Annotated in this window: 59 protein-coding genes (1 of these 59 running past the window's edge); 11 read left to right on the forward strand and 48 right to left on the reverse strand. The window is 63.7% G+C overall.

Translation table 11 applies throughout. From position 1 onward, the window contains the following. Window positions 1-118 precede the first annotated feature (118 nt). The 8 genes from WBN73_RS18750 to WBN73_RS18785 all read right to left on the reverse strand — a co-directional run bounded on the left by WBN73_RS18750 (window position 119) and on the right by WBN73_RS18785 (window position 6321). Window positions 119-1423, reverse strand: coding sequence for an MFS transporter (locus WBN73_RS18750; RefSeq protein WP_337341014.1), 1305 nt, complete (start codon window positions 1421-1423; stop codon window positions 119-121). Window positions 1424-1472: 49 nt separating this feature from the next. Next, window positions 1473-2393, reverse strand: coding sequence for an SseB family protein (locus WBN73_RS18755; protein ID WP_280627663.1), 921 nt, complete (start codon window positions 2391-2393; stop codon window positions 1473-1475). After that, window positions 2393-3136, reverse strand: a complete 744-nt coding sequence (gene priA / locus WBN73_RS18760) for a bifunctional 1-(5-phosphoribosyl)-5-((5-phosphoribosylamino)methylideneamino)imidazole-4-carboxamide isomerase/phosphoribosylanthranilate isomerase PriA (RefSeq protein ID WP_207597040.1) — start codon at window positions 3134-3136, stop codon at window positions 2393-2395. The genes WBN73_RS18755 and priA overlap by 1 nt, the downstream gene beginning before the upstream one ends. 47 nt (window positions 3137-3183) lie before the next feature. Next, entirely contained in the window at window positions 3184-3342 is a 159-nt protein-coding gene (locus WBN73_RS18765; RefSeq protein WP_198318392.1) for a hypothetical protein, read from the reverse strand. Then, window positions 3343-4095: an imidazole glycerol phosphate synthase subunit HisH gene (hisH, locus tag WBN73_RS18770; protein WP_280627661.1), complete on the reverse strand. Its 753-nt coding sequence runs from the start codon at window positions 4093-4095 to the stop codon at window positions 3343-3345. Beyond that, window positions 4092-4718: an imidazoleglycerol-phosphate dehydratase HisB gene (gene hisB, locus WBN73_RS18775; protein ID WP_089594411.1), complete on the reverse strand. Its 627-nt coding sequence runs from the start codon at window positions 4716-4718 to the stop codon at window positions 4092-4094. Before hisB ends, hisH begins: the two co-directional genes overlap by 4 nt. Window positions 4719-4764: 46 nt before the next feature. Beyond that, window positions 4765-5883 carry a histidinol-phosphate transaminase gene (locus WBN73_RS18780; protein ID WP_337341015.1) on the reverse strand — a complete coding sequence of 373 codons (1119 nt, stop codon included), beginning with the start codon at window positions 5881-5883 and terminating at the stop codon, window positions 4765-4767. Between the two features lie 78 nt (window positions 5884-5961). Continuing rightward, a complete protein-coding gene (locus WBN73_RS18785) occupies window positions 5962-6321 on the reverse strand; it encodes a LysM peptidoglycan-binding domain-containing protein (protein ID WP_207597037.1) in 360 nt (119 codons plus the stop codon). A gap of 345 nt (window positions 6322-6666) precedes the next feature. Here WBN73_RS18785 and lexA point away from each other — a divergent pair, with 345 nt between their 5' ends. After that, the gene (lexA, locus tag WBN73_RS18790; RefSeq protein WP_089594409.1) at window positions 6667-7410 is read left to right on the forward strand and encodes a transcriptional repressor LexA; all 744 of its coding nucleotides are present in this window, start codon (window positions 6667-6669) and stop codon (window positions 7408-7410) included. On the opposite strand, the gene WBN73_RS18795 is transcribed toward lexA, so the two are convergent. Both WBN73_RS18795 and hflX read right to left on the reverse strand, forming a co-directional pair. Beyond that, complete coding sequence (locus WBN73_RS18795; protein WP_207597523.1) at window positions 7407-9467, reverse strand: ATP-dependent DNA helicase; 2061 nt, start codon at window positions 9465-9467, stop codon at window positions 7407-7409. The genes lexA and WBN73_RS18795 overlap by 4 nt on opposite strands. After that, window positions 9460-11022, reverse strand: coding sequence for a GTPase HflX (gene hflX, locus WBN73_RS18800; RefSeq protein ID WP_207597035.1), 1563 nt, complete (start codon window positions 11020-11022; stop codon window positions 9460-9462). Before hflX ends, WBN73_RS18795 begins: the two co-directional genes overlap by 8 nt. 519 nt (window positions 11023-11541) lie before the next feature. Between hflX and WBN73_RS18805 the strand changes: the two genes are divergently transcribed. Then, on the forward strand, window positions 11542-12156 hold the full coding sequence (locus tag WBN73_RS18805; RefSeq protein WP_280627659.1) for a class I SAM-dependent methyltransferase: 615 nt from the start codon (window positions 11542-11544) through the stop codon (window positions 12154-12156). On the opposite strand, the gene dapF is transcribed toward WBN73_RS18805, so the two are convergent. The 6 genes from dapF to WBN73_RS18835 form a co-directional block, all read right to left on the reverse strand. After that, window positions 12137-13105, reverse strand: coding sequence for a diaminopimelate epimerase (gene dapF, locus WBN73_RS18810; protein WP_207597033.1), 969 nt, complete (start codon window positions 13103-13105; stop codon window positions 12137-12139). The two genes, WBN73_RS18805 and dapF, sit on opposite strands and share 20 nt — an antisense overlap. Before the next feature lie 37 nt (window positions 13106-13142). After that, window positions 13143-14069, reverse strand: coding sequence for a tRNA (adenosine(37)-N6)-dimethylallyltransferase MiaA (miaA, locus tag WBN73_RS18815; protein ID WP_337341016.1), 927 nt, complete (start codon window positions 14067-14069; stop codon window positions 13143-13145). An 18-nt stretch (window positions 14070-14087) separates the two neighbouring features. After that, the gene (miaB, locus tag WBN73_RS18820; RefSeq protein WP_280627656.1) at window positions 14088-15617 is read right to left on the reverse strand and encodes a tRNA (N6-isopentenyl adenosine(37)-C2)-methylthiotransferase MiaB; all 1530 of its coding nucleotides are present in this window, start codon (window positions 15615-15617) and stop codon (window positions 14088-14090) included. Continuing rightward, a complete protein-coding gene (locus WBN73_RS18825) occupies window positions 15617-16159 on the reverse strand; it encodes a regulatory protein RecX (protein ID WP_207597030.1) in 543 nt (180 codons plus the stop codon). The genes miaB and WBN73_RS18825 overlap by 1 nt, the downstream gene beginning before the upstream one ends. Beyond that, complete coding sequence (gene recA / locus WBN73_RS18830; RefSeq protein WP_089594401.1) at window positions 16149-17189, reverse strand: recombinase RecA; 1041 nt, start codon at window positions 17187-17189, stop codon at window positions 16149-16151. Before recA ends, WBN73_RS18825 begins: the two co-directional genes overlap by 11 nt. Window positions 17190-17437: 248 nt before the next feature. Next, a complete protein-coding gene (locus WBN73_RS18835) occupies window positions 17438-17662 on the reverse strand; it encodes a DUF3046 domain-containing protein (RefSeq protein WP_207597029.1) in 225 nt (74 codons plus the stop codon). A gap of 41 nt (window positions 17663-17703) precedes the next feature. On the opposite strand from WBN73_RS18835, the gene WBN73_RS18840 reads away from it, so the two are divergent. After that, window positions 17704-18255, forward strand: coding sequence for a MarR family winged helix-turn-helix transcriptional regulator (locus WBN73_RS18840; RefSeq protein WP_207597028.1), 552 nt, complete (start codon window positions 17704-17706; stop codon window positions 18253-18255). Between the two features lie 90 nt (window positions 18256-18345). Here the strand turns inward: WBN73_RS18840 and WBN73_RS18845 are convergent, their stop codons facing one another. From WBN73_RS18845 to WBN73_RS18880, 8 genes are all read right to left on the reverse strand, one after another. Beyond that, window positions 18346-18780 carry a helix-turn-helix domain-containing protein gene (locus WBN73_RS18845; RefSeq protein WP_024820363.1) on the reverse strand — a complete coding sequence of 145 codons (435 nt, stop codon included), beginning with the start codon at window positions 18778-18780 and terminating at the stop codon, window positions 18346-18348. 137 nt (window positions 18781-18917) lie between these two features. Continuing rightward, window positions 18918-19430, reverse strand: a complete 513-nt coding sequence (locus tag WBN73_RS18850) for a CinA family protein (RefSeq protein ID WP_337341017.1) — start codon at window positions 19428-19430, stop codon at window positions 18918-18920. Then, window positions 19427-20029 carry a CDP-diacylglycerol--glycerol-3-phosphate 3-phosphatidyltransferase gene (pgsA, locus tag WBN73_RS18855; RefSeq protein ID WP_207597026.1) on the reverse strand — a complete coding sequence of 201 codons (603 nt, stop codon included), beginning with the start codon at window positions 20027-20029 and terminating at the stop codon, window positions 19427-19429. The genes WBN73_RS18850 and pgsA overlap by 4 nt, the downstream gene beginning before the upstream one ends. Before the next feature lie 38 nt (window positions 20030-20067). After that, a complete protein-coding gene (locus WBN73_RS18860) occupies window positions 20068-22929 on the reverse strand; it encodes an FtsK/SpoIIIE family DNA translocase (RefSeq protein ID WP_207597025.1) in 2862 nt (953 codons plus the stop codon). A gap of 75 nt (window positions 22930-23004) precedes the next feature. Continuing rightward, entirely contained in the window at window positions 23005-24696 is a 1692-nt protein-coding gene (locus WBN73_RS18865; RefSeq protein WP_207597024.1) for a ribonuclease J, read from the reverse strand. A gap of 27 nt (window positions 24697-24723) precedes the next feature. Then, window positions 24724-25635, reverse strand: coding sequence for a 4-hydroxy-tetrahydrodipicolinate synthase (gene dapA / locus WBN73_RS18870; RefSeq protein ID WP_089594395.1), 912 nt, complete (start codon window positions 25633-25635; stop codon window positions 24724-24726). 58 nt (window positions 25636-25693) lie between these two features. Then, the gene (locus WBN73_RS18875) at window positions 25694-26650 is read right to left on the reverse strand and encodes a carbon-nitrogen hydrolase family protein (RefSeq protein ID WP_337341018.1); all 957 of its coding nucleotides are present in this window, start codon (window positions 26648-26650) and stop codon (window positions 25694-25696) included. Window positions 26651-26746: 96 nt separating this feature from the next. After that, window positions 26747-27082: a hypothetical protein gene (locus tag WBN73_RS18880; protein ID WP_280627653.1), complete on the reverse strand. Its 336-nt coding sequence runs from the start codon at window positions 27080-27082 to the stop codon at window positions 26747-26749. An 88-nt stretch (window positions 27083-27170) separates the two neighbouring features. Between WBN73_RS18880 and WBN73_RS18885 the strand changes: the two genes are divergently transcribed. After that, the gene (locus WBN73_RS18885) at window positions 27171-28406 is read left to right on the forward strand and encodes a heparan-alpha-glucosaminide N-acetyltransferase domain-containing protein (protein ID WP_337341019.1); all 1236 of its coding nucleotides are present in this window, start codon (window positions 27171-27173) and stop codon (window positions 28404-28406) included. On the opposite strand, the gene WBN73_RS18890 is transcribed toward WBN73_RS18885, so the two are convergent. Genes WBN73_RS18890 through WBN73_RS18930 form a run of 9 tightly spaced genes read right to left on the reverse strand, consistent with a single transcriptional unit; the run spans window position 28382 to window position 36011 of the window. After that, a complete protein-coding gene (locus tag WBN73_RS18890) occupies window positions 28382-28870 on the reverse strand; it encodes a hypothetical protein (protein WP_207597021.1) in 489 nt (162 codons plus the stop codon). The genes WBN73_RS18885 and WBN73_RS18890 overlap by 25 nt on opposite strands. Before the next feature lie 4 nt (window positions 28871-28874). Beyond that, the gene (gene dapB / locus WBN73_RS18895; RefSeq protein ID WP_337341020.1) at window positions 28875-29633 is read right to left on the reverse strand and encodes a 4-hydroxy-tetrahydrodipicolinate reductase; all 759 of its coding nucleotides are present in this window, start codon (window positions 29631-29633) and stop codon (window positions 28875-28877) included. Window positions 29634-29684: 51 nt separating this feature from the next. Next, window positions 29685-30140, reverse strand: coding sequence for a molybdenum cofactor biosynthesis protein MoaE (locus WBN73_RS18900; protein WP_089594391.1), 456 nt, complete (start codon window positions 30138-30140; stop codon window positions 29685-29687). Continuing rightward, window positions 30130-30627 carry a MogA/MoaB family molybdenum cofactor biosynthesis protein gene (locus WBN73_RS18905; RefSeq protein WP_280627651.1) on the reverse strand — a complete coding sequence of 166 codons (498 nt, stop codon included), beginning with the start codon at window positions 30625-30627 and terminating at the stop codon, window positions 30130-30132. Before WBN73_RS18905 ends, WBN73_RS18900 begins: the two co-directional genes overlap by 11 nt. Further along, window positions 30624-31160 (reverse strand): cyclic pyranopterin monophosphate synthase MoaC, encoded by a 537-nt coding sequence (gene moaC, locus WBN73_RS18910; protein WP_280627650.1) that lies wholly within the window; start codon window positions 31158-31160, stop codon window positions 30624-30626. Before moaC ends, WBN73_RS18905 begins: the two co-directional genes overlap by 4 nt. Further along, a complete protein-coding gene (locus WBN73_RS18915) occupies window positions 31148-32374 on the reverse strand; it encodes a molybdopterin molybdotransferase MoeA (RefSeq protein WP_337341021.1) in 1227 nt (408 codons plus the stop codon). Before WBN73_RS18915 ends, moaC begins: the two co-directional genes overlap by 13 nt. Before the next feature lie 58 nt (window positions 32375-32432). Continuing rightward, window positions 32433-34040, reverse strand: coding sequence for a molybdopterin-dependent oxidoreductase (locus WBN73_RS18920; RefSeq protein ID WP_337341022.1), 1608 nt, complete (start codon window positions 34038-34040; stop codon window positions 32433-32435). Further along, entirely contained in the window at window positions 34037-35257 is a 1221-nt protein-coding gene (locus WBN73_RS18925) for a sensor histidine kinase (protein ID WP_337341023.1), read from the reverse strand. The genes WBN73_RS18920 and WBN73_RS18925 overlap by 4 nt, the downstream gene beginning before the upstream one ends. Further along, window positions 35244-36011: a response regulator transcription factor gene (locus tag WBN73_RS18930; protein ID WP_280627646.1), complete on the reverse strand. Its 768-nt coding sequence runs from the start codon at window positions 36009-36011 to the stop codon at window positions 35244-35246. The genes WBN73_RS18925 and WBN73_RS18930 overlap by 14 nt, the downstream gene beginning before the upstream one ends. 134 nt (window positions 36012-36145) lie before the next feature. Between WBN73_RS18930 and moaA the strand changes: the two genes are divergently transcribed. After that, entirely contained in the window at window positions 36146-37285 is a 1140-nt protein-coding gene (moaA, locus tag WBN73_RS18935) for a GTP 3',8-cyclase MoaA (protein ID WP_337341024.1), read from the forward strand. 4 nt (window positions 37286-37289) lie between these two features. After that, window positions 37290-37556 (forward strand): MoaD/ThiS family protein, encoded by a 267-nt coding sequence (locus WBN73_RS18940; protein WP_089594386.1) that lies wholly within the window; start codon window positions 37290-37292, stop codon window positions 37554-37556. 3 nt (window positions 37557-37559) lie between these two features. On the opposite strand, the gene WBN73_RS18945 is transcribed toward WBN73_RS18940, so the two are convergent. The 8 genes from WBN73_RS18945 to truB form a co-directional block, all read right to left on the reverse strand. Further along, window positions 37560-38021 carry a DUF1579 family protein gene (locus WBN73_RS18945; RefSeq protein ID WP_337341044.1) on the reverse strand — a complete coding sequence of 154 codons (462 nt, stop codon included), beginning with the start codon at window positions 38019-38021 and terminating at the stop codon, window positions 37560-37562. A 78-nt stretch (window positions 38022-38099) separates the two neighbouring features. Further along, complete coding sequence (locus WBN73_RS18950) at window positions 38100-39443, reverse strand: M16 family metallopeptidase (protein WP_337341025.1); 1344 nt, start codon at window positions 39441-39443, stop codon at window positions 38100-38102. Between the two features lie 89 nt (window positions 39444-39532). Next, window positions 39533-41785 (reverse strand): polyribonucleotide nucleotidyltransferase, encoded by a 2253-nt coding sequence (locus WBN73_RS18955; protein ID WP_207597010.1) that lies wholly within the window; start codon window positions 41783-41785, stop codon window positions 39533-39535. A 238-nt stretch (window positions 41786-42023) separates the two neighbouring features. Beyond that, window positions 42024-42293 (reverse strand): 30S ribosomal protein S15, encoded by a 270-nt coding sequence (gene rpsO, locus WBN73_RS18960; RefSeq protein WP_089594382.1) that lies wholly within the window; start codon window positions 42291-42293, stop codon window positions 42024-42026. A 159-nt stretch (window positions 42294-42452) separates the two neighbouring features. Beyond that, window positions 42453-43436 (reverse strand): bifunctional riboflavin kinase/FAD synthetase, encoded by a 984-nt coding sequence (locus WBN73_RS18965; RefSeq protein WP_337341026.1) that lies wholly within the window; start codon window positions 43434-43436, stop codon window positions 42453-42455. An 88-nt stretch (window positions 43437-43524) separates the two neighbouring features. Further along, window positions 43525-43971: a hypothetical protein gene (locus WBN73_RS18970; protein WP_337341027.1), complete on the reverse strand. Its 447-nt coding sequence runs from the start codon at window positions 43969-43971 to the stop codon at window positions 43525-43527. Window positions 43972-43973: 2 nt separating this feature from the next. Then, a complete protein-coding gene (locus tag WBN73_RS18975) occupies window positions 43974-44327 on the reverse strand; it encodes a hypothetical protein (protein ID WP_089594379.1) in 354 nt (117 codons plus the stop codon). A 2-nt stretch (window positions 44328-44329) separates the two neighbouring features. Continuing rightward, window positions 44330-45259, reverse strand: coding sequence for a tRNA pseudouridine(55) synthase TruB (truB, locus tag WBN73_RS18980; protein WP_280627643.1), 930 nt, complete (start codon window positions 45257-45259; stop codon window positions 44330-44332). A gap of 34 nt (window positions 45260-45293) precedes the next feature. On the opposite strand from truB, the gene WBN73_RS18985 reads away from it, so the two are divergent. Then, the gene (locus WBN73_RS18985) at window positions 45294-46448 is read left to right on the forward strand and encodes a pyridoxal phosphate-dependent aminotransferase (protein WP_207597006.1); all 1155 of its coding nucleotides are present in this window, start codon (window positions 45294-45296) and stop codon (window positions 46446-46448) included. Between the two features lie 46 nt (window positions 46449-46494). Here the strand turns inward: WBN73_RS18985 and WBN73_RS18990 are convergent, their stop codons facing one another. The 6 genes from WBN73_RS18990 to rimP all read right to left on the reverse strand — a co-directional run bounded on the left by WBN73_RS18990 (window position 46495) and on the right by rimP (window position 52803). Then, on the reverse strand, window positions 46495-46977 hold the full coding sequence (locus tag WBN73_RS18990; protein WP_337341028.1) for a nucleoside deaminase: 483 nt from the start codon (window positions 46975-46977) through the stop codon (window positions 46495-46497). Window positions 46978-47062: 85 nt separating this feature from the next. After that, a complete protein-coding gene (rbfA, locus tag WBN73_RS18995; protein WP_207597004.1) occupies window positions 47063-47566 on the reverse strand; it encodes a 30S ribosome-binding factor RbfA in 504 nt (167 codons plus the stop codon). Window positions 47567-47644: 78 nt separating this feature from the next. Beyond that, window positions 47645-50521, reverse strand: coding sequence for a translation initiation factor IF-2 (infB, locus tag WBN73_RS19000; protein WP_337341029.1), 2877 nt, complete (start codon window positions 50519-50521; stop codon window positions 47645-47647). 152 nt (window positions 50522-50673) lie between these two features. Next, on the reverse strand, window positions 50674-51015 hold the full coding sequence (locus tag WBN73_RS19005; protein WP_242703569.1) for a YlxR family protein: 342 nt from the start codon (window positions 51013-51015) through the stop codon (window positions 50674-50676). A 196-nt stretch (window positions 51016-51211) separates the two neighbouring features. Continuing rightward, a complete protein-coding gene (gene nusA, locus WBN73_RS19010) occupies window positions 51212-52192 on the reverse strand; it encodes a transcription termination factor NusA (RefSeq protein ID WP_089594374.1) in 981 nt (326 codons plus the stop codon). Next, on the reverse strand, window positions 52192-52803 hold the full coding sequence (gene rimP, locus WBN73_RS19015) for a ribosome maturation factor RimP (protein ID WP_089594373.1): 612 nt from the start codon (window positions 52801-52803) through the stop codon (window positions 52192-52194). The genes nusA and rimP overlap by 1 nt, the downstream gene beginning before the upstream one ends. Before the next feature lie 105 nt (window positions 52804-52908). Here rimP and WBN73_RS19020 point away from each other — a divergent pair, with 105 nt between their 5' ends. Genes WBN73_RS19020 through WBN73_RS19035 form a run of 4 tightly spaced genes read left to right on the forward strand, consistent with a single transcriptional unit; the run spans window position 52909 to window position 56671 of the window. After that, window positions 52909-54054 (forward strand): ferritin-like domain-containing protein, encoded by a 1146-nt coding sequence (locus WBN73_RS19020; protein WP_337341030.1) that lies wholly within the window; start codon window positions 52909-52911, stop codon window positions 54052-54054. A gap of 51 nt (window positions 54055-54105) precedes the next feature. After that, window positions 54106-54834, forward strand: coding sequence for a VIT1/CCC1 transporter family protein (locus WBN73_RS19025; protein ID WP_337341031.1), 729 nt, complete (start codon window positions 54106-54108; stop codon window positions 54832-54834). A 34-nt stretch (window positions 54835-54868) separates the two neighbouring features. Continuing rightward, window positions 54869-55891, forward strand: coding sequence for an aminoglycoside phosphotransferase family protein (locus WBN73_RS19030; RefSeq protein WP_337341032.1), 1023 nt, complete (start codon window positions 54869-54871; stop codon window positions 55889-55891). Between the two features lie 3 nt (window positions 55892-55894). Next, window positions 55895-56671, forward strand: coding sequence for an aspartate dehydrogenase domain-containing protein (locus WBN73_RS19035; protein WP_337341033.1), 777 nt, complete (start codon window positions 55895-55897; stop codon window positions 56669-56671). A gap of 14 nt (window positions 56672-56685) precedes the next feature. On the opposite strand, the gene WBN73_RS19040 is transcribed toward WBN73_RS19035, so the two are convergent. Next, window positions 56686-56879, reverse strand: the final stretch of a protein-coding gene (locus WBN73_RS19040; RefSeq protein ID WP_207596998.1) for a sulfite exporter TauE/SafE family protein. The gene runs 604 nt beyond the window's last position; 194 of the gene's 798 nt are visible here — the last part of the coding sequence; its start codon lies beyond the right edge, outside the window; the stop codon is at window positions 56686-56688.

Raw genomic sequence — 56879 nt, forward strand, 5'->3', positions numbered from 1 at the left:
GTACCTTCTTTAAAGACGACACGGTCGTTGCAACTCCCAAAAATTCTGGGTGTTGCAACGACCGCTAGAACCGGCCCATGTGGTCGACCCGCCGTCGTGCTTTCTTCCGCTTGGCGTGTCAGACGCGGGCAGCGCGTCGACGCAGGGAAGTCAGGACCAAGCCTGCAATACAGAGCACGACGCCTGCCGAACCGATGGCCGCGAATCCAGCTGAAGGACCCACGGCGTCGATGAAAACGCCGGCCAAAGGGGCGCCCAGCGCAACGCCGGCCGTCAGGGCAGAGCCGTACCAGCCCATTGCTTCGCCGCGGCGTTCCTCTTCCACGAGGTCGGCGACCTTCTCCGACGACGCGGACAGGACGGGTGCGCATAACAGGCCCGGCAGGAGTGACAGGAAAGCCAAGGTCCAGGTGTCCTGGGCAAATCCCATGGGGATGGTCAGGGCGGCCATGCCCAGCAGCAGCAACATGGGCGAAATGGAGCGCTTCATGGAGCCGTAGATCAATCCGCCGACCACGGATGAGGCGCACCAGAAGAAGAACACGATGCCAATTTCATTCTCGTGCCCGCCACGTTCCAGCAACCCGACGATGCTCACATCCGAGCCGCTGAGCACCATACCTGAACCGGCCGCCACCGTGAAGAGGGCAGCCACGGATGCGGTGAACCACGTGAAATTCCTGGCCACACGGCTTCGGAGGGCTGCACTGCGCGACGTTGAGGACGCCATTTCCGATGCCGCTTCCTGGACATGGGCCGGCGCCGAGGCCACCATGGCCGCTTCAGCGGCAGCAAGATCCGCTGCGGCCCGGTCCGCGGACTCCTCCGGCGTGCAGGCCGCCTCGCTTCGTGTTGGCGGGTTGAACCACATGAGGAAGAGTCCAGCCACGGAGACCGAGATACCTACCGCAGTCAGACCTATCGCCGAGTGGCCGCTTGTGGCAACAATGGCGCCAACGGCCGGACCTATCATGAAGACGAGTTCAGTAGCGATGGAATCGAGGGCGAACGCAGACCGGCGCTGTTCCCCCTCCACCATGACGCCCAGTGACTGACGTACAACACTGAAGATCGGCAAGGTGAAGAGCCCGCCGACAAAGACCAACGGCAGAAGCCACTCATAAGATACGTGCGGGACGATCGACCAGATCACAGTCTCGGAGACCACCGAGGGGATCAGGGCCTTCCTCAGGCCCACCATATCCACCCTGCGGCCCCGCCACGGCGCGCCCAAGGCGATGCCAATGGTCATCACGGCCGCTGCTGCACCCGCGGCTGCGTAGCCCTGGCCCAAGGTCAGGACGATATGCAGGGTGAGGAGAACGCCGGCAGCAGAATGTGGAATACGGGCGATCATGCCCACCACCAGCAAGCGCCGGACAGGGCGGATGGACAGCATCTCCTTGTAGAGAGCGAAATTCACTGGCTAAATCCTCTTGTTCCCCCGGGGCAGACCGGGGAACCGGCTGCCGTTAGTGCAGCCCAGGCTCCTGCGCCGCACGCTGCAATTTCACTTCAATGGAGTCAACGCCTTCAGCGAAGGAATCCATCCGTGCCCACGCCTCATTGAGTTGCGCCACCAGAGTTTGCACGGCCACCGCGTCGAGGCCATCTTCAAGGAAGAGCACCACCCGCAACTCCGGACCCGAGCCACCGCCGGACACCGTCCGCCCGTCAGCCGTCAACGACGCAACGCCTGCGCCGGGCTGCGTCTCCAGCCGGCGCACGGTCCGGAAACCTGACACGGTTGAAGCGAGAGCAGACTCCAGTTGATCATCAAGGTATGACGGCGTCCAGTCCCGCTGTTGGGCGAGGGCCCACATGGCCGGGCGTCGGACCACGAACGTGAAGTCCGACCCTGGATCCAACACCAGCAACTGCGCACCCTCGGAGACCGCGGAAAGAGCCGCGCGGGCCGCGTAAACCGCCACGGGACGGGCTTCCCCATGCCAAGCCTCCAGCGCAGCCGCCGAAGTAAAGACAGGCATGGCTTTGCGACCATCAGGCGCCTTAAGTGTGACCAATGCCATATCCGCCTGCTTGTCAGCATGCAGCCCATCAACACCAACGGCTTCCTCTGCCAACTGCGCAACAACGGGAACAAACACCCGTGCAGTAGCCAGCGAGGCAACAACATCGGCCTCGGTTCCGGTGCCGTTGATCAACGCGGAAATTGCGGTGACGTAGCCGGCGTCGGCCGTTCCGTCGTCGTCCTCAAAGTTATGGATCCTGGCGTCGTCCCCACTAAGGCTCCTGCCTGCCCACGGTTGCCCGGCAGAGTCAGTCGCTCCCCCGGCCCCGGCCAGGGCGGCGGCAATGTGGCCCGGCAGGTGCCGGCTGCCTGCACCAAGGTGGCCTTGGTGACCATGCGGGTGTTGGGCGTCGTGGGGCATCAGCGACGACCGGCAACGTCCAGGGCTTCGGGCAGCGTGAAGGCACCGGCATAGAGGGCCTTGCCCACAATGGCACCCTCTACGCCCAGAGGCACGAGCTCACGCAGGACGCGGAGGTCCTCAAGGCTGGAAATGCCTCCCGAGGCGACAACAGGCTTTCCGGTCTTCTCCACCATCTGCCGCAGCAGTTCCACGTTGGGCCCCTGCAAGGTTCCGTCCTTGGTGACGTCCGTGACGACGTAGCGCGCACAGCCGGCATCCTCAAGACGGGCCAGGACTTCCCAAAGGTCGCCACCCTCCTTGGTCCAGCCCCGGCCGGCAAGGGTGGTACCCCGGACGTCAAGTCCGACGGCGATCTTGTCACCGAAGCGGTCAATGGCCCTGCGGGTCCACTCGGGGTTCTCGAGCGCTGCCGTGCCAAGATTCACCCGCGCGACACCCAGCCCCAAGGCGCGCTCCAACGATTCGTCATCGCGCAAGCCACCGGACAGCTCTACCTTGACGTCCAGCTGCTTCACTACCTCACTGATGAGGTCCGCGTTGTTGCCGCGACCGAAGGCGGCGTCGAGGTCCACCATATGAACCCATTCGGCACCGGCATTCTGCCAGTTCAGGGCTGCTTCCAGAGGCGTTCCGTAGCTGGTCTCCGAGCCGGCCTCTCCTTGGAGGAGGCGGACTGCCTGGCCGTCAACGATGTCGACGGCGGGCAGGAGTTCCAGAACAGGCTGGGCAGAGGTGGTCATGTGGGTCCTTGGAGTTCGAGGTTTGACGCGGGTTCTTGGTGACCGGCTCAGTTACCGGGCAGCGTCAGGAGGTAGGCGGCCAGCAGGGACAACCCTGCCAGCACGTAAAAAGAGATGGAAACCCAGCGGGGCTTCTTCTGCTGATGGAAGGAAATACCGCCGCCCACCAGCACGCCGGCAAGGCCCATGAGGACAACAGACCACATCTAGGCGGCACCGCTTCCGGAGGTTTCCGCTGCTGGAGCACGGGTCTTTTTCAGGCCGTCCACCCAGTTCCGCAACAGGCGCGCCCCGGCGTCCCCCGACTTTTCCGGGTGGAACTGGGTAGCGCAGAGCGGCCCATTTTCCACGGCGGCAATGAACCGTGCGCCATGCTCGGACCACGTCACCTGCGGCGGGGCCATGCGGGGCTGCACAACGTCGAAGTTCCATTCCTGCACACCGTACGAGTGCACAAAATAGAAACGCTCCTGCTCGACGCCGGCAAAAAGCTTGGATCCTTCCGGGACATCCACGGTGTTCCACCCCATGTGCGGGACGACGGGAGCAGGCAGGAGCTCCACCTTGCCAGGCCACTCGGCCATGCCCTCGGACTCGGTGCCGTGTTCCACACCGGCTTCAAACAGAACCTGCAGACCAACACAGATGGCCAGCACAGGCCGGCCGCCGGCGACCCGGCGTCCGATCATCCGGATGCCATCCACGGCCTTGAGTTCCTTCATGACGGTCTCGAAAGCACCGACCCCCGGAACCACCAGGCCATCGGCGTTAAGCACGTCTTCAGGCTTGGAGCTCAGCACTACATGGGCGCCGGCACGCTCCAGTGCCCTCACAGCCGAACGTACGTTGCCCGAACCGTAGTCGAGCACCGTGACGGTGGGCTTGCCTTCCGGGGACTCGGGCTTGACCGAAGCGATGGTGTCGGCGACTGCCCCGTCCTTCAGGACCTGACCGCTCACAATGCCCCCTTGGTGGAGGGGATGCCCTCGACCCTGGGATCGGATTCCACTGCAGCACGGAGTGCCCGGGCAAAGGCTTTGAACTGGGCTTCCACGATGTGGTGGGGATCGCGGCCGGCGAGAACGTTCATGTGCAGGCAAATCCCGGCGTGCAGGGTAATGGCCTCGAAAACGTGGCGGGTCAATGAACCAGTGAAGTGGCCACCAATCAAGTGGTACTCCTGGCCGGCCGGCTCTCCGCCGTGAACGAGGTACGGGCGGCCGGAAACGTCCACCACAGCGTGGGCAAGGGCCTCATCCAGAGGAACAGTGGCTTCGCCGAAGCGGCGGATGCCCGCCTTGTTGCCCAAAGCGGTCCGCAGCACCTCGCCAAAGGTGATGGCAACATCTTCAACGGTGTGGTGGGCGTCGATGTGGGTATCGCCGGTGGCCTTCACGGTCATGTCAATCAACGAGTGCTTGCACAGCGCCGTCAGCATGTGGTCGTAGAACGGAACCGAGGTGCTGATGTCCGAGACACCTGATCCGTCCAGGTTGATCTCCACCAGGACGGAGGATTCGCTGGTGGTGCGCTCCATGCGCGCGGTGCGGGCAGCGGACGGCGTGGCGCCGGTTTCGCTCATTGGGACGTCCTTATACACGAAGAGTGGGTTGGGTCTATGGACAAGTTTAGGCGGGCTGTGACGCCCCGCCGTCCAGCAGCGCTTCCAGCGCCTCGAGGAAGGCCGTGGTTTCCGGTTCGGTTCCAGCAGTGACCCTGAGGTGGCCGGGAATCCCGACATCGCGGATCAGCACGCCGGCGTCAAGCAGGCCCTGCCAGATCGTGTGAGGATCCTTGAGTCCGCCGAAGAAGACATAGTTGGAGTCCGACTCCGCAGGTTTCAAGCCCATGCGCAGGAGCTCGGTCACAATCCGGTCGCGCTGGACTTTAATGTCCTCAACGTCGGCCATGAGGGCCTCCCGGTGGTTGAGCGCAGCCAGGGCTGTTGCCTGGGTAACAGCCGACAGGTGGTACGGAAGCCGGACCAGCCGGATGGCATCCGTGACCTCGGGAGCAGCAGCCATATAGCCCAGTCGGGCACCGGCAAGGGCAAAGGCCTTGCTCATGGTGCGGGAAACGATCAGACGCTCGCGTCCCGGCAACAAGGTCAGGGCGCTCGGGGTATTGTCGTGTGCGAACTCGTGGTAAGCCTCGTCCACGATCACTATTGCCTGGCTGGCTTCGCCTGCCTCATAAACAGCCTCAACGACATCCAGCCCCAGACCTGTTCCCGTGGGATTGTTGGGTGAACACAGGAACACGATGTTGGCACCTGTCTCCCGGACCTGTGCAGCGGCGGAGGCAGCATCGAGGCCGTAGTCGTCAGCCCTGACTCCGCGGACGTATTCGGTATCCGTGCCGCTGGCCAGCAACGGGTACATGGAATAAGTGGGCGGGAATCCCAGTGCTTTCCGGCCGGGTCCGCCAAATGCTTGGAGGATCTGCTGCAGAACCTCATTGGAGCCATTGGCTGCCCAGATGTTGTCCGGGGAAAGATTGTGACCAAGGTAGTCGGCCAGCGACTGGCGAAGTTCCGTGAACTCCCGGTCCGGGTAGCGGTTGAGCCCCGTGGCCGCAGCAGCAACAGCTTCTGTGATGGCTGCCTGCACATCAGCCGGGACGCCATGGGTGTTTTCGTTGACGTTGAGCAAAATGGGGACGTCAAGCTGCGGAGCACCGTAAGGGCTCAGTCCACGCAGGTTGGTCCGGAGGGGTAGTCGGTTAAGTCGCTCAAGCTGGTCACTCACCACCACAGTTTAAGGGGCCGCCGGGACTGCCGACTAACTGTGACGCCGGGTGGCCGGCTCATGCGGGCATGCAACGTACTAATTTGCGGGCACGAACAGTTGCTGACCCGGCTGGATACGGCCGCCCCGGAGGTCATTGAGCTGGATGATCTCCGCAATCACGTCGCGGGGATCCCGCTCAGGAGCAGCGGCTCCGGCGATGCCCCACAGCGATTGTCCCGGCTGAACCGTAACAGTGACAGCGACGGGCGGTTGGAGTTGCGCCTGGGAATCCGAAGCCTTGGCCGGTGACGTGATAAATCCAGCCAGGCTCAGCAGCGCAGCCACCAGCAGCATTGCCGGGATGCCGAAGAAGACCATCCGTCCCCGTCGTGTCAGGCGCAGACGCGCAGGCGCCTGGGTGGTGCGGAAATCAGCGAACGTAGTGATTGCGGACATGAGCTGAGCCCTTCTGAGCTATTGCCGTGCGCCGGGTCCCGGTACATGGCTGCCAATTCTGTGTGTTCCCCTGCCCAACTCCGTCAGTTCGAACACTTCGTTCGAACAGCCGGCGTCAGCATCAGGTTTATAGAACACATATTCGAACCTTGCTATGACATTTTTAGCACTTATCAACGAACGGTGTCGAGACTCGCTAGAACAAATGTTTGATAAACGCCTGTGGCTGCCCTACGTTTGAGTGAAGAAACAGCACTGTTTCAGTGGAACAGGAGGGTCTGACATTTTTTGCAGACCCGACGACCCCGGGCTCACTCCGGGCGGAATGGAAAGGCATTGGCGAACATGGCAGCGAAAGCCACCGGCGGCGGGGCACCCCTGCGGAGCCAGCAGCCTCAAAAGAGTCCCAAGAGCCTGACTGTCCGTCAGAAGAAGATCCTGGAAACCATCCAGCGGTCCGTCAATGACAACGGTTATCCGCCCAGCATGCGCGAAATTGGAGACACCGTGGGCCTGGCAAGCCTGTCGAGCGTGACGCACCAACTCTCCCAGCTGGAGAAGCTTGGATATCTCCGCCGCGATCCCAAACGTCCCCGGGCCATGGAAGTCCTCATGCCGTTGACCCTCGATGGCGGACCCATTCCGGGAGTGGAAGCACCCACTACCCTCCGCAGCACGGGTGGCTTTGCCGTCACAGAGCTTGCCAGCGCCAGCGATACTGCCATGGTCCCGCTGGTTGGTCGGATCGCTGCCGGCGGCCCCATCCTTGCTGACCAGACCGTGGAGGACGTGCTTGCCCTGCCCCGGCAACTCGTAGGGCACGGCGAACTCTTCATGCTGAAGGTGGCCGGCGACTCAATGATCGATGCCGCGATCTGCGACGGCGACTGGGTAGTTGTCCGCCGGCAGAACGACGCCATCAACGGAGACATCGTGGCAGCACTGCTGGACGACGAAGCAACCGTGAAAACCTTCCGCCAGCGCGATGGGCACACCTGGCTTCTTCCGCAGAACACCCAGTACGAACCCATCCTCGGCGACCAGGCCACCATCATGGGCAAGGTCGTGTCGGTCCTGCGTTCCCTCTAGGAGGCTTTGGCCGGGCCCAGACGCTCCAGGACGCCCCGAACCACGGTTCTGTCCGTCGTCGCCCAGAACGGCGGCAGGGCTGCCCTGAGGAAGCCCCCATAGCGCTCTGTTGAGAGCCGGGAGTCCAGGACCGCCACAACCCCTTTGTCGCCGGTGGAACGGATGAGCCGGCCTGCCCCCTGGGCCAGACGAATGGCGGCGTGGGTCGCTGACACGGCCATGAATCCGTTTCCACCCGACTGTGCCACAGCACGAGAGCGGGCAGTCATCAACGGGTCATCCGGACGCGGGAACGGGATTCGGTCTATGACCACAAGGCGGCACGAACCACCGGGGACATCCACACCCTGCCACAGCGACATCGTGCCGAAGAGGCAGGTATCGGGCTCGTCGGCGAACTGCTTCACCAATGCGGCCATGGTGGATTCACCCTGACATAGAATACTGACGTCGAGGCGAAGCCTCATGGCATCGGCGGCTTCCTCAGCCGCCCGCCGCGACGAGAAAAGACACAGCGCTCCCCCACCGGAAGCGCGGATGAGGTCTTCCAACTCATCCAGGGCCTCGGGCGAAGTTCCACGGCCAGGCTTGGGCAAGTGCTTGGCCACGTAAAGCACACCCTGCTTGGGGTAATCGAAGGGCGAGCCAACATCGATCCCGGTCCAGCTTGGCGCTCCATCGCCAATCAGTCCAAGGCCACCTGCAGCCGGTTCGAAAGCCGAGCCGATGGCCAGGGTAGCTGAAGTCAGCACCACTGTGTGACCGGCAAAGAGACCTTCACGCAGGCGTCCCGCCACACTCAGGGGCGCAATGTTGATCAGGGCCGGAGCGGTCTCGTCGGGTTGCGAGTATCCCTGCTGGGGATCGAACGTACTGTTGCGGGAAAACCACACCACTTCCCGGTTCTCCTTGGCCGCGAGCATCCGCTCGCACAGCTCCAGAATGAGCATGAGCCGTGAACGCGCCAGCTGCCTGCCGCCGTCGACCGCGTTGGAAGAATCCGTCTTCGAATCCGACAATGCTGCGCGTGTGGCTTCCCTCAGTTGGTCCAAACAGTCGAGCTGTTCGTCATTGAGCCCACTGGGCAGAAGACCATTGGGCACGCCCGCTATGGCCATATCCAAACGATCGGCGGCCGCGTTGAGGGCATCCACCGTGATGGCCGTGTGCTTGCGCGCGCTCGACGCCGCCGCATGGACCATGGCCACGGACAACTGGCCTGACACCGCGCCCGTCACCCGGTCCTGCAGTTCATGGGCCTCATCCACTACCACGACGTCGTATTCGGGCAGCACAGCCAGCCCTTCGAAGGCGCTGACGGCCAGCATGGCATGGTTGGTGACAACGACGTCGGCTTCGCCTGCGCGGGACCGGGCCAACTCACTGAAGCACTCCTCGGCGAGGGGACACTTCTGCGCGCCGAGGCACTCCATGGACGTCACGGAGACTTGCCGCCAAGCCCGGTCCGTGACGCCGGGCATGAGTTCGTCACGGTCGCCGGTAGTGGTCTTTTCGGCCCATTCGCGAAGCCGGACCACTTCCTTGCCCAGCTGTGATTGCGGTCCCCCCATGGACGCCGCAAAGTGCGGGACACTGGTGTCCTCGCCCAGGGAGAACAGCTGACCCTCGGACGGTTCCTCACTGGGGAACCCGCCTTCGAGTTTTTGCCGGCAGACGTAGTTGGCCCTGCCCTTGACGAGCGCCACGTTGACGGGGCGTTCAAGGGCCGGGTTGATGGTCTCCAACAGCCGGGGAAGGTCGCGGCCAACAATCTGTGTTTGGAGTGCCAAGGTGGCGGTGGACACCAAAGTCGGTTTGTCGCTGTCCATCGAATGCGCGATCAACGGAATCAGATACGCCAAGGACTTACCCGTTCCGGTTCCAGCCTGGACCAGCAGGTGCTCCCCGGTCTCGATGGCCCTGGTGACATGCTTGGCCATCTCGTGCTGCCCGGTACGGCTTTGACCGCCCATGCCGGCAACAGCCCGGTCCAACAACTCGAGGGTGGTCTTCTCCCCCAACGACTCGACGGCGTCCGCCGCCACCTTCTCAACCATTGGTGACGAACGGCTCCAGTTCGGCTGCCAGTCCTTCGCGGACCATGACAACAACACGGGTCCCGTTTTCCTCGTGCTCGAGGGTGAGGATTTCCGAGTCGGAGCTGTGGAGCTTGCTGATCATTTCGCCGCGGTCGTAGGGAATGAGGAGCTCCAGGCGCACCCCCGGGCGGGGAATGGACCGGCTGATGTCTTCCAGCAGTTCGGCGATGCCTTGGCCAGTGCGTGTAGAAACAACCGCATGACGCGGTTCCTTCTGCTTCAGGCGCTCAACGACGAAGGGATCCGCGACATCAACCTTGTTCAGGACGATGATCTCTGGCACCTTGCGGGCATCCACCTCTGTGAAGACCTCCCGGACAGCAGCAATCTGGCCTTCGGGATCAGGATGCGAGGCGTCCACTACGTGCAGGATCAGGTCTGCGTCCGCCACTTCTTCCAAGGTGGAACGGAAGGCTTCAATCAGCTGGGTCGGCAACGAACGGACAAACCCCACAGTGTCCGCCAAGGTGTAGCCGATGCCATCCGGCGTTTGGGCTTTACGGACGGTGGGATCCAAGGTGGCGAACAGGGCGTTCTCCACCAGCACACCAGCGTCAGTGAGGCGGTTCAGGAGCGATGACTTGCCGGCGTTCGTGTATCCGGCGATTGCGACGGAAGGAACGGCATTACGACGGCGGTTGGCGCGCTTGGTCTCGCGCGCCGGCTTCATCGCGGCGATCTCACGGCGAAGCTTGGCCATGCGGGTGCGGATGCGACGACGGTCCAGTTCGATCTTGGTTTCACCAGGACCACGCGAACCCATGCCGGCACCAGCCCCACCCACCTGGCCACCGGCCTGGCGTGACATGGAGTCGCCCCAACCACGGAGGCGCGGGAGCAGGTACTCGAGCTGCGCAAGCTCAACCTGGGCTTTGCCTTCACGGCTCTTGGCGTGCTGGGCGAAGATGTCCAGGATCAGCGTGGTGCGGTCTACTACCTTGACCTTGACAATGTCCTCAAGGCCACGGCGTTGGGAAGGAGCCAACTCGGTATCCACCACTACGGTGTCCGCACCGGTGGCGGCAACGATGTCCTTGAGTTCCTGGGCCTTGCCCGACCCCAGGAAGGTCCCTGGGTCCGGCTTCGTTCGCCGCTGCACCAAACCGTCAAGGACTTCCGAACCGGCAGTCTCTGCCAGGGCAGCGAGCTCGCGGAGTGAATTTTCAGCGTCGGCCAGTGTCCCCTCGGTCCAGAGGCCGGCCAGGACAACGCGCTCAAGGCGCAGCTGCCGGTATTCAACCTCGGTGACGTCTTCGAGTTCCGTGGACAAGCCAGCCGTACGGCGCAGTGCACGACGCTCGGCCAGGTCTTCCTGGTCGCCGTCGTAGATGCTGTGTTCCTGGTCAAGTGTGGAAATGGCCTGTGCCTTGCCGAACACACCACCGGCATCGTCGTTATCGGATGCTTGCGCAGGTACGTCCTTGGAAAGAATCCGGTCGATGACGGCCTGGATTTGTTCAGGACTCATGTCCTGGGCGTCGGAATCGGATCCGGAGTGCTTCTGGGTGGTCATGGTCTCCTTAGACTGTTCGGCTATTCCAGAATAGTGCTGTTTGCTGTTCAATGGGGCGCTATTCGCGCTGGGCTGACGGGCATGGGCCAAAGAGGGCCTCCTGTGCTGAACGGCCGCCCGTGGAGTGGGCGGCGGTTGCTGTGATCTGGCGTGGTGGGATCCGCGTGGAGGTTCCTGGCTATCTGGAGATTGCACTGCCGGCTTACCTGGACCGCACAGGATGCTGACGGTTCAGAGAGCTGGGCTGGAGGGTGTGATCTTCAAGACATCCGTGACGGGGAACGCGGGTCAACGGATGTGCCGGTGGGACCTGCCTGGCGGAAAGTCCGGGGCTTGGCAGAACTGCCAGGGACCGGGCTGCATCGCGGGCGGTGCCGTGTGACGCCTGAGTGCTCAGGCGGGTGGCGGCTTTTTACTCGAAGATCAAGAACATGCGTTTCACACTATCATCCAATGTCAAGCCAGCTCTTCGGGCGGGCAGTTTCCCATGGCGCCGATAGCCAACTAATCTGGCAAATTATGGAGTCTGCACACTATTTCACCGCCCAACCGGCCGGACCATTCACCCGAAAGCCACTCACGGTGGAACTCGCTGGAGCCACACGCCACTTGCAGACCTCCTCCGGCATCTTCAGTCCCGACGGAGTGGACAAGGGCACTGCCATACTCTTCTCCGAAGTTCCGCCGCCTTCACCCCAGGGAAACTTGTTGGACATCGGCTGCGGCTGGGGTCCTATTGCCTTGACGCTGGGGCTGATGGCCCCCCACGCCAAGGTGCACGCCGTGGACGTCAATGAGCGGTGTGTCACGTTGACCAATGAGAACGCGGCTGCCCTGGGTCTGGACAACGTGACGGCGAGCCTGCCGCACGAGGTAGACCCCGCCGTCGAGTTCGACACCATCTGGTCCAACCCGCCTATCCGCATCGGCAAGGACGAGCTGCACACCCTGCTGCTGACGTGGCTGCCGCGCCTGGCCCCGGGAGGAAACGCCTGGTTGGTGGTTCAAAAGAACCTTGGCTCGGACTCCCTCCAGCGGTGGCTCGCCGGCGAGCTGGACAAGAGCTACACGGTGGGCCGGGAGAGCACGTCCAAGTCCTTCAGGATCATCCGGGTCAGGAAAGCGTCCCAGTAGCCACGATCACGGCCGGGCCGCTGAGCTCTACATGTTCGCGGCCACCTGCACCGGGGAAGAACTTAACACCAACGACGCCGCCCGGCACCTTAACGTGCCAATCGTTCGGCGCGGTGTTGCCGGCCCAATGCCGAATGGCGACGGCGGCCGCGCAGGCTCCTGTGCCGCATGATTGGGTCTCCCCCACTCCGCGCTCATGGACACGCATGGTGATGGTGCCGACGCCGTCTTCAACCAACGGTTCGGCCGGAACAACGAATTCAACGTTGGTCCCGTTGACAGGCTTGGGATCGACCACCGGGGCCTTGAACAATTGCGTGGCCGACAGCTCCTTGAGTTCGGCCAAAGCAACCACAGTGTGGGGGTTGCCCATGCTGACTGAGAGGCCCGGACGGGCTACTTCCAGGCCGTCTGCGCTGACCAATGCGTCCATTGCCTTGGTGGTGGCTTCCTTGGGGAAGATGAACTCCCATGGGCCCATGTCCACGGCATACCCGTTGGCCGTACGGACCACTTTCTTGACCCCGCCACGGGTGCCGATGGTCAGGGTTTCGCCCGGGCCAAGATCCACCAGTTTTTCCGCAATCAAGAAGTGCACGAAGACGCGGACGCCGTTACCGCACATCTCCGAGAGGGAACCATCGCCGTTGCGGTAATCCATGAACCATTCGGCGTCCGGGTCCTGCTCCAGAAGGTCCCGACCCTCCGGAAGGAACCGCGACGGGACAGCGCGGATAAGGCCGTCTCCACCAATGCCTACGTGGCGGTCGCATAATTGGGCAACCTGCTCCGGGGTGATCTCGTGGGCATCGCCGGGGTCGGCAATCAGGACGAAGTCGTTGCCCGTTCCATGGCCCTTGGAAAACGTCAGCCCAGCAAGGCTTGAGGCGGTCACGGTAGCACCGGCAGCTGTGGACTGCTGGGCGGGAACTGCAGGGGTTTCATCCATGCCACTAGGCTACCTTCCACGCTGGTTTGGCCAGAAATCAGGCCGGCCGGCTCGAAGCGGTGGCGACGGCCTTGGCCACGAGGTCGGTATCCTGCCAGTCAAGCCAGGTGATCCGGGGGTCAGCCCTGAACCAGGTGAGCTGACGCCTGGCGAACTGCCTGGTAGCCACGATGGTTTCCTCTGAAGCGGCAGCAACATCGGCTTGACGGTCCAGGACCCTCAGGAACTGCGCGTACCCCAAGGCACGGGACGCGGTCTTGCCCTCCCTAAGCCCCGCACCATCAAGCCGTTCAACCTCCTCAAGCAGACCAGCCTCCACCATCCGATGGACCCTCAGGGCCAACCGTTCCCTCAGCACCTCACGGTCCACTGACAGCCCGATCTGCACTGCCGGCTGAAAGTACTCGCGTTGCGGCATGAACGAACTGAAAGGCCGCCCGGTGAGCTGGTGCACTTCAAGGGCCCGGATCACCCGCCGCGCGTCACCTACACGGGCTGCCGACACGGGATCGACGTCCTCAAGGCGGGTTTGCAGCGGCGCGAGGCCGTGCGCGTCATACTCTTCTTCCAGGGCCTTACGGATGACTGGGTCGGTGCCGGGGAACTCCAGGACGTCCAGCGCGGCGCGGACGTACAGACCGGATCCCCCCACCAGGATAGGGCGTTTTCCCCGTGAACGGATTTCCCCAATGGCTCTACGGCAGTCCGCCTGGAAGTCCGCAACACTTGCCTCCTGGGTGACATCCATGGTGTCCAGCAAGTGATGGGGAACGCCCTTGCGCTCTTCCACGCTGATCTTGGCTGTTCCGATGTCCATCCCGCGATAGAACTGCAGGGCATCCGCGTTGATGACCTCACCGTTCAGGGCGAGGGCAAGGTTGACACCCAGGTCCGACTTGCCGGAACCAGTGGGGCCAACCACTGCAATGACGGGCAAGGAAGCGTCCTTGGTGTAGGTAGGCACAGGGTTCCTGGTCCGACGTCAGGCGCGGCGAGCCGGCAAGGACGGCATGCCCAGGGACACCCCGGCCTTGGTCGAGCCCGAACCCGGAGCAGGGACGCCGCAGGACTCAGCTTGGGAACGATCCCAGGCATCGCCGGCACGGGACCGGCGCAGCACATAGTCGCCAGCGGTGGCCGGATCCGCCACAAGGTGGAAAGCAGCAGCCTCCGTGATGGTGACCGTCACAAAGTCACCGGGACGGGGAGTATCTGCGCCGGACGGCACGGAGAAGTGCACCAGGCGCTGATCCTTGGACCGACCGGATAAGCGGTGGGTTTCCTCGGCTTTACGCCCTGACTGGGCCGTCACCAGCACTTCAACCGTCCTGCCCAGCTGTTTGGCGTTCTCCTCAGCGGCAATGCGGTCCTGGAGGGCTGTCAGCCTTTCGAAACGCTCCTGCACCACCGCTTTCGGAAGCTGGTCAGGCAACTCGGCGGCCGGCGTGCCGGGCCGTTTGGAGTATTGGAAGGTGAAGGCTGAGGCGAAACGGGACTTCTCCACGACATCCAGGGTCGCCTGGAAATCCTCTTCAGTTTCGCCTGGGAACCCGACAATAATGTCCGTGGTGATGGCTGCGTTGGGAATCCGATCGCGAACCTTGTCCAAAATTCCGAGGAACCGGCTGGATCGGTAGGAACGCCGCATGTCTTTGAGGATTTTGTCTGAGCCGGACTGCAAGGGCATGTGCAATTGCGGCATGATGTTGGGCGTCTCAGCCATGGCCTCGATGACGTCATCGGTAAAGGCTGCGGGGTGCGGGCTGGTGAAGCGGACGCGCTCCAAGCCCTCGATTTCACCGCACGCCCGAAGGAGTTTGGAGAAAGCCTGACGATCCCCGAACTCCACGCCGTACGAGTTGACGTTCTGGCCGAGGAGAGTCACTTCAACAGCGCCATCATCCACGAGGGCTTGGATCTCGGCGAGGATTTCTCCGGGGCGTCGGTCCTTTTCCTTGCCGCGGAGCGAAGGCACAATGCAGAACGTGCAGGTGTTGTTGCAGCCCACGGAGATGGAAACCCACCCCGCATAAACAGAATCCCGTTTAGTGGGAAGAGTTGACGGGAAGACATCCAAAGACTCGAGGATCTCAAGTTGTGCTTCATTGTTGTGCCGGGCACGGTCCAGCAGCGCCGGCAGGGCGCCAACATTATGGGTACCAAACACGGCGTCAACCCACGGCGCCTTCTTGACGATGGTTTCGCGGTCCTTCTGGGCCAGGCAGCCACCTACAGCTATCTGCATGCCGGGGTTCGCTGCCTTGACCTGCCGGAGTTGGCCGAGATTGCCGTAGAGCTTGTTGTCCGCATTCTCCCGAACAGCGCAGGTGTTGAAGACCACCACGTCAGCCAGTTCACCGTCCGCAGGCACGTAACCTGCGTCCTCCAGGAGTCCCGCCATGCGCTCTGAATCATGGACGTTCATCTGGCAGCCGAACGTGCGGACCTGATAGGTCCTGGGCTCAGCCGGAGGAGTGGCGGGAACTGTTGGGGAAGGAATGGTCAAACTCACTACTCAAGGGTACCGGCTTCTGCCAGCACCTCGCCGACGATCCTGAAGGCCATGGAGGGGGCGTAGCCCTTCCGTGCCAGCATCGACGCCAGACGCCGGGTGTACTTGTCCCGTTCCGCGCGATCAGCCAGATCGACGCCGGGACGCAGCTTGCGTTGAACAAGCTCACGGGCAGCCAACTCTTCATCCTGATCACTGAGCTGTGACAGGGCATCTTCGGCTGCGTCCAGCTCAATGCCCTTCTCCGTCAGTTCGCGACGAAGTGCGCCTTTGGCGAGCTTCTTGCTCTGCGAACGGCTGCGGACCCACATTCTCGCGAACTCAGCATCATCAATCAGCTGAACCTCTTCAAACCGGTCCAGGACGGCCTCGGCCACATCCTCGGGCACGTTGCGTTCCGCGAGCTTGCGGGACAGCTGGAGCCGGCTCCGCGGCGCCATCGTCAGCTGCCTCAGGACGATGGCACGCGCCACGGACTCGGGATCAGGCTCGGGATCGGCGGATACGGACGACTCCGGATCCGGCCCTCTCCTAACCGTCAACGGCCTTCAGCTTTGGGGAGTCTTCCTCCGGCTTGACGCCAACGCCAAGCTTTTCCTTGATCAGGCGCTCCAGCTCCTGGGCGAGCTCAGGGTTATCCCGGAGGAAACGCCGCGAGTTCTCCATGCCTTGGCCCAGCTGATCGCCATCATAGGTGAACCACGAGCCCGATTTCTTGATGATGCCGTGCTCGACACCCATATCAATGATGCCGCCCTCACGGGAGATGCCCTGGCCGTAAATAATGTCGAACTCAGCAATCTTGAAGGGCGGTGCCATCTTGTTCTTGACGATCTTGGCCTTGGTGCGGTTACCTACGGAGTCCGCACCTTCCTTCAAGGTCTGGATACGACGGACATCGATGCGCACCGAAGCGTAGAACTTCAGGGCCTTACCACCGGTGGTGGTTTCCGGGGAACCGAAGAAGACGCCGATCTTCTCACGCAGCTGGTTGATGAAGATGGCTGTGGTCTTGGTCTGGCTGAGCCTGCCGGTGATCTTACGCAGGGCCTGGCTCATCAGGCGGGCCTGCAGACCCACGTGGGAGTCGCCCATTTCGCCTTCGATTTCAGCACGGGGTACCAGCGCGGCCACGGAGTCGATGACGACGATGTCCAGGGAGCCGGAACCCACCAACATGTCCATGATCTCCAAAGCCTGCTCCCCGGTATCCGGCTGCGAGACCAAGAGTGCATCCGTATCCACTCCGAGCTTTGCCGCGTAGTCCGGGTCGAGAGCGTGCTCAGCGTCGATGAACGCCGCAATGCCGCCGGCGCGCTGGGCGCTGGCAACCGCATGCAGCGCAACGGTTGTCTTACCCGAGGATTCCGGTCCGTAGATTTCCACTACACGGCCACGGGGCAGCCCGCCAATGCCAAGGGCGATGTCCAAGGCAATGGAGCCGGTAGGGATGACCTCGATGGGAGCCCGGGTGTCATCACCCAGGCGCATGATGGATCCTTTGCCGAACTGCTTGTCGATCTGGGCAAGCGCTGCTTCAAGCGCCTTTTCACGATCCGGGGTTGCCGCCATGGTTCACACCTCTGATGCTTTCTCGCTGTGGAGTGGCCCTAAGAGCCGCTTTCCTGTCATGTCAGACGCTATTACGACGTGCTGACATTTTTATGAGCCGAATCCGGCTATGTGGACAACCGAGCAATCCGGATGCTCGGAAATGCGGCCTTCGGGATCAATTTTCCTCTCACAGGAGCATATCCCCATCCGAACAGATATTCGAACAATGGACCGGCGTGTCTGCTGTCGAGGCAGCGGCGCGGACCTCAGCTGGAGGCCGGTTTAATGTCCCGCCCCAGCCTGCGTTCGGCCGGAACATCCTGGACTTCGCATACAGCCAACCACACCTCGCGGGGATGGTATCCGGAGGCCAGTGCCTCAACGGCAGTCCGCCCGCCCACGCCTGCGAGTACCAAGGAGCCGGCGAGGACACGGGAATAGCCTGCCCCGAACTCATCGTCCATCAATCGCCAAAAGTCACTTGCCCTCACGGATAGAGTCTCTCACGGAGCCGGACTCTAGAATGGTTGCCATGAGCAATCCTCTCCAGAGCACGCCCGGTCAGGCCGTGCCAGGCGACGCCGTAGACGACGCCCTCCAGCAGGTGGAACACCAGCTGAGCCTGCTCTGGCGCCGTGCCCGGTCAATCTCCCATCAGTTGTCGCGCCAGGTCCACCCGGACATGGAACCGGCCGCCTACGGGCTGCTGACCGTCATCCGGAGGGAAGGTCCGATCAGGCTGACCGACCTCGCCACGTGCATAGGCGTTGGCAAGCCCTCCGTGAGCCGGCAGATCGCCTTCCTGGAGAGCATTGGCCTGGTCTACAAGGAAGCGGACCCGCAGGACGGAAGGGCACAATCCATACGCCTGACGGACAAGGGCGAGGACAAGATGCACCAGGTCCAGGATGCCCGGCGGCAGGTATTCCGCGAACGCCTGGGCGAATGGCCGCTTGAAGACGTCCAGACCCTGGCCGACTACATGGGCCGGCTCAATGCGATCTACGGCGACGGCGTCCTCAAGGACGTGACCCTGCGGGAACCGGACAGTGCTGCCGACCCCACCAAGCCAGCCGACGCCTGATCCGCCAGGCGCCTCAGGCCATACCAACGAAGACCAAAAGAAGGTCCCCAGCCGATGGCTGGGGACCTTCTCCCACTTCTGGTGGAACGGTTACCGGGCTCCGGAGAGCATTCCCTGCGGGAAGTCGTCCGTGAGGTCCAGATCGCGACCGTAACGCTGGGAGAATTCCTGCGGAACGGTGTCCGGCACGGCCACACCCTCAGCAACGGCCACACGGTCGCTGACTTCGCGGAGCATGTGGGACAACGGAACATCCAGGGCTGTGCAAATGGAGGACAGGAGCTCGGAAGAAGCCTCCTTCTGGCCGCGTTCAACTTCACTCAAGTAACCAAGTGAGACGCGGGCGCTGTGCGAAACCTCGCGGAGGGTACGGCCCTGACGCTGGCGGACATCGCGCAGTACATCACCGATCTCGTGGCGTAGTACAACCATTTTGCGCTCCTTCTGTTCGCTCTGTGTCTGATCAGCCAAGCCCACATCCTTCCAGCGGACAACGCCGTTTACGGATACGGGCTGCTTTACCATCTGTATCGCCTTGCTCCCTCAGTCATCCGGTTCGCTGGTGGGCGGACCGGGTTGGTTTCTACATCCTAGGCGCCCCGGCTCTTCCGAAGCGACTCAATGACACAACTATTGGCAATCAGTTTTTGTTCCCGGCTACTTTACGAACGGTAACCATCCCCTTCCAGCGCGGCAAGCAGACGCGCCAGGGCCGCCTCGCAGGCCTGCTCGCGAATCGACCGGCGGTCCCCCGCGAAGCTGAATTCGAAGGCTTTGGTTCCGGCATCGTCAGCGATTCCAACGAACACTGTTCCTACGGCTTTGCCATCATGGGGATCAGGTCCGGCCACTCCGGTAGTGGATACTCCAATGCTGGCACCGCAAGAGCGCCGCGCACCCTCGGCCATGGCTTCCGCAACAGCACCGTCAACGGACCCGACGTCGGCAAGCAGCTGTTCCGGAACGCCCAGGACGCCGGCCTTGACGGAATTTTGGTACGCAACAACTCCGCCCTGAAGCATCCCCGAAGCGCCAGGAGTATTTGCCAGGGTGGCCGCTACCATTCCAGCAGTCAGCGACTCGGCCGTGGCGACCGTTTGGTTCTTTGCGATCGCTGCGGCGACCACCGCCGTCGACGTCTCTGCCGCGGCGGTGCCGGCGTTCCCGGACGTCATGCCCTACGCCCCGCCGCCCGCAGCTTGAGGGCTTGGATGACGTATTCGACGCCGGTCCACAGGGTGATGGCAAGTGCCAGCATCATGACCCAGAAGGCAACGTCGCCCAGCCATGGAGCGATCGCTTTGAGGGGAAGGATGTAAAGGAAGATGGCGACGGTTTGTACCACCGTCTTCAGCTTTCCGCCCCTGGAAGCCGGCATGACGCCGTACCGGATCACGACGAACCGAAGGGCCGTAATCCCCCACTCGCGGACGAGGATGAGGATGGTGACCCACCACGGCAGTTCCCCCAGGATGGACAGGAGCACCAGCGCGGAGCCGATCAGCAATTTGTCGGCAATGGGATCGGCGATCTTGCCGAAATTGGTGATGAGGCCGCGCGCCCTGGCGATGTCGCCGTCGAGCTTGTCCGTGTAGATGGCGACCGCGAAGGCCACCACCGCTGCCCAGCGCCACAGGCCGTACTCGCCGTTGTCGGCGAGCAGGAACCACACAAAAAACGGAACCAGGACGATCCGAAGCATGGTGAGGATGTTGGGCAGGTTCCAGACATCGGAATTGCTGGACGTCGCGTTATCACCCTCGGCTGTAGTCACCCCTCTAGGCTACCGTCTTTGGGCTGGCGCCTTTGAAGCTAGCGCCCCGTCAACGACCAGGCGTCCTCGCCGCCTTCGTCGTCGTCATCTGGGCCGTCAGCGCCGTCGTGGTACTCAATGGCCTGCGTCCGGTTGTCCAGGTCTGCCTGCACGAGGTCCTCCGCATAACCGCCGACGGCGATGTTCGAGTTCGCGTTGTCGCTCAGGGCCGCCGTGTGGGCGTCGGGTGCAGCGGGTGATTCCTGGCCCTTCATCGCTGCCAGGACGGCCGCGAGGTCGTCCGGCTTGACCAGGACATCGCGGGCCTTCGAGCCTTCCGAGGGACCCACCACTCCGCGGGATTCGAGGAGGTCCATAAGCCGCCCGGCCTTGGCGAAGCCCACCCGGAGCTTGCGCTGCAACATCGACGTGGAGCCGAATTGGGTGGTCACCACCAACTCGGTGGCCTGCAACAAGACCTCGAGGTCGTCTCCAATGTCGTCGTCGATCTGCTTCTTGGGGGCTTCGGCAGCAACGTCGTCGCGGTAAACAGCCTGGAGCTGTCCCTTGACGTGCTCCACAACCTTGTGGATCTCGGATTCCGTCACCCAGGCACCCTGGACACGCATTGCCTTCGATGCACCCATCGGCAGGAAAAGCGCGTCACCCTGGCCAATAAGCTTCTCCGCCCCAGGCTGGTCCAGCACAACACGGGAGTCCGTCACGGATGAGGTTGCGAAGGCCATGCGGGACGGCACGTTCGCCTTGATCAGGCCAGTAACGACATCCACGGACGGGCGTTGGGTGGCCAGGACCAGGTGGATACCGGCAGCACGGGCGAGCTGGGTGATGCGGACGATCGAGTCTTCGACGTCGCGCGGGGCCACCATCATGAGGTCGGCGAGTTCATCCACGATCACCAGAAGGTAAGGGTAGGGCTTGATGATCCGTTTGGAGTCCACGGGCGGCACCACTTTGCCGGCACGGACAGCCTTGTTGAAGTCGTCGATGTGTTTGTAACCGTAGTTGGCGAGGTCGTCGTAGCGGGCGTCCATCTCCCGGACCACCCATTGCAGGGCCTCCGCGGCCTTTTTGGGATTGGTGATGATGGGCGTGATGAGGTGCGGGACGCCTTCGTACGCGGTGAGCTCCACGCGCTTGGGGTCCACCATGACCATGCGGACTTCATCCGGGGTGGCACGCATGAGGATGGAGGTGATCATGGAGTTCACGAAGCTCGACTTACCGGCACCAGTGGCCCCAGCCACCAGCAGGTGGGGCATCTTTGCCAGGTTGGCCACCACGTAGCCGCCCTCGACGTCCTTGCCAACACCCATGACCATGGGGTGGTCTGTCCGGCGGGCGTTCTGGCTCCGCAGAACGTCGCCCAGCGAAACCGTTTCGCGGTCCGTGTTGGGAATCTCGATACCGATGGCCGATTTGCCGGGGATGGGGCTCAGGATGCGGACATCGCTCGATGCGACCGCGTAGGAAATATTCTTCGACAGCGCGGTAACGCGCTCCACCTTGGTACCGGGAGACAGCTCGATCTCGTAGCGCGTCACGGTGGGACCACGGCTGAAGCCAGTCACGGCTGCGTCCACGTTGAATTGTGTCAAGGTGTCCGTCAAGGCGGCGACGACGGCGTCATTGGCCTCTGTGCGCTCCTTCGGAATGGAGCCCGGCGTCAGGTAGTCGGAGGCCGGCAGGGTGTAGGTGACGTCCCCGGCGAGGGACAATTGCTCCGTGCGTTGTGGAATCGGCGTTTGCGGCAGCGGCGCACCGGCAGGCTTCGCGGGGACCTGGGCAACGGTGGGCGCTGGCACGGTCATGGCAGGACTGATGACCGGAATGGCTTCGGTGGGGTTGTCAATGCCGGGCGCAGCCCCCAAGCCCTGGGCTGCCTTGATCTTCCCGACGGCGATCTCCGCCTGGGTTGGGCGGCGCACCCCCGGCGGAACGCGCGGTTCCGGCGAGGCGGGAGCGTCGTCGTCGACTATTGCATGTTCGAAAGCTTCGTCCCCGACGTAGCCCTCCAGGCCTGCCTCGGGCTCCTCATCCTTGCCGAAGAAGCGCATGCGCTTCTTCTTGGGCTTGGCCGGTGCGTCGTTTTCGTAGAGGTAGCTGCGGTCGTGGGCGTCCTTGCCGGAACCGTCCATGAGGTCCACACCCATAAGGTGCTCATAGGCACCCCGGATGCGGGAGGGAATGGCGCCGAACGGGGTTGCAGTGACGATCAGGAAAGAGACGAAGGCCAACAAGCTGTAGAGGACCACCGGTACTGCACCGTGGATTGCGGCCAGGGGGGCGGCGGCGAGGAATCCCAGCATGCCGCCTGCCCTGCGCAGGCCATCGAACCCATCGGCCACGGTGGGCAGGCCGCCAATGACGTGGGCCAAACCCGATCCGGCCAGGGTCATGATCATAAAGCCAATGCCCACACGGTTGTTGCCGCGGCCGTCCTGGGGTTTCCGGAACAACCGGAAGGCACAAACAAAAAGCATGAAAGGCAGGATCAGGGTCATCCAGCCAAACGTCCCGTTGACCACGCTGTAGACGACGTCCGGGAGCCACCCCGTCAGGCCCCACCAGGCGAAAGTGGCAATCGCGATGCCCAACACCAGGTTGAAAAGGGCTGCGCCGTCACGGCGATCCGCGGGATCGAGGTCGCTGACGTCGTACCCAATGCGGCGGACGCCGGCACCGACCACATGGCCGATCCCCTGCCAAAAACCTGAAAGCATACGCAGGGGCAGCGGAGCCTGGGGCTCGACGGCGGCCGCCTGCTTGGTGCGGGCAGTGCTTCCACGCCCGCTCTTGCCTGCGGCGGCGCTGGTTTTGGATGTGGCTGCGCTCCGGCCTGTGCCGCCGGATTTACTGCTGGAGCTGCCTCGTGGCGTGGAGGTAGTACGGGTCGCCATAACTGCCACGGTACCCCAAGGGGGCCTGAAATCCGCGGATTTCAGGCCCCCTTGGGTGTGCATGTTGCCGTGGGGCTATGCCTCAAGGACCACCGGAATGATCATGGGACGGCGGCGGAGCTTGCGGTTGACCCACGTGCCGATGATCCTGCGCACAACCTGCTGCAGCTGATGGTTGGTATGGTCTGCGTGATTAAGCACAGCGTCTTCCAGCGCGGCGTTGATCTTGGGGATGATCTCGTCGAAGACCGAATCATCCTCAGCAACACCACGGGCATGGATTTCCGGTCCCGACACGATCTTGCCGGTAGTGCGGTTGATGACCGTGATGATGGAAATGAAGCCCTCGTCCCCGAGGATGCGACGGTCCTTCAAGTCGGCGTCGGTGATCTCACCCACGCTGGAACCGTCCACGTAGACGAATCCGACCTCTACTTGGCCAACGATGTTTGCTTTGTGGTCCTTCAGGTCGATCACTGTGCCGTTGTCGCTCAGGATGATGCCCTCGGACGGAACACCGGATTCCCGCGCGATGTTGCCATTGGCAATAAGGTGACGGGTTTCGCCGTGCACAGGCATGGCGTTGAGCGGCTCAAGGATGTTGTAGCAGTACAGGAGCTCCCCTGCCGCTGCGTGCCCGGAGACGTGGACCTTCGCAGTGCCCTTATGGATTACGTCCGCGCCGAGTTTGAGGAGTCCGTTGATGATGCGGAACACGGCATTCTCGTTGCCGGGAATCAGGCTGGAGGCCAGAATGACGGTGTCGCCGGGTCCAACCACTACGCGGTGGTCGCCGTTGGCCATCCGGGACAGGGCAGCCATCGGCTCGCCCTGGGAACCAGTGGACATCAGGACCACGCGGTCATCGGGCATGTTGTCGATGTTCTTGATGTCCACCAAAATTCCAGCCGGCACATCGAGATACCCCAGTTTGGCGGCGATGGCCATGTTGCGCACCATGGAGCGTCCAACGAAAGCGACCTTGCGGCCATGCTTCTCTGCGGCATCAAGGACCTGCTGGACACGGTGAACATGGGACGAGAACGACGCGACGATGAGGCGCTTCTTTGCTTGGCCGAACAGGCGGTCCAAAGTGGGACCAATTTCCTTTTCGGCCGTGGTGAACCCAGGGACGTCCGCGTTGGTGGAGTCGGCCATGAACAGGTCCACGCCCTCTTCGCCCAACCGGGCGAAGTGACGGAGGTCGGTGATGCGGCCATCCAGCGGCAACTGGTCCATCTTGAAGTCGCCGGTGTGCAGGACCGTGCCACCCTCGGTCCGGATGAAAACGGCCAGGGCATCAGGGATGGAGTGGTTCACGGCAATGAACTCGCACTCGAACGGGCCGAATTGCTCCACTTGGCCCTCGGTGACGGTGAGGGTGTACGGCTTGATCCGGTGTTCCTGGAGCTTTGCTTCCACCAGGGCCAGGGTGAGCTGGGACCCGATCAGTGGAATATCGGCCTTAAGGCGCAACAGGTAGGGAACCGCACCGATGTGGTCCTCGTGACCGTGCGTCAGCACGACGCCAACTACGTCCTGCAGCCTGTCTTCGATGTAGGAGAAATCGGGCAGGATGAGGTCTACGCCGGGCTGGGTCTCTTCAGGGAAGAGCACGCCACAGTCAACGACCAGCAGCTTGCCGTCGATTTCGAAGACGGCCATGTTGCGGCCGATCTCTCCCAGGCCACCGAGCGGAACAATCCGCAGCGTGCCTTTCGGCAGTTTCGGCGGCGTAACCAGTCCGGGAAGGGCGGTTTGGGTCATATTGTGCTTCTTTCCGGCGGAACCGGCCTAGACGTTGAAGTCCATACCGGCTTCCGCCAAATCCCCGCGGATGATGTCGATCTCGGCTGCGTCCGGCTCCACGAGGGGCAAACGGACAACCGAGTTGGGCAGGACTCCCTGCCACTTGAGAATCTGCTTGGCGGCTACTGCGCCTTGGACCCGCGTCATGGTTGCGCGAATGACGGGTTCCAGTTCAAAGTTGATGGCCCTCGCAGTGGCGAGGTCGCTGGCGTTAACAGCGTCGATCAGCTCGCGGAAGCGACGCGTGGCCACGTGGGTGGTGACGCCCACCAGGCCGACGGCGCCGAGCGCCATCCACTGGAGGGTCAATCCGTCATCACCGGAATAGAAAACCAGGTCAGTCTCAGCCATGACCCGGGTAGCGGCGGCAAAATCTGCCTTGGCGTCCTTGACCGCCACGATGTTCTGGTGCTTGGCCAGGCCGATCATGGTCTCAGGAGCAATCGCAATGGAGGAGCGGCCTGGGATGTCGTAGAGCATGACGGGCAGATCCGTTGACGAGGCAATGGTCTCGAAGTGCGCCCGGACGCCTGCCTGGCTGGGCTTGTTGTAGTAGGGCGTGACGATCAGGAGACCATCCACGCCAACCTCGGCAGCCCGCTGGGAAAGGTGCACCGAGTGTGCGGTGTCGTTGGTGCCGGTTCCGGCAATGATGGCAGCCTTGCCGCCGACGGCTTCTTTGACCGCCCGGAACATACCAAGGTTTTCGTCGTCCGTGAGGGTTGAGGTCTCTCCGGTGGTGCCGGTAACAACGAGCCCATCGCAACCATCCTGGACAAGCTTCTCTGCCAGTACAGCGGCTTGGTCGTAGTCCACCTTGCCGTCCTCGGTGAACGGGGTGACCATCGCGGTCAGGAGGGTACCAAGGGCGGGAGTGTGGGCGCGCAAGTCAGACATAAGAAAAACGTTACCCTGTCGCGGGCTTGTTACAAGAATGGGTTCCGCGTGATGGTCCTCATGCCCCAGTTGAGGATCTGTAGGCGCCAAGACGGGACCAGTCCAACGACACCATGGCGACTTCCGTCCCGGTGCCCGCCACCCGGACCAGGGCAGCACCGTCGGGACCCCACGCTCCACTGAGACCGCAGGAGGGGCCCAAGGGCGTTTCTCCTCCAAGGTTCGCCAATAATCCAAACATCCGGTGGTCCATGGAACGGGCGCCCAAATGCAGTCCGAGCCTGAGTTCCTCGCCCCGCGTGTACAGCGCAGACACTGCATACACATCGGCCTCCGCTTCCGCCGCGGCACCGGCGTGGGCAGGATGCGCGGCGTCAGCACAGACCGCAAAGGCAACCCGCCATCCGTCGACATCAAGCACCGCCGGACCGCTTCCAGGGACAAAAAGCTCCCGCTCCGGCCCATGCAGACGAGTTTTGAAGACAGGTTTCACCGATCCGTCACAGCCGACGATAAGCGAGGCCAACCTGGGCGTCTGATCCGCCTCCCGCCAGCCTGCCCCGACGACGGCCACCGTCCTGGTGCGGGCACAGACATCCTGGAGGGGGTGGAGCCGCGGGTCGCTTTCGGTTAACCACGGCGAAGGCTGACTGCCCGGCGAAGGCTGTCCTGCTCCGGCGGGGACTTTGAATGCAGTGAGTTCATACCCGGTCAAGGAGAGTTCAGGAAAAAGCACCAAACGTGCGCCACGGTTGCAAGCCTCCGCCACCAGCCTCACATGGGCCGCTACGTTTGCCTCCACGGCCGCTCCCCCGACACCTGGCAGCAGCGCTTCATATTGAACAACGGCCGCGCGAAGCACTGCCGGGTCATGCGGTTCTTCCCCTGGGTGAGGCCTTGCTTCAACGAACCCGGCCCCTGCGGGCGCGGTAACGCCAAACGGGCTCTCCACGGACGTGACATCCAGGGGACGGGCCGGCCTTTGGGTGGGGACTTGCGGGGGCGTCGGAGTCACCAGCCCATCCTATTCCGGAGGCAACCTCGGGATGTTGGAGGACAGGCCGGGGCGTGGAGCCATGGGGCCCTCTCACTCCAGTCAGACCGCGACTGGCTAGGCCGGCCCAGGCGTCCGCGCAGGTTGATCCGAGCAATAGTGCGCCACGGCCCGCTCCTTGAGGTGTTCAGCCCAGGTGACCAGGCGCTGGGAAGCGCGAACGTACTCGAACAGTTCCAACGGCGTCAGGGAATCCAGGTCCGCCTCGGATAGCCGCCGGGCAAGTTCAGCTCCTGGCGGCTGCTCGGCCAGCACTGTTCCTTCGCGGCGCCACTGGGTGTCCTCAGGGGGTTCGCCCGCCACGAGTTGCCTGAAGAGGAAGTCGACGACGCCGGGGCTCATTGCTTTCATGGGTCCGGCGAGACCTTCGGGTGGCGTGGGGACATCGTTCATCCTGCCATGTTATTCGAACATATATTCGAACACAAGACCTGGCTCTGCCGTCGGCCCGGCTCACAGTTGGCTGTGAGACGATCGCAGCATGACTTCGCAAGAGACTGCGCCCCCGCGGAAAGCGCGCGACGGCGGCCAGGTCTCCTCCCGGCTCACTGGGATCGACGCTGCCAGGGGTGCAGCGTTGCTTGGCATGATGTCCACGCACCTCCTACCGACGTTCGGGCCCTCCCCGGCGTGGGAGCCGACCTTCGTGGGATTGGTATTTTCGGGGCGGTCTGCTGCACTCTTCGCTGTCCTTGCCGGCATTGGATTGGCGCTGAGTACGGGCCGGCAGGAACCTCGCACAGGCAACGATCTCCGGGCCGCGAGAGGCGGGGTCGCCATGCGAGCCTTGGTCATTGCGGTGGTCGGCCTCACTTTGGGAGGGCTGGACGTCAATGTCGCCGTCATCCTGGTGCATTACGCCGTGCTTTTCCTGTGCGTCCTGCCATTCCTTGGCCTTCGGGTCAAGGCACTGTGTATCTGGGCGGCGGGCTGGGTGCTGTTGTCTCCGCTGCTGGCTTACCTGGTCCGGCCCTTGCTGTTGGACGCCGCACCTCCCCTGCAACTGGGTCACAACCCCAACGGCGAGGACCTGGGGACGCCGGCACGCCTCCTCGCAGACCTCTTCTTCACTGGTTACTACCCGGTGTTCCAGTGGATCTCATATCTGTTGATCGGACTGGTGCTCGGCAGGTTGGCGCTCACGACCGCGAAGGTGCAGTTCCTGCTCCTAATCGGCGGAACCACTGTGGCTGCTGCGGCAAAGCTGGGAGGGTTCCTTGCCCTGGAAGCATGGGGCGGCCGGGCCGCGCTGGAGGCACTTCCCGGCACCCGCGGGTACCCGCTGGAAAGCATGCTCCAGGTTAATCTGACCGGGCTGGAGCAGACCGGTTCGTGGTGGTGGTTGGCCACAGCAGCCCCCCATGCAGGGACCACGCTGGACCTGCTGCACACCAGCGGAACGGCTGCCGCAGTGGTGGGTTTCTTCCTGCTGCTGGGTACCGTGGCCGACCGTATCAAGGTCAATATCCTGATAGTGCTCAGCGGGCCCGGAGCCATGACGCTCAGCCTCTATTCGGCCCATGTATGGGTGGTTTCGGGGTTCACCAACCAGCCACTGCCCGCAGGGTGGACAGAAGAGGGCATGTACTGGACCCAGGCACTGTGTGCAGTGGCAATCGGCGTGTGTTTCGCCTTGCTCCGGCGCCGCGGACCGCTGGAGTGGGTTGCCCATACGGCGTCGAAGCTGGGCAGCTACCGTCCCGCAGCGGTGGGCTGAGAGCGGAACAGCTTCACGGCGTCGCGCATTGATGCCCTGGCGCGCTTGCGGTCCCCCGAGGCGTCATAGGCGCAACTCAGCCGGAACCAGGAACGCCAATCCTCCGGCGCCGCCTCGGCCTCGGCCCGGTACTTCTCGAACTCCGCATCCGCGGCCGCCCGGACAATCCGCCCGCCGGGCGTTCGGGGCAGGGTGTCCTCGGGCAAACCGCCTTCGGCTTCCAGGACCTTGGCCATCTGCTCGGTGCGGGCGCCAAACAGGAGCTCCCGGATGAGCGCCCACGCTCCGACGATGGGCAGGACCAGATAGGCCGCTCCAATGCCCTTCGCTACCAGGTTCGGGTCACCGAGGAGGAGGAACGAGCGTTGGACGGACACCACCAGGTAGAGCACCAACAGCAGGGTGATGGCGCCGACCCAGATCTTGGTGCGGTTCTTCTTCAAGGAAGTCCAGAAATTGCCCATGGACCTAGAGCCCCAGGTCCAGGTAGCCGTCCAGGCCCACCGTGAGGCCGGGGTGCGTTGAGACTTTACGCAATCCCAGCAGGACACCAGGCATAAAGGAAGCCCGGTCGAAGGAGTCATGGCGCAACGTCAACTGCTCACCCGGACCGCCGAAAAGGACCTCCTGGTGGGCTACCAAACCGCGGAGCCGCACACTATGGACGCGGACACCCTCCACGTCACAGCCCCTGGCTCCGTCCAACGACGTTTCAGTGGCGTCCGGGCTTGCTGGTACTCCGGCTGCCTGCCGTGCATCAGCGATCAGCTGCGCCGTACGCACCGCCGTGCCGGATGGTGCGTCCACCTTGTTCGGGTGGTGCAGCTCGATGATCTCGACGGACTCAAAATACTGTGAGGCTTTGGCCGCGAAAGCGGAGGCCAGCACGGACCCCAGGGCAAAGTTCGGGGCGATCAGGACGCCGGTGTCCGGCTTCTGCTCCAGCAATGCACGGAGGGACTCCAGCCTGTCGGCATTCCAACCAGTGGTACCGACAACAGCATGGATGCCATGCTCTACGGCAAACCGGACGTTGGTCTCTGTGGTGTCCGGGACCGTGAGGTCAACAACGTACTGTGCGCCGGCGTCGAGCAGGGTTCCCAGGGAATCGCCGCGACCCAGGGCGGCTACAAGCTTCATGTCATCGGCTGCTTCCACAGCTTTCACGGCTTCAATTCCCATGCGCCCGTGGGCGCCCAGCACTGCAACAGCAAGTTGTTCGGTCATGCCGTTAACCCTACCGCCGGGCCGGGGCCCGGCAGGAACCGTGACTCAGGCCTACTCCCCCGCGCCAACCCACTCGACGGTGCCGTCGGTGAAGAACTGTTCCTTCCAAATGGGAACCTGCGCTTTGACCCTGTCCACCAGCTCGGAACAGACGGCAAACGCCTGTCCCCGGTGGGCCGCCGCGACGGCACAGACAAGGGCCGGGTCACCGATCTCCAGCATCCCGATGCGGTGCGCTGCCCAGATGCGGACGGGTTGGTCGGCTTCGCCTGAATGCTCAGCCACCAATTGGGCCACGACGTCGGACATGACCTGGTGCGCCGTGGGATGGGCGCTGTAACTGAGCCGGTCCACAGCCTTGCCGGAATCGTGGTTCCGGACCACGCCGCTGAAGCTGACCACAGCCCCGGCGGTGTCCGATTCGACCGCCGCGATGGCTTGGTCCACCGAGATGGGTTCCGCGCTGAGGACAGCGCTGACTACTTCGAAATCTGTTTCAGTGCCCATGGCTACCTTCCATTTGTTCGCACAAGTGCCCGATCACTGGGTCCAGGACAGCCAATCCATCCATAACGCCTTTCGGGGATCCCGGCAGATTGATGATGAACGTCGTTCCCGCAGCTCCGGCGTGGCCGCGGCTCAGCATGGCCATGGGCGTCTTCGCGGCGCCTGCGCGCCGGATTGCTTCCATGATGCCGGGAATTTCGCGGTCCAAGAGCGGCAAGGTCATCTCCGGCGTCTTGTCATCCGGGCTCAGGCCCGTTCCGCCGCTGGTGATGACGACCGCGGGGTCCTGGGTCAGGAGCGCCCTGAGGGCAGCCCCCACTGGCTCCCCGTCCGGCACCACCATAGTGGGGAACGTCTCAAAGCCGTGCTCATTGAGCCAATCGAGGATGATGGGCCCCGTCTCATCGGCGTAGATTCCGGCAGCAGCCCGGGTGGAGGCAATCACGACTCCGGCCTTCCGCAGGCTGTTCGGCTCGCAAGCACTCATTCGCCGGCCTCCTGGACCGGTTCCCCTGAGACGTCCCAGTCGCCGCTCTTGCCGCCAGTCTTGGCCAGCACGCGGATGTCGGTCAGCACGGCGTGCTTGTCCACGGCCTTGATCATGTCGTAGACACTCAGTGCCGCTACCGATGCCGCCGTCAGGGCTTCCATTTCAACGCCGGTCACGCCCTTGGTCTTGACGGTTGCCAGGATGTCCACCGAGCCGGCGCCCAAATGGAAATCCACGGTGACCTTGGAAATAGGCAGCGGATGGCACAACGGGATCAGCTCCGGCGTCTTCTTTGCCGCCATGATGCCTGCTACCCGCGCCACGGCGAGCGCGTCGCCTTTGGGCAGCTCACCGGCACCCAAGAGGGCCATCACGTCCGGGGTTGTCCGGACGGTTGCCGTGGCGGTGGCTTCGCGTGTGGTCACTGCCTTCGCGGAGACATCCACCATCTGCGCAGTGCCGTCGTGCCGTAGGTGCGTCAGGCCGCCGCCGTGTTCTGTTGTCCCGGGAGTTTCATTCACAGCATCCATACTTCCACTTCGGCTCCTGCGGTGAGTTCCGTGACGTTGCCTGGGATCTGGACCAACGCGTTGGCACGGGCAAGGGCGTGCACCAGGTGTGAGCCGGCGCCGCCTTCCATACGGAGCATGCCGTCCCCGGCCACCGAGCCACGCCGGACCTGGTGTTTGCCCTCGGGAGAGGTCAGGGGTTCGGCAAGGCGTACCGTCCGTACGGGTCGTGGAGCCGGAGTTCCCATAACCTCCGACAGGGCGGGCCGGAGGAACATCTCAAAGGAGACGAGGCAGCTGACAGGGTTGCCGGGAAATCCGAGGAAGGGAATGCCGTTGAAGGTTCCCAGGCCCTGCGGCCCGCCCGGCTGCATTGCAACGGGGAGGAAATCAACGGGCTGGCCGGCCATCGCCTGGCGCACCACCTCGTAGGCGCCCTTGCTTACTCCCCCAGTGGTGACAATGACATCCACGGGACGGTCCGATTCCCGGGTGTGATGGTGAAGGACGGCCAGGAGGTGTGCAGGGTCGTCGTCCGAGATGCCCGTACGAACAACGTCCAGGTTTGCCTGGCGCATGGACGCTTCAAGCAGCGTTCCGTTGGAGTCGAAGATCTTGCCGGGCGTGAGTTCTTCCCCTGGTTCCACTACCTCGTCTCCCGTGGTGACCAGGAGGACACGCAGAGGTTCAGGGACCTCAACTGTTGACAGGCCCATGGCTGCCAGCAGGCCAAGCTGGGCCGGTCCCAGCAGGGTGCCTGCTGCCAGGGCCAGGGCTCCCCTGTGGATGTCGCTGCCGCTGTTCCGCACATAAGCACCGGGAGCCACCGCGGGAAGGTTGACGACGGCATCAATGGTGGTGGGGTCTGGAAAGGTACTGGGGCTCGCTTTCTCGATGGGTACGACGGCGTCGGCGCCCTCTGGAATCATGGCTCCGGTCATGATGGGGGCGGCGTAGCCGGCCTTCAGCGCTGTTGGTGTCGCACCTGCCGGGACGGGAGCTGCCACCCGGAGCTGCCCGCCGTCGTCGGGAATGTCATGTGACCGGACGGCAAAGCCGTCCATCTGGGAGTTGGCGAACGGCGGCAGCGAGAGCGGCGCATGGACATCGACGGCGAGCGGCTTTCCCAGTGCGTCGAGCAACGGCACGCGGTGGTTTCCCTTGGTGGTGGCAGTGCCGGCCAGCAGTTCCACCACTGCCTGGCGATGGGTTGCAACTGATCTGGGCACGGACAACCTCCTGTTGTGACACACTGGCTTCCGGAATTTCTCCGGACGTACCCAGACTAGGGCCTTAGCCCACCTTGACGCTGATGGTGTGATAGCCCGTGGCGCCATCCGGAGCCACGGGTGCCTTTTCCTCGGTCTGCGGCTGGCCGGTGGTATCGGTGGCCCGGACCTGCACTTCGTAATCCCCGGGGGTGAGATCGAGGCCCAGTTGCCATTGATACCAGGTGTCCGTGGAAATCCCGCTCGCAAGAGTGGCCTGCTTCCAGGGTCCGCGGTTGACGCGGAGCTCAACGCGGCTGATGCCCCGGTGCTGGGCCCAGGCCACACCTCCGAACTGCACTGTGCCCGGCTGGACCGTCCTGCCGCTGCGGGGAACGTCGATGCGTGACTGCGTCTTGATGGGTCCGTGGTCGCTCCAGCCCCTGGGGGTCCAGTACGCGGTGTCGTCGGCGAAGCGGGTGACTTTCAGTTCGGTGAGCCATTTGGTGGCGGAGACAAATCCGTACAGCCCTGGCACGATCATCCGCACCGGGAAGCCGTGTTCCAGCGGGAGCGGTTCGCCGTTCATGCCGACGGCCAACAGGGCGTCGCGGTCGTCGGTGAGGGCCTCCAAAGGTGTGCTGGCCGTCCACCCGTCGTTGCTGGTGGACAGCACCATGTCTGCGCCGGCTTTGGGACCGGCCATGGCAAGGAGTTCGCGGATGGGCCAGCCCAGCCAGAGCGCATTGCCTATGAGGTCGCCGCCGACGTTGTTGGATACGCAGGCGATGGTGACATGCCGTTCGATCATGGGTTTGGCGAGGAGCGTGGCAAAGTCGATCTCGATCTCCCGGTCCACCAATCCGGTGACCTTCAGCCTCCACGCCGGCGGGTCGAGGGCCGGTACCGTCAGTGCCGTATCGATTCTGTAGAAATCGGAGTTGGGGGTCACCAGGGGGCTGATGCCGTCCACGGGAAGCGAGGCGCCGGCGGGTACTGCCTGCGGTGGGATCACGGGTTCCGGGAGCGTCATGGAACTGCGGAAACCTGACGCCATGGCCGTGGCCCGGGTGAGGACCGCAGTGACGGTTCCGGCCACGACGGCGGCGAGGGAGGTGCCAGCGAGGGCGTTGAGGAAACTCCGCCGTGCCAGGGGTGCGGGATCATGCCCTTGAAGTTCCTGATTCGCTGCCTCGGGTGCCCACGTGACGAGCCGCCGGATGAGGGTGCGCAACAGCAGCATCGTGACGACCGCAGCGACGATCGGGGCCAAGGCCGCCTGCGGGCTTGCTTGGGCACGCGTGACGACGGCGGTCAGTCCAGCTGCTCCGGCCACCCCGGCCATCGCCAGTCCCCAGCCGGCGCGGCGATGCTCCAGAACGCCGGCCAGCGCGGCCAACAATCCCGCGACGAGACCGATGGATGCAATCAACACGATCTTGTCCGCCGTGCCGAACAACTGCACGGCCAGGTCCTTCACTCCGGGGGGCACTGCATCAATCACAGCTCCGCCCAGGGCCGTGACAGGGGAAACCAACGGGCTCAGCAGGCCTGCGGTCAGTTCACCGGCCGCAATCCCCGCACCGCCCGACGCTACACCTGCCGCGGCAGGCCACAGACGGAGGCTGAGCCGGCCGTGTGACTGGGTGGAGGCGCGGGTTTCCGGCCTGTCCACACTTTTGTGCGTGCTCATGCTGCGCCTCCTGGTCGTTCGTCGGCCGAAATCCCGGACGTGGCCGGGACGGATCCCGCCGGAAGGGACAGCGCAAACCGGCAGCCGCCGTCGACGTTTTCCACAGTGACTGATCCGCCGTGGGCCTTGACGATGCCGGCCACCATGCTCAGTCCGATGCCCGCGCCACTGTATCTGCCCTGCAGTCCCTCAGTGGTGCCCCGGGCGGGGTCTTTCTGCCAGCCCGTCTCGAACAGATGCGGTAGGTCCTCGTTGCGGATGCCACCACACTGGTCCTGCACTGCGACCACTGCATTTCCGCCGTGGTGCCCCAGCCCGTCGCGTCCGACGCTGACGTGGACCTCAGTGTCCGGCCGGCTGTAGATAATGGCGTTGAGGAGGATGTTCCGCACGGCCCGGGCGAGGCTGGGGCCATCGGCGACGGCCATGCACTCACGGTCGCCGCCGCCGTCGAGCGTGATGCCGCGTTGAGCGGCCAAAGGCGCGAGATCGGACAACGCATCACTGACAAGATCGTAAAGGTCCAGTGGTTCAGCACGGAGACGGAGAGTGCCGGACTGGATCTTGGACAACTCCAGGAGATCATTGACCATGGCGGTCATCTGCTCCGTCTGTCCGATGATCTTCCGGTAATAGCCCGGCACATCGGACGCCATACCGTCTTCAAGTGCCTCGGTCATGGCGCGCATGCTGGCCAAGGGGGTCCGGAGATCATGCGATATCCACGACACCAATTCCCGCCGGGCCGTCTCAATGGCGGCTTCACGTTCCCGTGACTCGGCGAGGCTGCGGCTGCTGGCCTCAAGTTCCTTGGCCAGTTGGGCAAGTTCGGACGTCATGGCGGGAGCACTGCCCCGCCCCTCCCCGGCGTGGTCCAAGGTCTCCCCCCGGCCCAGGCGCCGCGCGGCAACCACCAACCGGGCAGCGTTACGTGACACGCCCGCGCCCAGCATGAGTGACAAGGCAACAGCCACTGCTGATGCCACGGCGAGGATGTACCACATGACTTCCAGATCCCTGGCAGAGATGAACATGGCATTGAACGCACTGACCATGCCGGCCACCAGGACCGCAACCGTAGCGACGACCACCAGGCAGATCTGTGCCAGGACCGACGCCCGACGCAGCAGTCGCAGGCTGAACAAGGTTGCGGCGCCGATGAGGACGGCCCAGAACAAGACCCAAGCCAGGATGGTCCACAGCTCACTGCCCTCCATGGCCACGCTCCCCGCCGCCGGAGTGCTCCGGCGCGTTGCCGGAGGCGGAATCGAAGCGGTACCCCACACCCCAGACCGTCTTGAGCAACTCAGGCTTGGTGGGGTTGGCTTCAATCTTTTCCCGCAGGCGACGCACGTGCACTGTGACTGTTGAGAGATCGCCGAAGTCCCAGCCCCAGACGGCCTTGATGAGTTCCTCGCGGCTGAAAACCTGGCGTGGCCGCCGCATCAGGAAAGCCAGGAGATCGAATTCGCGCACCGTCAAGGCCAACGGAACTCCGTGATGCGTTACTGTCCGGGACGCAGGATCGAGTTCGAGACCCGCGGCTTCCACTGGTGGTTCCGGCGTGAACTCCTTGATGCTTCGCCTGAGCACCGATTTCACCCGGAGCACCAGCTCGCGCGGTGAGAAGGGCTTGGTCACGTAATCGTCAGCGCCCATCTCCAGGCCGAGGATCCGGTCATCTTCGGTGCCCAAAGCCGTAACCATGATCACCGGTACACTCATGGTCTGGCGGAGCCGGCGGCACACCTCCACGCCGTCCAAACCAGGCAGCATGCGGTCCAGGATCACCAGGTCGGGTTTGCGGTCCGCTGCCACCTGAAGGGCGGTAAATCCGTCACCCGCCATGTCTACCTGAAAGCCCGCTTGCAGCAGGTAGTCGCGGACCACATCGGCGATGGTCTGTTCGTCTTCCACCAGGAGGATGCGGCGATTCCCTGGTTCCGCTGATGATGCCGTAGGTGTGGTCACGCTTTCAGCATAGGTTTGCCGGCGGTCCCCGGCACGTGATTCAGGCATCCGCGGCGCAAGCGTATGCAATCCGTAAGAACTGTATGACTGTAATCGGTGTCACTGATCCTGCCACGGTGGCGTAGCCTGAATTTATGAGTGTTCAGCTGGGAATGCCGGTGCCCCCTCCGGGTGGCCCCGCGGGCAGCAAGGAAAGTGGCATCGCGGTACCGCCGCCGCGCCCGGCAGGAACGCCTGCGGGCCTGTGGGACCGCTATGGCCGGCGGGCTACGGACATGCGGCTGTCCCTGACGGACAAATGCAACCTGCGCTGTACATACTGCATGCCGGCCGAGGGGTTGGAATGGCTCTCGAAACAAGCCGTGATGACCAGGGACGAAATTGTCCGGATCGTCCGGATCGGGGTCAACGCCTTGGGCGTGCGGGAACTGCGCCTCACCGGCGGCGAACCCTTGGTCCGCGCCGACCTGGTGGACATCATTTCCGGCATCCGCAGCGACCACCCGGACCTCCCGATCTCCATGACCACCAACGGTGTTGGCCTGGACAAAAAGGCGGCGGCGCTGAAGGCTGCGGGCCTCACCCGCATCAATGTCTCGCTCGATTCCCTGCACGAGGAAACCTTTACCAAACTCACGCGCCGGCCGTTCCTGGATCGCGTCCTGGCCGGCGTTGATGCCGCTTGGGCGGCCGGCCTTGGGCCGGTCAAGTTGAATGCCGTGCTGATGCGCGGGATCAACGACGCCGAATCGCCGGACTTGCTCGCCTGGGCCTTGGGCCGCGGCTACGAGCTTCGCTTCATCGAACAAATGCCGCTGGACGCCGATCACGGGTGGACCCGTCGCAACATGATCACTGCCGCCGAGATCCGGGAATTGCTCTCCCGCGACTTTGTGCTGGCGCACGACCCCCGCGAACGGGACGGCGCCCCGGCCGAACGATTTGAAGTACGACGCCGGGACACGGCTTCCGGTGAAGCTGCGGGCCCAGTCCTCGGTACAGTCGGCATTATCGCCTCGGTCACCGAACCGTTCTGCGCCGACTGCCGCCGAACCCGCATCACGGCCGAGGGCAAGATCATGAGTTGCCTCTTCTCCCGCGAAGAATTCGACCTCCTGGGCCTGCTTCGCGGCGGGGCCACGGATCACGAACTGGCATCGCGGTGGCAAGACGCCATGTGGGTCAAACCTAAAGCCCACGGCATGGACCACACAGGTCTCGGCGCAGCGGACTTTGTCCAGCCGGACCGCAGCATGAGCGCAATCGGAGGCTGAAACCTTGCTTGTCCGCTACTTCGCTGCCGCACGCGCGGCGGCCGGTGTCGAAGAAGAACGTCACGTCCTCCCGGAAGGCACCAGCCTGGAAGCGTTGCTGGAAGCCGCACTCGCCGTCGAACGTCCGCTGCCTCCCGAAGGCACCCCGACGCTGGACCGGATCGTGGCACGGAGCAGTTTCCTGCGCAACGAGGTAGCTGTGCGGGACCGTTCAGCGCCGCTGGGAGCCCAGGACGTCATCGATGTCCTGCCGCCGTTCGCCGGAGGCTGAGGCTCAGGCCTTACGGAAGACGCTCCTCAGCAACGGACTGTAGTCCGGTGTTCCTTCCAGCCGTAGATCGGCCGTGTGCACCAGGACCCCGTCCTCGACGCGGAAGGTGTGCCGGGCAACGCCGTCGGCAGTCCTCCTGTCCAATGTCAGGGTGCCTGCATTCCACGCTCCCCTGACCGGGCTGGCCGGCGACCTCCCCAGGCTGTCTACGTAGTACCAAAGAGTGTCCCCGTGATCCCGGTCCACAGTGAACATGCCATGCCCTTCGAAGTGCGTGCCGTCCGCCTCGCGGTGCCGGTAGCTCTGGACGACGGCATACCCGCCGGCGGCCTTGGTGAAAACCACTTCCGCTTCAGCCGTCCGGGCACTCCCCCACGGCGACGCGGCAATCTCCGTGATGCCCCGCCAGTGACCGATGAAGTCCTGCAACAGCTCCGCGGCCTGGCCGCTCGAGGGCAGATCCATCATGTCTCCAAAGTCGTCAGGGCAGCATCATCACCGTGTGATCATGCTGCCCTGTTGACAGTGCGTGCGTCCAGAGGCCTAGAGTCCGAAAGTCTCGGTTTCCTCGAAAGGACCCACCACGGTAATGGTTCGCGGTGCAGCTGCGAGTTCGCGGGCCAGGTCCTGCACTTCTTCCACCGTGACGGCCTGGATCCGGGCAAGGGTTTCGTCGATGTCCTGGAATTCTCCGGAAACCAACTCTGCCCGGCCCAGCCGGGACATCCGTGATCCCGTGTCTTCCAGGGCCAGGACGATTCCCCCACTGAGTTGGCCTACGGCTTTACGGAGTTCTTCTTCTGTGATGCCCTCCTTGGCAAGCTTCTCCAGCTCGACGCCCAGGAGGTCCAGTACCTGGCGGACCTTGGACGGCGTGCAGCCAGCGTACATTCCGAAATAGCCGGCGTCAGCGTAAGCCGCAGTGAAGGAGTAGGTGGAGTAGACCAGGCCCCGCTTCTCGCGGATTTCCTGGAACAGCCTGGAGGACATGCCGCCACCCAGGACAGCGTTGAGCACGCTCATAACGAATCGTCGGTCATCGGTTGCCACGATCGTGGGGCAGCCCATGATGATGTTGGCTTGCTCCACGGGGCGCTTGACCACATGGAGGCCGGACGTTCCGCTGATGACGGCGCGATCGGTACCGCGGCGGTTGACCGGGGCTGCCTGGGTGTCAAGCTTCCAGCCCGCGGCCGTCAGGGCATCGAGGACAAGGTCACAGACGACGTCGTGGTCCAAGCCGCCGGCAGCGGTGATGACCAATTCCTCCGGGCGGTAATAGCGCTGGTAGTGTTCCCAGACCGCGTCCCTTGCCACAGCCTTGATGGCGTCAGGGGTTCCACCAATGGGACGGGCCAGGGGGTGGTTGCCAAGGACGGCCTCCACGAATTTCTCGTGGGCAACATCCGTCGGGTCATCGCTGTCCATGGCGATTTCCTCAAGGATGACATCGCGCTCCTGCTCCAGTTCAGCAGGATCCAGGACGGCGCCGGTGATCATGTCGGCAATGACATCGATGGCCATGGGCAGGTCTGTGTCCAGGACCCTGGCAAAGTAACAGGTGCTTTCCTTCGCGGTGGCAGCGTTTGATTCGCCGCCCACCTCGTCAAAAGCCGACGCGATCTCCAAAGCGGTGCGGCGCTTGGTGCCTTTGAACAGCAAATGCTCAAGGAAGTGCGTGGAACCGTGCTGGCCGTCCGCTTCATCGCGCGAACCCACTGCCACCCAGAACCCTATGGTGGCCGAACGCTGGCCGGGCATTGCCTCGGTCAGGACGCGCACGCCGCCGGGAAGGACCGAGCGCCGTACGATGGAACCGCCCTCGGCACCATGGATCAATTCGCCGCCGGGAAGAGTCTGCTCCAGCGGCAGGGGTACGACAGTCATCAAGGCCTTTCAGGTTTTCGGGTTAAGGCCGGAAGGGCCGGTGGAGCTTTTACAAGCCCACCGGCCCCGCCGGGTGTACTGCTTACAGACTACTCTGCGGACTCTTCAGCGGCCTCAGCCGGAGCGTCCTCGGCAGCTGCGCCGTCTTCCTCGGCAACAACCGGGGAGAGGGAAAGCTTGCCGCGGTCATCGATCTTGGTGATCTCGACCTGGACCTTCTGGCCCACGGAGACTACGTCATCAACGTTGTCCACGCGCTTGCCGTTGGCCAGCTTGCGGAGCTCGGAGATGTGCAGCAGGCCGTCCTTGCCCGGGGTCAAGGAAACGAAGGCGCCGAAGGTGGTGGTCTTGACGACCGTGCCCAAGTAGCGCTCACCGATTTCCGGGACCTGCGGGTTGGCGATGGCGTTGATGGCGGAACGTGCTGCATCGGCAGACGGACCGTTGGTAGCGCCGATGTAGACCGTGCCGTCATCCTCGATGGAGATGTCCGCGCCCGTGTCTTCCTGGATCTGGTTGATCATCTTGCCCTTGGGGCCAATGACCTCGCCGATCTTGTCCACGGGGATCTTGACGGCGATGACGCGCGGAGCGAACTCGGAGAGCTCATCCGGGGTGTCGATCGCTGCGTTGATGACCTCGAGGATGTGGAGGCGGGCTTCGCGGGCCTGCTTCAGTGCTGCAGCCAGCACGGAAGCGGGGATGCCGTCGAGCTTGGTGTCCAGCTGGATGGCCGTGACGAACTCGGACGTACCGGCAACCTTGAAGTCCATGTCGCCGAAAGCGTCTTCGGCGCCGAGGATGTCGGTCAGCGCTGCATAGCGGGTCTGGCCGTCAACCTGGTCGGAAACCAGGCCCATGGCGATACCGGCAACTGCTGCCTTCAACGGCACACCGGCGTTGAGCATGGAAAGCGTCGAAGCACAGACAGAGCCCATGGACGTCGAGCCGTTGGAGCTGAGGGCCTCGGATACCTGGCGGATGGCGTAGGGGAACTCTTCACGCGTCGGCAGAACCGGAACCAGGGCGCGCTCTGCAAGAGCACCGTGGCCGATTTCGCGGCGCTTCGGGGAACCGACGCGGCCGGTCTCACCGGTGGAGTACGGCGGGAAGTTGTAGTTGTGCATGTAGCGCTTGCGCGTTACCGGCGACAACGAGTCGATCTGCTGCTCCATCTTGAGCATGTTCAGTGTGGTGACACCCATGATCTGTGTCTCGCCGCGCTCGAAGATGGCCGAACCGTGGACGCGGGGCAGAACCTCTACCTCGGCGGTGAGCTGGCGGATGTCCGTCAGGCCACGGCCGTCGATGCGGATCTGGTCCTTGAGGATGCGCTGGCGCACAACCTGCTTGGTGACCGAGCGGAAAGCTGCGGACAGTTCCTTCTCACGGCCTTCGAAGTTACCGGCAAGCGCACCCAGCACTTCGTCCTTGAGTTCGTCAGAGGCAGTGTCGCGGTCCTGCTTGTCAGCGATCTGGAAGACGGCAGCCAGCTTGTCGGCAGCAGCGGCCTCAACAGCGGCGTAAACATCGTCCTGGTAGTCCAGGAACACGGGGAACTCGACGGTGGGCTTGGCCGCGCGTGCAGCCAGGTCCGCCTGTGCTTCACAGAGTGCCTTGATGAACGGCTTTGCAGCCTCGAGGCCCTCGGAGACAACCTCTTCGGTGGGGGCTGTGGCGCCCTGTTCCTTGATGAGGTTCCAGGAGTTGTCCGTGGCTTCGGCTTCAACCATCATGATGGCGACGTCGTCACCCGTGATGCGGCCGGCTACAACCATGTTGAAGACGGCGTTCTCAAGCTGGGAGTGCTTGGGGAAAGCAACCCACTGCGAACCCTGTTCGTCAGCGATGAGGGCGACGCGGACGCCACCGATCGGGCCGGAGAACGGGAGGCCGGACAGCTGCGTGGACATCGAGGATGCGTTGATGGCTACGACGTCGTAGAGCTCATCGGGGTTGATCGCCAGGACGGTGACCACGATCTGGACTTCGTTGCGCAGGCCCTTGACGAAGGCCGGGCGCAGCGGACGGTCCATGAGGCGGCAAGCCAGGATGGCTTCGGTTGACGGGCGGCCTTCGCGACGGAAGAACGAGCCCGGGATACGGCCGGCAGCATACATGCGCTCTTCAACGTCAACCGTCAGCGGGAAGAAGTCGAAACCTTCGCGCGGCTGCTTGCCTGCGGTGGTTGCGGACAGCAAGGCGGTGTCTTCGTCGATGTAGACCATCGAAGCGCCGGCTGCCTGCTTGGCAAGGCGGCCGGTTTCGAAGCGAATGACGCGCTTGCCGAAACGACCGTTGTCGATAATGGCTTCGGAGAACTGGATTTCGGGACCCTCCATAGAGAGTCACCTCCGTTTCTGTTAGCGGAAGTCCGCCGCATCAACCCAGGCCTCTTCTTTATTCCTGGCCTGTACGACACCCGGTCATCGATCGAGATCCACGGGGCAATCGTCACCGATTGTTCCCGGGAATCACTACCGAGGACCGCGAATGCGCGATGCGGTTGATTCCTGTTTTTAGTTGTTGGTGAAGAAGACGGCCCGTTCCACGAGGGACCGGGCCGTCCCTAAAGTCAGACTAGCGACGCAGGCCGAGGCGCTCGATGAGCGCACGGTAGCGGGCGATGTCGGTGTTCTTCAGGTAGGAAAGCATGCGCTTGCGACGACCAACCATGGCCAGCAGACCGCGCTGGGTGTGGAAGTCGTGCTTGTGCTCCTTCATGTGCTCAGTCAGATCCTTGATCCGCTGGGTCAGGACTGCAACCTGCACCTCGGGCGAACCGGTGTCGCCTTCAGAGGTTGCGTATTCCTTGATGATGGACTGCTTTACAGCGGCTTCAAGTGCCACGTGAACTCCTAGAGTTGTGCCGTGCCTCCCGGTCCAGCGCCTCGCTGACGGGTTGCCTTTGGTGCGTCACCGCACACAAAAACAGGTCCAGCCGCCACGGACTGCAGCCGGATCCACTCATCAGTTTACCGGCAGGCCGGCAGTGTTGTCGAAATGCGCCTAGCTCTGGCCCAGGAGCTCGTGCGCCTGGGCGACATCCAGGCACATTTGCTCAACCAATGCCTCGGGTCCCCGGTACGCCACCATGCCCCGAAGGCGCTGGGTGAATTCAACGGCTACGGTTTGGCCGTAGAGGTCGAAGTCCTCCACATTTTCCTCGGGACGATCGATCACATGGGCTTCCACCTGACGGCTGACGCCATCGAACGTGGGGTTGGAACCCACGGAAATCGCAGCGGGCCACCGGGTTCCGGACTGGTCGATCAACCAGCCGGCATAAATTCCGTCCGCAGGAACATAGCCCGTGGAATCGTGGGAAAGGTTGGCGGTGGGGAATCCGAGGTCACGGCCACGGGCGGCGCCATGGACGACTTCCCCGCGCATGCGGTGGGGCCGGCCCAATACCGCGGCGGCAGTCACGACGTCTCCCTCAGACAAAGCTTCCCGCACCCAGGTGGAGGAACAGCGGCGGTCGGTATCGCCGTCGTCGTGGACCGGGAAGCCTCCCGCGCCGTACTCATTAACTACCTGAACACTGAAACCGAGCTGGTCCCCCAACTCCTGCATGGTGAGGACATCGCCGGCATTGCCCGCGCCGAAACGGAGGTCATGGCCCACCACCAGGTGTGCGGCGTGCAGCCCGTCCAAGAGGACCTCGCGCACAAACTCCATCGGCGTCATGGCCGCCAGGTCCAGGGTGTACTTCATGACCAGTACGGCATCGACGCCGGTGTCCGCCAGGGCTTCCAGCTTGTCTTGGAGCCCCATGATCAATTCCGGGGCAGAATCCGGCCTGTGGACCTGGGCGGGGTGGGGATCAAAGGTCACTGCTACCGACGGGATGTTGTGCCGCTTGGCGGTATCAGTCAGTTGCGCCAGGACATGCTGGTGTCCGCGATGGACACCGTCAAAGTTTCCGATGGTGACGACAGTAGCTCCGAAGTCCCTGGGGACTTCAGTGGGATCGTTCCAGATGTGGACCATCAACCTCGCCTTTTACTGCAGATATTCGTTCCGCCCGGCAACCTTCCGGCGCCGGAACATTCTAAGGTTACCCGCCAGGGCAGCTGGCTCAGGACGGTCTGCGTTTGTTGAGCCACAGGAGCCCGAGGACCGGCAGGACCAAGGGGACAAATCCATAACCGCGTCCGAACAGCGACCAGACGGTGTCGTGCGGGAAGGCGACGGGATCGAACAGGCTGATGGCCCCCACCACCAGCACACCCACAAGTTCCGTCAGCACCGCCGCAAGGGAAACCTTGAACCAGGTGCGGCCAGGCTTGGCCAACGAAATGGTGGCCACGATGTACACAACGGCGGCGAAGGCAGAAAGGATGTGCGCCAAGGGAGCTTCGGCAAACTTGGTGGCGATCTGATAGCCCGCACGCGCCGTTGCCGACAATGCGAAGACCGCATAGACCGCGATCAGCAGGCGGCCCGGACCAGTATTGCGGGTGTCCTTCTGCTGCGGGCTTGCCGGGTTGGTCTCGGTTCCAGTCACGTCGTGTTCTTCCTTCAAGGTCAGTACCAGATCTGGTTCATGCGGGCACCCATAACGAGCACGGTGACCCCCACTGCGGCCAGGACAAAGTTGCTCCAGCGGGTTCGTTCAAGGATGGCCCAGTAAACAGCACCCAACGGGATCATCAGGGCCGTGACCAGGTACCCCCAGAATTCCCAGGCCTCACCGGCAATCTGCTCACCCATGGCCACCCGAACGATCGAACCCACCAGATACACCAGGAGGACCAGTTCAACGGCGAGCACGGAGAAGATGGTGGGATCGTTCGGGGCTTTCTTCATCAGGCCTGCCACGAGGCACATGATGGTGGACACCAATCCGACGATCAGGATGGCATAAAAATATCCGTCCATGGTTATTGCCCCTGCCCGGTTCCGGACCCAGTTCCCGGAGCGAAGACCAACACCGGCTTCGCAAAGCTGCCGGCGTCCGCCAGCAGTGCTACCAGCTCACCCGACGGCGCGAACGCGGCTGCGGGGTTCTCTGCCGTAGCGGCCGTGGACGTACCTGCCCCGGGGCCGGCAGCAATACGGCGGCCAAAGGAGATCTCCGTGGTTTCTTCTTCGCTGAGCTCCCGGTTGGGCATGAGGGCCCTGGCCGCCAAGGACATCTCCAGCACGTTGAGTTCTTCTGCCAGCTCCTCCAAGGTACGGGCCTGGTCAAGGGTGTACGGACCTACCTGGGTCCTGCGCAGGGCAGTGAGGTGCCCCCCGACGCCCAGCCCGTTGCCGAGGTCGCGGGCCAACGCCCTGATGTACGTGCCGGAAGAACATTCCACGGTGACATCAACGTCAACTACCCTGCCGCCGTCGATCCTAGTTATGGAGTGGACATCAAAGCGGTGAATGGTGACCGGGCGGGCGGCGAGCTTGACTTCCTCGCCGGAGCGGACGCGGGCGTAGGAACGTTCGCCGTTGACTTTGATGGCGCTGACGCTGCTGGGAACCTGCTGGATGGGTCCTGTCAGCGCGGCAACCCCGGCGGCGATGGCGTCATCGGTGACCTCCGCGGCCGTGCGGGATTCTGTGACTTCGCCCTCAGCGTCATCGGTGATGGTGGTTTCGCCCAACCTGATGGTGGCGGTGTAGGTCTTGGAAGTGCCCACGATGTAGGTCAACAGGCGCGTGGCCTTGTTGATGCCGAGTACCAGCACGCCGGTGGCCATGGGATCCAGCGTTCCCGCATGCCCCACTTTCCGGGTACCAGCCAGCCGCCGCATCCGGCCAACCACATCATGGCTGGTCCATCCCTGCGGTTTGTCAACGATTACCAGTCCAGAAAGCACGCTTACCAGTATATGGGTGGCTAGGATGGCTCCCATGCCTGAGCTTGCCACACATGTCCGCGACGTCCCCGTGAACCAGATCCGGGAAATCACCGAAGCCGCCTGGGCAACCCCCGGAGCGATCGTCCTCAGCATCGGCGAGCCGGGCTTTGCACTGCCGCGGCACGTCCTGGACGCCGGCATTGCCTGCCTGGACCGGGATGAGACCAATTACACACCGAACGCCGGGATTCCCGCGCTCCGTGAAGCCTTCGCAGCGCGCTTCCGCGAACAGCAGCACGTGCAGATCGGCGCGGAGCGGGTCTATGTGGTGGACGGCGCGCAGCAGGGCCTGCACTTCGCCATGAGCCTCCTGCTCGCTCCGGGCGACGAGATCCTCATTCCCAACCCCGGGTACCCCACGTTCGCCATGACCAGCCGCCTCCTGCACGCAGTGCCGGTCCAGTACCCGCTGTACCCCAAGAACGACTTCCAGCCCCACATCGAGGACATTGAAGCACTCATCACACCACGGACCAAGGTGCTGATGTTGAACTCCCCCTCCAACCCTTTGGGCGCGGTCATCAGTGAAGACGCCACGCGCCATCTCGTGGAGCTGGCAGTGCGGCATGACCTCTGGATCATTTCGGACGAGTGCTATGAGGCCTTCACGTTCGATGTGCCACATGTCAGCCCGGCCCGCTACGACAGCGACGTTCCCGGTGAAGCCCGCGTTTTCACCTCCCTGACGCTGTCCAAGACCTACGGCCTCACAGGCCTGCGCATCGGTGCCTTGATCTGCCCTCCAGGACTGGAGCAGAAGATGAACAACGTCATGGAATCGATCGTGTCCTGCGTCGCATCACCTTCCCAGTACGCCGCCTTGGCCGCACTCACGGGGCCGCAGGACTATGTTTCCCACGCCCGCGACCACTACCGGAGCAACCGGGATGCGGCCTCAGCGGTGTTGTCGGGGAAGGGAATTCCGTATTTGGGAGCACAGGGGGCGTTCTATTTGTGGGCCGACGTCTCCCATGTCACCAACGGGGATGTCCGCACCTGGGTGCGAAAGTTCCTCGCTGATGCCGGTGTGTCCTTCGCGCCGGGAACGGCATTCGGCTCAATCGGTGAAGGATGGATCAGGATTGCCCTCTGTGGTGGGCAGCAGGACCTGCTCGACGGCGTCAGCCGGCTCCCAGCCAAGGTCTAGTTGCCGGGGACTCCAGGATGCGGGCGCCTCCGCAGGCCGTCCGGCCTCAGTAGGCGGTCCGGCGGGAGTGGTTGAGCCAGGCCTCGAAGGGGTCACCTGACGCGGGCAATGCAGCGTGCTCTACCGGCAGCAGCCCAGGCCTGGCACCGGCGAAATATTCGTAGAACACGGCGTCATCAATCCCAGCCCGGGCGGCACCATGCCTGTCCGCCGCGAAGTAGACATGCCCGATCCTGGCCCAGAGCGCGGCCGATAAACACAAGGGGCACGGCTCACAACTGGCGTAGAGAACCGATCCCGTGAGGTCGAACCGTTGCGCCGCGGAAGCGGCCCGGCGGATCGCCACGACTTCTGCATGGGCTGTGGGGTCATGGTCGCGGGTGACCCTGTTGACACCTTCATGGACAGTCCCGTCCGGGGTGACCACAACGGCGCCGAAAGGACCGCCGCCGTCGGAAACGTTCTGCACCGCCAGGTGGATGGCACGGTTCAGATATTCATCACGTTGCTGAGCAGTGTGCGCCGACATGCTCTGATCCTAACGAGTCTGAGTACAGCCAATGCCCCTAAAACGCTGTCTTAGGGGCATTGGGTGTACAAAAACGCTGAGGCTCTTAGCGGTTGGCGTCTTCGTCGAGTTCTTGATCTCCGGAGAGATCAGTGTCCTCTTCGTCGAAGTCGTCCTCGTCGATGTCCTCAGGGGCATCGCCCTTGTAGGGGTCGGCCTCGCCGGCGTGCTTGGCACTGGCAGCCAAAGCGGCTACCTCGGCATCGCGACGCTTGGCTTCGCGCAGCAACTCCTCAAGGTTCGAGGCGTTGACGGGGATTTGGTCCGCAACAAACTCGAGCGTCGGGGTAAGCCGGACGGTGATGTTGCGGCCAACTTCCTGCCGAAGCACACCCTTGGCCTTCTCCAAGGCGCGGGCAGCATCTGCGTGGGCTACCTCGTCACCGAAGACGGTGTAGTAGATGGTGGCGTGCTGAAGGTCGTTGGTGACGCGGGCGTCGGTGACCGTGATGGACTCGACACGCGGATCTTTGACCCGACGACCGAGGGCCTCAGCGACGACGACCTTAATCCGCTGTGCCAGCTTGGCAGCGCGTGCGGGATCAGCCATGACTTCCTCCTGGAAAGTTAGAAACGGGGACGGAACGGGTCCGCCGGGGCTACCCGACGGACCCGTTCCAAACGGAACCTAGACGCGCGGCTTTTCGCGCATTTCGAAGGTCTCGATGATGTCGCCTTCAGTGATGTCGTTGAAGGAGCCAAGACCGATACCACACTCGAAGTCGGTACGGACTTCGGTGGCGTCATCCTTGAAGCGCTTGAGCGTCTCAACGGTGAGGTTGTCACCGATGACCTTGCCGTCGCGGCTGACACGTGCCTTGCTGTTACGGCGGATGATGCCCGTGCGGACGATCGAGCCTGCGATGTTGCCGAACTTGGAGGAACGGAAGACTTCGCGGACCTCGGCAGTGCCGAGCTGGACTTCTTCGTACTCCGGCTTGAGCATGCCCTTGAGAGCCATCTCAATGTCATCGATTGCTGCGTAGATGACCGAGTAGAAGCGCATGTCCACGCCTTCACGGTCAGCAAGTTCAGCAACGCGCTCGGCCGGCTTGACGTTGAAGCCGATGATGATGGCGTTGTCCACCGTAGCGAGGTTGACGTCGTTCTGCGTGATGGCACCCACACCGCGGTGAATGACACGCAGCTGAACGTCGTCATCTCCGACGTCGATCTTGAGCAAGGCGTCTTCGAGGGCTTCCACGGCACCGGAAACGTCACCCTTGAGGATGAGGTTGAGGGTGTCGATCTTGCCTTCTGCAACGGCCTGGTCGAAGTCCTCCAGGCTGATGCGCTTGCGACGCTTGGCCAGTGCGGCGTTGCGGTCGGCAGCTTCACGCTTCTCAGCGATCTGGCGGGCCGTACGCTCGTCAGGGGTCACCAGGAAGGTGTCACCTGCACGCGGCACGTTGGACAGGCCGAGGACCTGCACCGGACGGGACGGCAGTGCGACATCGAGTGCCTCGCCGTTCTCGTCGAACATGGCACGGACGCGGCCGTGAGCCGTACCGGCCACGATCGTGTCGCCCACGGCCAAGGTTCCGGACTGGACCAGGACGGTAGCAACAGCACCGCGGCCCTTGTCCAGGTTCGCTTCGATGGCAATGCCTCGAGCGTCCTTGTCCGGGTTGGCGCGCAGATCCAGTGCCGCATCGGCCGTGAGCAGGACGGCGTCGATCAGTTCGTCAATATTGAGGTTCTGGCGTGCAGAGACCTCAACGAACATGGTGTCGCCACCGTACTCTTCCGGAACCAAGCCGTACTCGGTCAGCTGGCCCTTGACCTTGTCAGGGTTGGCGCCTTCCTTGTCGATCTTGTTCACCGCGACGACGATCGGCACATTGGCTGCCTGGGCGTGGTTGAGCGCTTCCACCGTCTGCGGCATCACGCCGTCGTCGGCTGCGACAACCAGGATGGCGATATCGGTGACCTTGGCACCACGTGCACGCATGGCCGTGAAGGCCTCGTGACCGGGGGTGTCAATGAAGGTGATGTCGCGGGCAGTGCCCTCGTGGACGTGGCTGATCTGGTAGGCACCGATGTGCTGGGTGATGCCACCGTGCTCGCCGGCCACAACGTTCGAGTTGCGGATGGCATCCAACAGGCGGGTCTTACCGTGGTCAACGTGACCCATGACGGTGACAACCGGGGCGCGGGCCTCGAGAACGTCGTCGCCTTCGGCGTCGAGTTCATCCTGGATGTTGATGTCGAACTGATCCAGCAGCTCGCGCTCTTCATCCTCGGGGGAAACAACCTGGAGCTTGTAGCCAAGTTCGGCGCCAAGCAGGCCAAAGGTGTCTTCGTCGAGGGACTGCGTAGCCGTTGCCATTTCACCGAGGTGGAACAGCACGGTCACCAGCGATGCGGGGTTCGCATCAATCTTCTCGGCAAAGTCCGTGATGGACGAGCCACGACGAAGCCGGATGATGGTTTCGCCATCACCGCGGGGTACCGATACGCCGCCCAGCGACGGAGCACTCATCTGCTCCAGTTCCTGGCGCTTTGCACGCTTCGACTTACGCTGCTTGCCACGACCGGCGCCACCCTTGCCGAAGGCACCCTGGGTGCCACCGCGGCCGCGGCCACCCTTGCCGAAGCCACCGCCGGCGGGAGCGCCGCCACCGGTACCTGCACCGGGCGCGCCACCGGGACGACCGGGGCCGCCACCGGGACGGCCTGCGCCACCCGGACGGCCTGCGCCACCGGGAGCCGGACGCTCAGTGCGGTTGGGCATCATGCCCGGAGTAGGACGGTTTCCGGCACCGGGACCGCCAGCGGGACGCGGAGCGCCCGGACGGGGTGCACCCGGACGCGGAGCGCCCGGACGGGGACCACCGGTGCCTGCTGCAGGACGGGGACCGCCTGCGCCGGCAGCGGGACGGGGACCACCGGGGCGTTCGCCATCGTTGCGGCGTTCGCCCCGGGGCATGCCCTGGGACGGTGCAAACGGGTTGTTACCCGGACGGGGCGGACGATCTCCGTCGCCACCACGGCCCCGGGGCATGCCCTGGGAGGTAGCAAACGGGTTGTTGCCCGGACGGGGACCGCCGGGACGGGGAGCCTGGCCACCTTGACGTGCCGGAGCCGGCGTCTCTGCCTTGGGAGCAGGACGGGCGCCGGGCTTGGCCGACACCGGGGTGGACGCGGCAGGAGCCGCGGGTGCTGCCGGAGCCGAAGCCGCGGGAGCTACCGGTGCTGCAGGAGCCGAAGCTGCCGGAGCGGGGGCTGCAGGTGCCGGGGCCGGAGCCTTCGGTGCTGCGGGGCCCGGAGCCGGTGCTGCCGGACGGGATGCTGCGGGACGGGTTGCCGCGGGAGCGGCAGCGGGAGCGGCGGCCTTGGCAGCGCCGGCACCCGGGTAGGCGTCGCGAAGTTTCTTCACGACGGGGGCCTCGATGGTTGACGAGGCGGAGCGAACGAATTCGCCCAATTCCTGCAGTTTGGTTACTGCATCTTTGGAAGTAATACCGAGCTCTTTGGCGAGCTCATGTACGCGGACCTTGGCCACATTTCTCCTGTCTCGGTCCGCACCGAGCCAGGCACGAACCGTCTACTTCTTACTGCGGGCCTTCGCCGCTTGCGCGAATGAAAGGCCCATTGCAGAGCGCAACAAAGTTGTCATCGTTACGCACTCATCGCTGGGAACTCATCGGGTTTCCATCAGTTTTCTGACCCGCTTTCAGGTTTGGACGGTTTTCCTGTGGTGGCCTGGGCCTCCACAAGTGGCGTGCCCTGCATCAGGTAACGTTCGACGGCGTCCGTTTCGGCAGCGCCCGCAAGGGCCCTTCCGAAAGCGCGCCGCTTGATCGCCAATGCCAAGCACTTTTCGCTGGGGTGCAGCCACGCACCCCTGCCGGCCATCCGGCGTCGGACATCCACCAGGACGGCGGACGAACCGCTGCCTTGGGCGACCAGCCGGACAAGCTCGGACCGGGAGCCTTGCTTCCGGCATCCGATGCACGTGCGAACAGGCCCCTGGCCGTGTTCAGGCAGTTCAGCCACGACGTGTCCAACCTGCCTTACGTTACTGGCGCCCGACGGGCCCCGGTCCTGCACACGCAGCTGAGGCACGCCAAAGCGCGCGGATACCGGACGTAAGCCCGGTTCCATCTAGTCTAGCCCCCCGGCCCCGCACTACCGAAACCAGGGACGCCCAAGCGCGGCGCGGAACCGGCGGCATCAGCCGCCGGTTGAACCGCTAGTCGACCTTTGCCGGAGCGGCGTCGGAGACGATATCGATCCGCCAGCCAGTCAGCTTTGCGGCGAGCCGGGCGTTCTGGCCTTCCTTGCCGATGGCCAGCGAAAGCTGGTAATCGGGAACCACCACTCGGGCCGAGCGGGTTGACTCGTCCGTGATTGTGACGGAATTCACCCTGGAGGGCGACAAGGAGTTGGCAATGAAGGTTGCCGGGTCATCACTGAAGTCGACGATGTCGATCTTTTCGTCGTTCAGTTCAGTCATGACTGCCCGGACACGCGAACCCATTTCACCGATGCAGGCACCCTTGGCGTTGATGCCGGGAGTGTTGGCCTTGACGGCGATCTTGGTGCGGTGGCCTGCTTCGCGGGCAAGCGCCACGATCTCCACGGAGTGGTCGGCGATTTCCGGAACTTCCATTTCGAACAGCTTGCGGACCAGTCCGGGGTGCGAACGGGACAGCGTGATGGAAGGACCTTTGGCGCCACGGTGGACATCGACCACGAAAGCGCGCAGTCGGCTTCCGTGGAGGTACTTCTCACCGGGAACCTGCTCGGGCGGCGGCAGCAGTGCCTCAACGGCTCCCAGGTTGACCTGGATCATGTGCGGGTTGTTGCCCTGCTGGATCATGCCGGCAACGAGTTCGCCTTCACGGCCCTTGAACTCACCCAGCACGTTGTCATCCTCCACGTCGCGGAGACGCTGGAGGATGATCTGGCGGGCCGTGCTGGCTGCGATGCGGCCAAAGCCGGCCGGGGTGTCCTCAAACTCGCCGATGGGCTCGCCGTCGTCGTCAATCTCGGTGGCCCAGATGGTCACGTGGCCGCTCTTGCGGTCCAATTCCGCGCGGGCCTTCTCGAAGGCGCCGGGCGTCTTGTGGTACGCCACCAACAGGGCTTGCTCGATGGTGGGAATCAGGAGATCCAGCGGGATTTCACGCTCACGCTCCAGGAGTCTCAGTGCGCTCATGTCAATATCCATTAGGCCTCCTCAGAAGGTCCGTTGTGCTCGTCTGCCAGCGCAGCCTCGTGGAGGTGGCTGAATTCAATCTCGACTTTTCCTTGGCGGATCCTGTCGAAAGGAATAGTGATGGGGTCGCCTTGCTTGGGCTTCATGCCCTTCTTGACCTCGTGTTCGGGGATCAACGTCACGCCGTCATCCTCCACCGAGGCGATGCGGCCCAGGAGATTGTCCCCCTGGATCACGTTGACCCGGACCATGCGGCCCCGGGCCCGGTGCCAGTGGCGCGGTTCGGTCAAGGGGCGGCTGACGCCCGGCGAAGAAACCTCAAGGTCATACGGACGTCCGTCGTCATGGGGATCGTTGTCCAGGATATCGGACAGCCCGCGTGAGACATCCGCAATGGCGTCAAGGCTGACACCGCCGGTCTCCTCCTGCGGCAGGTCCACGACGACGTGGACCGTGCGGTGTGAACCGGCAACGTGGATGGAAACATCCTCGAGGTAGAGCCTGCTGGCAAGGACAGCCGGTTCAAGCAGCGCCTTAAGCCTGCTCTCTTCCGGGTTGTGGATGGTGGCCGTTGAGTTGGATTCAGAACGGTGTGTTGAAGTCGTGGCTTCCGAGTCACTCACGTTGCCCGCCGCCTCCCGATAGATGTTGTTGTGACTACTAGCCTAACGATTTTCCCGGGAACATGGTGCACGGACTTTGCCACGCACGTGACACCATGGTCTGTTGTGAGCGGGCAGACAAGCGAAAAACAACGAACACCACCCTGGGGCCGCGCCCTGCTGGTTACCGTGGTGGCATTGCTCGTCGCAGGGACCGGAATAGTGCTTATTCCGCGTGATTCCGGCACTCCCCCGCCCGTCCCCTTCTCCGAAGCCGCCCGTGCGGGTGCGCTGGAGGACACTCTGCAACTTCGCGAATCGGCCGCCACCCTGTCTTCGTCCGCCGGCCAGGGTGCTGACCAGACCGCACTCAAGGACGCTGTGACTTTGCTGACAACGCAGGCTCGCGCCCTCCTGGTTCCATCCGAAGCAACTCCCTCCGCCACCGCGACCACTGCCGGCAGAGCAGACGGCACCACGCGTTCCGCCTTTGTTGCCGCTTTGTCCGCAAGCGGAACCCAGCGCCTGGCAGACGCCTACGAGGCCGACGGCGGCATCGCCCGGCTCCTCGCCGCCGTGGGATCCGCCCAAGTGCTGGGGGCCGAAAAGCTGGCTGGTGCGTGGCAGTTGCCGATCCCGAAGGATGCCGCGGCATCCAAGACCCCAATAGCTGCCGCCACGCCGCCGACGGCACCGTGCCCTTCGGTCAGCCCCACGCCCGAGCCAACGTCCGCCACCACCGACGCATCCTTGGCAGCTACGGTCCGCATACATCAGGAAGCGGTCTACGCGTACCAGGTGGCGCTCAAACGGCTGGACACTGCTTCCGCCGGCACCGCGGCCAAGGGCCTTGCAGCCCACGAACTGCTGCTCCAGCAGGTGGAGGCGCTGACCCGGGCCAACTGCGGGGACGTACCTGCCAGCGAAGCCGGATACCGTCTTCCGGAACAGTTCGCGCAGGACCCCGCCGCTGCCCTGGCTGCGATGGAATCGTCGGCTCTTCCGGTAATGGGGGACTTGGTTGCCCTGTCCACGGGTGGGACGCGGGCATGGGCGGTGGACGGCCTCCTTGCTGCTGCCCGCAGGAGCCTGGCGTGGGGTGCGGACGTGCCTGCCCTGCCAGGTCTGACGCTCGACGCCGGGGAGTTGCCGCCGCTGCCGACGCCCGGTTCAGCGGGCGATTCAGCGACGGGTCCAGCGTCCGGCTCCGCCTCCACCACACCATCCACCGGGTCCACCATGAAGGGGTCCGCGCCTCCTCCCGCCGGATAGGCCAGCCTAGCCATGCTGGTCAAGACCCTCCCCCGGTGCTTGGCTTGGATCATGGCTTCCCCAGACACTGCCACCGTGCACGAGAACGAACCCCACCGGGATGACTTGGCCCACCGGTTGAACTGGTTGCGGGCCGGGGTCCTGGGCGCCAATGACGGGATTGTGTCCGTTGCTGCGATCGTGGTGGGCGTGGCAGGTGCCACCACCAGCACCGGCAGCATCCTTGCCGCCGGTACCGCGGGCCTGGTGGGTGGCGCCATTTCCATGGCCTTGGGTGAATACGTCTCCGTCAGCAGCCAGAGCGACACCCAGAAGGCGCTGATCGAGAAGGAACGCCTCGAACTGGCCCAGCAACCCGAGGACGAACTCAACGAGCTGGCGGCCATCTACGAGTCCAAGGGACTCAGTGCCAGGACTGCCCGGGCGGTTGCCGAGGAGCTCACGGAGCACGATGCCCTGGCCGCCCATCTCTCTGCGGAGCTGAACATCCACGAGGACGACATTGTGAGCCCGTGGAATGCGGCGGTCGCCTCCGCTGTGGCGTTCACTTTCGGGGCCATACTGCCCATGCTGGCCATCCTCCTGCCTCCCCCGGAGCTCCGGGTACCGCTGACCTTCGTGGCGGTCCTGCTTGCCTTGGCGATCACCGGAGCTGTTGGCGCCTGGATCGGTGGCGCTTCCCGGTTCCGTGCGGCCTTCCGGGTGGTGCTGGGCGGCGCGTTGGCCCTGGCTGCCACGTTCTCCCTGGGAACGCTCTTGGGTGCCAGCGGCGTTTTCTAGGGGCTCCGGCTTCCCTCAGAGTTAGGCTGAACGCGTGACCCTTCACGCGATGATTCCCATTCCGGGCGACCTCCACGCCCGGTACAACCGCGACTCCGCGGGACGCGACTGGCTGGCCAGCCTTCCGGGACTTATCTCCGACGCCCTGGACCGGTGGCAGCTCTCAGTTGACCTGGCACCCGGCACCGAACCATGGAACGGCCATGGAGCGCTGGTGGTGCCGGTCCTCCAGAACGGCGCCCCGTCCGCGCTGAAGATCGCCTACCCGCACGACGAAGCCCAGGTGGAGCGCCACGCCCTGGCACTGTGGGATGGTCAGGGCTCGGTCCGCCTGCTGGCAGCGGATGCTCCCAGTTGCACCATGCTCCTTGAACGGCTGGAGGCCTCCCGCTGGCTCCAGGACGCCCCCATGGATCACGCGAGGGACGCCTGGGGCGCCGTCCTGCGCCGGCTCTCCATCCAACCTGACGAGCGCCTGGAGTGGCGGGCCTTGGAGCACATTGCCGCAACTGCCGAGCGATGGAGCGATGAGCTGCCGGCGGAGTGGGAACGCCTGGACCGGCCATTTCCCAGGTGGCTGCTGGAAGCGGCGCTGGAAGTATGCCAGACGCGTGGCGCCGTGGGACGCCGCTCGGGGACGGATGTCCTGGTTCACACGGACCTCCACTTCATGAACATCCTTGCTGTCCCCAGTGGCAACCGGCAGCTCCGTGGCGACTACCTGGCCATCGATCCGCAACCACAGATTGGTGAGGCCGAGTTCGCTGTGGCGCCGGTTTTGTGGAACCGGATCCATGACCTCTCCCGAACGGCCCCGGAGGCTGCGTTGCGGGAGCGTTGCCACGATTTCAGCGTCGCCGCGGGGCTCGATCCCGAGGCTGCCCGGCAATGGAGCATTGCCCGCGAGGTGGACAATGCTCTGTGGTACGCGGGGACTCCCGGTCACGGCGGAGACTTAGCGCGTTCTTTGTGGGTTGCCAGCACTCTTGCGGGCCGGACACTTGATGGCCTTCCACGGGTCCATGAGATCCCCGATCCCGGCGCTACGGCGCACTAGGCGATGACACTCACCGTAGCCCTGATCGGGTCCGGGGCCATCGGCTCGAGGATCGTGGAACTGCTCGACGCCGGGACAGTCCCTGGCGCCAGGCTCGCCGGAGTTGTGCCGCACGGCAAGGCCGGGGCAGGGTTCAGCTTCGACGACGCCTTGGAAGTGGCGGATGTCGTGGTGGAGTGCGCCGGCGTCGCCGCCGTCGCGGAATTCGGCCCCCGTACCGTAGCGGCAGGCACGGACCTGCTGGTCACCTCGATAGGCGCCTTGTGCGACCAGTCCCTGCGGACGAAACTGCTCGACGACGGTCCAGGCCGGACGTTCCTCACCACCGGCGCCTTGGGCGGACTGGACGCGATCACAGCCGCCTCCGCCGGCGGCACCATTCACCGCATCACCCTGGAGTCGCGAAAACTGCCCGCCGCCCTGGTCCAGCCCTGGATGGACGGGGAAACCAAAGAACGGCTGCTCGCCGCGACCCGGCCCGTGGAGCTTCTGCGGGGCGGCCCTGCGGACTTGATCAAGGCCTTCCCTAAATCCACCAACGTGGTGTCCGCGCTTGCCTTGGCCGCTGGCAACTGGGACGTGGTGGAGGCTGTGCTCATCGCAGATCCGGGCGCCGGCCAGACAGCCCACCACGTGGTGGCGGAGACCAGCCTGGGTACGTTCGATATCTGCGTCACCAATGAGGCATCCCCCGGTAACCCAGCCTCCAGCGCGTTGGTGCCTCACGCCGTCGTCCGCGGTCTGAAATCGCTGGCCAATGCCAGCGGCAGTTTCATCTGACGCCTGCGTGGGAATCAGGCCGCGAAGTTCTCATTCCAGACATCGACGCCGAGCTTGATGATCAACGCCGCAACTACGATCAGGAAGACAACGCGTACAAAACTGCTCCCCTTGGCTACGGCGGTGCGTGCACCAAGATAGCCGCCGGCCATATTGGCCAGGCCCAGGACCAGCCCTACGCCCCACAGCAGGGAGCCGTGGGGAAGGA

This window comes from Paenarthrobacter sp. CCNWLY172 (assembly GCF_037402035.1).
Lineage (GTDB): Bacteria > Actinomycetota > Actinomycetes > Actinomycetales > Micrococcaceae > Arthrobacter.

Coding starts and splice junctions, on each gene's coding strand:
- dapA (WP_089594395.1), bottom strand. CDS start 25,635: ATGTCTGACTTGCGCGCCCACACTCCCGCCCTTGGTACCCTCCTGACC.
- WBN73_RS19035 (WP_337341033.1), top strand. CDS start 55,895: ATGACACTCACCGTAGCCCTGATCGGGTCCGGGGCCATCGGCTCGAGG.
- WBN73_RS18950 (WP_337341025.1), bottom strand. CDS start 39,443: ATGACTGTCGTACCCCTGCCGCTGGAGCAGACTCTTCCCGGCGGCGAA.
- moaC (WP_280627650.1), bottom strand. CDS start 31,160: ATGGATGCTGTGAATGAAACTCCCGGGACAACAGAACACGGCGGCGGC.
- WBN73_RS18865 (WP_207597024.1), bottom strand. CDS start 24,696: ATGACCCAAACCGCCCTTCCCGGACTGGTTACGCCGCCGAAACTGCCG.
- dapB (WP_337341020.1), bottom strand. CDS start 29,633: ATGACCGAACAACTTGCTGTTGCAGTGCTGGGCGCCCACGGGCGCATG.
- WBN73_RS18795 (WP_207597523.1), bottom strand. CDS start 9,467: ATGGTTGAGAAGGTGGCGGCGGACGCCGTCGAGTCGTTGGGGGAGAAG.
- WBN73_RS18900 (WP_089594391.1), bottom strand. CDS start 30,140: ATGGGCACTGAAACAGATTTCGAAGTAGTCAGCGCTGTCCTCAGCGCG.
- WBN73_RS18755 (WP_280627663.1), bottom strand. CDS start 2,393: ATGCCCCACGACGCCCAACACCCGCATGGTCACCAAGGCCACCTTGGT.
- recA (WP_089594401.1), bottom strand. CDS start 17,189: ATGGCGGCAACCCCGGATCGTGAAAAGGCGCTTGAAGCAGCGCTTGCC.
- WBN73_RS18965 (WP_337341026.1), bottom strand. CDS start 43,436: ATGGTCCACATCTGGAACGATCCCACTGAAGTCCCCAGGGACTTCGGA.
- WBN73_RS18990 (WP_337341028.1), bottom strand. CDS start 46,977: ATGTCGGCGCACACTGCTCAGCAACGTGATGAATATCTGAACCGTGCC.
- WBN73_RS18880 (WP_280627653.1), bottom strand. CDS start 27,082: ATGAACGATGTCCCCACGCCACCCGAAGGTCTCGCCGGACCCATGAAA.
- rbfA (WP_207597004.1), bottom strand. CDS start 47,566: ATGGCTGATCCCGCACGCGCTGCCAAGCTGGCACAGCGGATTAAGGTC.
- hflX (WP_207597035.1), bottom strand. CDS start 11,022: ATGACCACCCAGAAGCACTCCGGATCCGATTCCGACGCCCAGGACATG.
- WBN73_RS18925 (WP_337341023.1), bottom strand. CDS start 35,257: ATGGAGGGCAGTGAGCTGTGGACCATCCTGGCTTGGGTCTTGTTCTGG.
- WBN73_RS19025 (WP_337341031.1), top strand. CDS start 54,106: ATGGCTTCCCCAGACACTGCCACCGTGCACGAGAACGAACCCCACCGG.
- WBN73_RS18885 (WP_337341019.1), top strand. CDS start 27,171: ATGACTTCGCAAGAGACTGCGCCCCCGCGGAAAGCGCGCGACGGCGGC.
- moaA (WP_337341024.1), top strand. CDS start 36,146: ATGAGTGTTCAGCTGGGAATGCCGGTGCCCCCTCCGGGTGGCCCCGCG.
- WBN73_RS18805 (WP_280627659.1), top strand. CDS start 11,542: ATGGAGTCTGCACACTATTTCACCGCCCAACCGGCCGGACCATTCACC.
- nusA (WP_089594374.1), bottom strand. CDS start 52,192: ATGGATATTGACATGAGCGCACTGAGACTCCTGGAGCGTGAGCGTGAA.
- WBN73_RS18920 (WP_337341022.1), bottom strand. CDS start 34,040: ATGAGCACGCACAAAAGTGTGGACAGGCCGGAAACCCGCGCCTCCACC.
- WBN73_RS18850 (WP_337341017.1), bottom strand. CDS start 19,430: ATGACGTCCGGGAACGCCGGCACCGCCGCGGCAGAGACGTCGACGGCG.
- WBN73_RS18975 (WP_089594379.1), bottom strand. CDS start 44,327: ATGGACGGATATTTTTATGCCATCCTGATCGTCGGATTGGTGTCCACC.
- WBN73_RS18890 (WP_207597021.1), bottom strand. CDS start 28,870: ATGGGCAATTTCTGGACTTCCTTGAAGAAGAACCGCACCAAGATCTGG.
- lexA (WP_089594409.1), top strand. CDS start 6,667: ATGGCAGCGAAAGCCACCGGCGGCGGGGCACCCCTGCGGAGCCAGCAG.
- WBN73_RS18840 (WP_207597028.1), top strand. CDS start 17,704: ATGAGCAATCCTCTCCAGAGCACGCCCGGTCAGGCCGTGCCAGGCGAC.
- hisB (WP_089594411.1), bottom strand. CDS start 4,718: ATGAGCGAAACCGGCGCCACGCCGTCCGCTGCCCGCACCGCGCGCATG.
- WBN73_RS18845 (WP_024820363.1), bottom strand. CDS start 18,780: ATGGTAAAGCAGCCCGTATCCGTAAACGGCGTTGTCCGCTGGAAGGAT.
- WBN73_RS18765 (WP_198318392.1), bottom strand. CDS start 3,342: ATGTGGTCTGTTGTCCTCATGGGCCTTGCCGGCGTGCTGGTGGGCGGC.
- WBN73_RS18955 (WP_207597010.1), bottom strand. CDS start 41,785: ATGGAGGGTCCCGAAATCCAGTTCTCCGAAGCCATTATCGACAACGGT.
- WBN73_RS18905 (WP_280627651.1), bottom strand. CDS start 30,627: ATGAGTGCTTGCGAGCCGAACAGCCTGCGGAAGGCCGGAGTCGTGATT.
- WBN73_RS18985 (WP_207597006.1), top strand. CDS start 45,294: ATGCCTGAGCTTGCCACACATGTCCGCGACGTCCCCGTGAACCAGATC.
- WBN73_RS18860 (WP_207597025.1), bottom strand. CDS start 22,929: ATGGCGACCCGTACTACCTCCACGCCACGAGGCAGCTCCAGCAGTAAA.
- WBN73_RS18785 (WP_207597037.1), bottom strand. CDS start 6,321: ATGTCCGCAATCACTACGTTCGCTGATTTCCGCACCACCCAGGCGCCT.
- WBN73_RS18945 (WP_337341044.1), bottom strand. CDS start 38,021: ATGGATCTGCCCTCGAGCGGCCAGGCCGCGGAGCTGTTGCAGGACTTC.
- priA (WP_207597040.1), bottom strand. CDS start 3,136: ATGACCACCTCTGCCCAGCCTGTTCTGGAACTCCTGCCCGCCGTCGAC.
- dapF (WP_207597033.1), bottom strand. CDS start 13,105: ATGGATGAAACCCCTGCAGTTCCCGCCCAGCAGTCCACAGCTGCCGGT.